The 57,394-nt window shown below is 32.1% G+C and carries 56 protein-coding genes, 6 tRNA genes, 4 pseudogenes and 1 riboswitch (1 of these 67 cut by a window edge); of the genes and pseudogenes, 50 read left to right on the forward strand and 16 right to left on the reverse strand.

Annotated elements, in window-relative coordinates; all coding sequences use genetic code 11:
• Positions 1-226 precede the first annotated feature (226 nt).
• On the reverse strand, positions 227-1,435 hold the full coding sequence (gene murD, locus AJN58_RS01745) for a UDP-N-acetylmuramoyl-L-alanine--D-glutamate ligase (RefSeq protein ID WP_070291926.1): 1,209 nt from the start codon (positions 1,433-1,435) through the stop codon (positions 227-229).
• Positions 1,435-2,496 carry a phospho-N-acetylmuramoyl-pentapeptide-transferase gene (gene mraY, locus AJN58_RS01750; RefSeq protein WP_070233365.1) on the reverse strand — a complete coding sequence of 354 codons (1,062 nt, stop codon included), beginning with the start codon at positions 2,494-2,496 and terminating at the stop codon, positions 1,435-1,437. Before mraY ends, murD begins: the two co-directional genes overlap by 1 nt.
• Before the next feature lie 79 nt (positions 2,497-2,575).
• Between mraY and gpmI the strand changes: the two genes are divergently transcribed.
• The 7 genes and pseudogenes from gpmI (at position 2,576) to sdhE (ending at position 9,284) form a co-directional block, all read left to right on the forward strand.
• Positions 2,576-4,054, forward strand: coding sequence for a 2,3-bisphosphoglycerate-independent phosphoglycerate mutase (gpmI, locus tag AJN58_RS01755; RefSeq protein ID WP_070233366.1), 1,479 nt, complete (start codon positions 2,576-2,578; stop codon positions 4,052-4,054).
• A pseudogene (locus tag AJN58_RS10475) lies at positions 4,038-4,137 on the forward strand (3-ketoacyl-ACP reductase). Before gpmI ends, AJN58_RS10475 begins: the two are co-directional and overlap by 17 nt.
• Positions 4,127-4,870 (forward strand): 3-oxoacyl-ACP reductase FabG, encoded by a 744-nt coding sequence (gene fabG, locus AJN58_RS01760; protein ID WP_002934631.1) that lies wholly within the window; start codon positions 4,127-4,129, stop codon positions 4,868-4,870. The pseudogene AJN58_RS10475 and the gene fabG overlap by 11 nt, the downstream one beginning before the upstream one ends.
• A 6-nt stretch (positions 4,871-4,876) precedes the next feature.
• Entirely contained in the window at positions 4,877-5,287 is a 411-nt protein-coding gene (locus tag AJN58_RS01765; protein ID WP_074470178.1) for a pyridoxamine 5'-phosphate oxidase family protein, read from the forward strand.
• Between the two features lie 338 nt (positions 5,288-5,625).
• Positions 5,626-7,461 (forward strand): 8-methylmenaquinol:fumarate reductase flavoprotein subunit, encoded by a 1,836-nt coding sequence (gene sdhA, locus AJN58_RS01770; RefSeq protein WP_002857383.1) that lies wholly within the window; start codon positions 5,626-5,628, stop codon positions 7,459-7,461.
• On the forward strand, positions 7,458-8,423 hold the full coding sequence (sdhB, locus tag AJN58_RS01775) for an 8-methylmenaquinol:fumarate reductase iron-sulfur subunit (RefSeq protein ID WP_002854950.1): 966 nt from the start codon (positions 7,458-7,460) through the stop codon (positions 8,421-8,423). Before sdhA ends, sdhB begins: the two co-directional genes overlap by 4 nt.
• A 3-nt stretch (positions 8,424-8,426) precedes the next feature.
• A complete protein-coding gene (gene sdhE, locus AJN58_RS01780; protein ID WP_053872494.1) occupies positions 8,427-9,284 on the forward strand; it encodes an 8-methylmenaquinol:fumarate reductase membrane anchor subunit in 858 nt (285 codons plus the stop codon).
• A gap of 23 nt (positions 9,285-9,307) precedes the next feature.
• On the opposite strand, the gene tenA is transcribed toward sdhE, so the two are convergent.
• The gene (tenA, locus tag AJN58_RS01785) at positions 9,308-9,976 is read right to left on the reverse strand and encodes a thiaminase II (protein WP_079860124.1); all 669 of its coding nucleotides are present in this window, start codon (positions 9,974-9,976) and stop codon (positions 9,308-9,310) included.
• 109 nt (positions 9,977-10,085) lie between these two features.
• On the opposite strand from tenA, the gene acpP reads away from it, so the two are divergent.
• The 5 genes from acpP to AJN58_RS01810 all read left to right on the forward strand — a co-directional run bounded on the left by acpP (position 10,086) and on the right by AJN58_RS01810 (position 15,382).
• Positions 10,086-10,319 carry an acyl carrier protein gene (gene acpP / locus AJN58_RS01790; protein ID WP_002854831.1) on the forward strand — a complete coding sequence of 78 codons (234 nt, stop codon included), beginning with the start codon at positions 10,086-10,088 and terminating at the stop codon, positions 10,317-10,319.
• A 25-nt stretch (positions 10,320-10,344) separates the two neighbouring features.
• Positions 10,345-11,559, forward strand: coding sequence for a beta-ketoacyl-ACP synthase II (locus tag AJN58_RS01795; protein WP_002882383.1), 1,215 nt, complete (start codon positions 10,345-10,347; stop codon positions 11,557-11,559).
• A gap of 1 nt (position 11,560) precedes the next feature.
• A complete protein-coding gene (locus tag AJN58_RS01800) occupies positions 11,561-12,499 on the forward strand; it encodes an acetyl-CoA carboxylase carboxyltransferase subunit alpha (RefSeq protein ID WP_002854780.1) in 939 nt (312 codons plus the stop codon).
• Positions 12,500-12,651: 152 nt separating this feature from the next.
• The gene (locus AJN58_RS01805) at positions 12,652-14,703 is read left to right on the forward strand and encodes a TonB-dependent receptor domain-containing protein (RefSeq protein ID WP_070291928.1); all 2,052 of its coding nucleotides are present in this window, start codon (positions 12,652-12,654) and stop codon (positions 14,701-14,703) included.
• Between the two features lie 82 nt (positions 14,704-14,785).
• Complete coding sequence (locus AJN58_RS01810) at positions 14,786-15,382, forward strand: NUDIX domain-containing protein (RefSeq protein WP_070233369.1); 597 nt, start codon at positions 14,786-14,788, stop codon at positions 15,380-15,382.
• A gap of 31 nt (positions 15,383-15,413) precedes the next feature.
• On the opposite strand, the gene AJN58_RS10550 is transcribed toward AJN58_RS01810, so the two are convergent.
• The 4 genes and pseudogenes from AJN58_RS10550 to rpmB all read right to left on the reverse strand — a co-directional run bounded on the left by AJN58_RS10550 (position 15,414) and on the right by rpmB (position 17,115).
• The gene (locus AJN58_RS10550) at positions 15,414-15,848 is read right to left on the reverse strand and encodes a CZB domain-containing protein (RefSeq protein ID WP_373604568.1); all 435 of its coding nucleotides are present in this window, start codon (positions 15,846-15,848) and stop codon (positions 15,414-15,416) included.
• Positions 15,846-16,100 (reverse strand): annotated as a pseudogene (locus AJN58_RS10555) (methyl-accepting chemotaxis protein); the annotation flags it as partial. The pseudogene AJN58_RS10555 and the gene AJN58_RS10550, both read right to left, overlap by 3 nt.
• 420 nt (positions 16,101-16,520) lie before the next feature.
• Positions 16,521-16,736 (reverse strand): YdcH family protein, encoded by a 216-nt coding sequence (locus AJN58_RS01820; protein WP_002855201.1) that lies wholly within the window; start codon positions 16,734-16,736, stop codon positions 16,521-16,523.
• A gap of 184 nt (positions 16,737-16,920) precedes the next feature.
• Entirely contained in the window at positions 16,921-17,115 is a 195-nt protein-coding gene (gene rpmB, locus AJN58_RS01825) for a 50S ribosomal protein L28 (RefSeq protein WP_002854974.1), read from the reverse strand.
• Between the two features lie 139 nt (positions 17,116-17,254).
• Here rpmB and rpe point away from each other — a divergent pair, with 139 nt between their 5' ends.
• The 3 genes from rpe to thiC all read left to right on the forward strand — a co-directional run bounded on the left by rpe (position 17,255) and on the right by thiC (position 20,135).
• On the forward strand, positions 17,255-17,902 hold the full coding sequence (gene rpe / locus AJN58_RS01830; protein ID WP_070233370.1) for a ribulose-phosphate 3-epimerase: 648 nt from the start codon (positions 17,255-17,257) through the stop codon (positions 17,900-17,902).
• A complete protein-coding gene (locus tag AJN58_RS01835; protein WP_070233371.1) occupies positions 17,899-18,660 on the forward strand; it encodes a 3'-5' exonuclease in 762 nt (253 codons plus the stop codon). The genes rpe and AJN58_RS01835 overlap by 4 nt, the downstream gene beginning before the upstream one ends.
• Before the next feature lie 21 nt (positions 18,661-18,681).
• Positions 18,682-18,786: riboswitch (TPP riboswitch) on the forward strand.
• A gap of 56 nt (positions 18,787-18,842) precedes the next feature.
• On the forward strand, positions 18,843-20,135 hold the full coding sequence (gene thiC / locus AJN58_RS01840) for a phosphomethylpyrimidine synthase ThiC (RefSeq protein ID WP_070233372.1): 1,293 nt from the start codon (positions 18,843-18,845) through the stop codon (positions 20,133-20,135).
• On the opposite strand, the gene AJN58_RS01845 is transcribed toward thiC, so the two are convergent.
• The 6 genes from AJN58_RS01845 to AJN58_RS01870 are packed head-to-tail and all read right to left on the reverse strand — an operon-like array spanning position 20,127 to position 24,273.
• The gene (locus AJN58_RS01845) at positions 20,127-20,645 is read right to left on the reverse strand and encodes a hypothetical protein (RefSeq protein WP_044779804.1); all 519 of its coding nucleotides are present in this window, start codon (positions 20,643-20,645) and stop codon (positions 20,127-20,129) included. The two genes, thiC and AJN58_RS01845, sit on opposite strands and share 9 nt — an antisense overlap.
• Positions 20,635-21,162 carry a hypothetical protein gene (locus AJN58_RS01850; protein WP_070233373.1) on the reverse strand — a complete coding sequence of 176 codons (528 nt, stop codon included), beginning with the start codon at positions 21,160-21,162 and terminating at the stop codon, positions 20,635-20,637. The genes AJN58_RS01845 and AJN58_RS01850 overlap by 11 nt, the downstream gene beginning before the upstream one ends.
• Positions 21,159-22,118: a hypothetical protein gene (locus tag AJN58_RS01855; protein ID WP_044778822.1), complete on the reverse strand. Its 960-nt coding sequence runs from the start codon at positions 22,116-22,118 to the stop codon at positions 21,159-21,161. The genes AJN58_RS01850 and AJN58_RS01855 overlap by 4 nt, the downstream gene beginning before the upstream one ends.
• A 1-nt stretch (position 22,119) precedes the next feature.
• Positions 22,120-22,749 (reverse strand): lysophospholipid acyltransferase family protein, encoded by a 630-nt coding sequence (locus tag AJN58_RS01860; RefSeq protein ID WP_044778821.1) that lies wholly within the window; start codon positions 22,747-22,749, stop codon positions 22,120-22,122.
• Positions 22,733-24,034, reverse strand: coding sequence for a tRNA (N6-isopentenyl adenosine(37)-C2)-methylthiotransferase MiaB (gene miaB / locus AJN58_RS01865; RefSeq protein WP_044778820.1), 1,302 nt, complete (start codon positions 24,032-24,034; stop codon positions 22,733-22,735). The genes AJN58_RS01860 and miaB overlap by 17 nt, the downstream gene beginning before the upstream one ends.
• The gene (locus tag AJN58_RS01870; RefSeq protein ID WP_002851103.1) at positions 24,031-24,273 is read right to left on the reverse strand and encodes an HP0268 family nuclease; all 243 of its coding nucleotides are present in this window, start codon (positions 24,271-24,273) and stop codon (positions 24,031-24,033) included. Before AJN58_RS01870 ends, miaB begins: the two co-directional genes overlap by 4 nt.
• A 127-nt stretch (positions 24,274-24,400) precedes the next feature.
• Between AJN58_RS01870 and nusA the strand changes: the two genes are divergently transcribed.
• Positions 24,401-25,489 carry a transcription termination factor NusA gene (gene nusA, locus AJN58_RS01875; protein ID WP_002859895.1) on the forward strand — a complete coding sequence of 363 codons (1,089 nt, stop codon included), beginning with the start codon at positions 24,401-24,403 and terminating at the stop codon, positions 25,487-25,489.
• A gap of 15 nt (positions 25,490-25,504) precedes the next feature.
• On the opposite strand, the gene AJN58_RS01880 is transcribed toward nusA, so the two are convergent.
• Positions 25,505-26,692 (reverse strand): MFS transporter, encoded by a 1,188-nt coding sequence (locus AJN58_RS01880; RefSeq protein WP_070233374.1) that lies wholly within the window; start codon positions 26,690-26,692, stop codon positions 25,505-25,507.
• A 73-nt stretch (positions 26,693-26,765) separates the two neighbouring features.
• Here AJN58_RS01880 and AJN58_RS01885 point away from each other — a divergent pair, with 73 nt between their 5' ends.
• From AJN58_RS01885 to recG, 3 genes are read left to right on the forward strand one after another with little or no spacing between them, the layout of a single operon-like run.
• Entirely contained in the window at positions 26,766-27,812 is a 1,047-nt protein-coding gene (locus tag AJN58_RS01885) for a dehypoxanthine futalosine cyclase (protein ID WP_070233375.1), read from the forward strand.
• Positions 27,812-29,032 carry a M16 family metallopeptidase gene (locus tag AJN58_RS01890; RefSeq protein ID WP_070233376.1) on the forward strand — a complete coding sequence of 407 codons (1,221 nt, stop codon included), beginning with the start codon at positions 27,812-27,814 and terminating at the stop codon, positions 29,030-29,032. The genes AJN58_RS01885 and AJN58_RS01890 overlap by 1 nt, the downstream gene beginning before the upstream one ends.
• Complete coding sequence (gene recG, locus AJN58_RS01895) at positions 29,022-30,845, forward strand: ATP-dependent DNA helicase RecG (protein WP_070233377.1); 1,824 nt, start codon at positions 29,022-29,024, stop codon at positions 30,843-30,845. Before AJN58_RS01890 ends, recG begins: the two co-directional genes overlap by 11 nt.
• On the opposite strand, the gene ctb is transcribed toward recG, so the two are convergent.
• Positions 30,842-31,225: a truncated hemoglobin Ctb gene (ctb, locus tag AJN58_RS01900; protein ID WP_002866981.1), complete on the reverse strand. Its 384-nt coding sequence runs from the start codon at positions 31,223-31,225 to the stop codon at positions 30,842-30,844. The two genes, recG and ctb, sit on opposite strands and share 4 nt — an antisense overlap.
• A gap of 94 nt (positions 31,226-31,319) precedes the next feature.
• Between ctb and nssR the strand changes: the two genes are divergently transcribed.
• The 31 genes and pseudogenes from nssR to AJN58_RS02055 all read left to right on the forward strand — a co-directional run bounded on the left by nssR (position 31,320) and on the right by AJN58_RS02055 (position 56,854).
• Complete coding sequence (gene nssR, locus AJN58_RS01905) at positions 31,320-31,916, forward strand: nitrosative stress-sensitive transcriptional regulator NssR (RefSeq protein ID WP_002871191.1); 597 nt, start codon at positions 31,320-31,322, stop codon at positions 31,914-31,916.
• 15 nt (positions 31,917-31,931) lie between these two features.
• Positions 31,932-32,633, forward strand: a complete 702-nt coding sequence (locus AJN58_RS01910; protein ID WP_070233378.1) for an amino acid ABC transporter permease — start codon at positions 31,932-31,934, stop codon at positions 32,631-32,633.
• On the forward strand, positions 32,626-33,282 hold the full coding sequence (locus AJN58_RS01915) for an amino acid ABC transporter permease (protein ID WP_070233379.1): 657 nt from the start codon (positions 32,626-32,628) through the stop codon (positions 33,280-33,282). The genes AJN58_RS01910 and AJN58_RS01915 overlap by 8 nt, the downstream gene beginning before the upstream one ends.
• Before the next feature lies 1 nt (position 33,283).
• A pseudogene (locus AJN58_RS01920) lies at positions 33,284-34,044 on the forward strand (amino acid ABC transporter ATP-binding protein).
• 91 nt (positions 34,045-34,135) lie between these two features.
• Positions 34,136-34,211: transfer RNA gene (locus AJN58_RS01925), tRNA-Thr, on the forward strand.
• Between the two features lie 49 nt (positions 34,212-34,260).
• Positions 34,261-34,346 (forward strand) — tRNA-Tyr (locus AJN58_RS01930).
• A gap of 6 nt (positions 34,347-34,352) precedes the next feature.
• Positions 34,353-34,429, forward strand: a tRNA-Gly gene (locus tag AJN58_RS01935).
• Positions 34,430-34,532: 103 nt separating this feature from the next.
• A tRNA-Thr gene (locus AJN58_RS01940) sits at positions 34,533-34,607 on the forward strand.
• A gap of 68 nt (positions 34,608-34,675) precedes the next feature.
• Complete coding sequence (gene tuf / locus AJN58_RS01945; RefSeq protein WP_002855271.1) at positions 34,676-35,875, forward strand: elongation factor Tu; 1,200 nt, start codon at positions 34,676-34,678, stop codon at positions 35,873-35,875.
• 52 nt (positions 35,876-35,927) lie between these two features.
• On the forward strand, positions 35,928-36,086 hold the full coding sequence (rpmG, locus tag AJN58_RS01950) for a 50S ribosomal protein L33 (protein WP_002793551.1): 159 nt from the start codon (positions 35,928-35,930) through the stop codon (positions 36,084-36,086).
• 12 nt (positions 36,087-36,098) lie between these two features.
• Positions 36,099-36,174 (forward strand) — tRNA-Trp (locus tag AJN58_RS01955).
• An 18-nt stretch (positions 36,175-36,192) separates the two neighbouring features.
• Complete coding sequence (gene secE, locus AJN58_RS01960) at positions 36,193-36,372, forward strand: preprotein translocase subunit SecE (RefSeq protein WP_002854985.1); 180 nt, start codon at positions 36,193-36,195, stop codon at positions 36,370-36,372.
• A 9-nt stretch (positions 36,373-36,381) separates the two neighbouring features.
• Complete coding sequence (gene nusG / locus AJN58_RS01965; RefSeq protein ID WP_002851098.1) at positions 36,382-36,915, forward strand: transcription termination/antitermination protein NusG; 534 nt, start codon at positions 36,382-36,384, stop codon at positions 36,913-36,915.
• Between the two features lie 25 nt (positions 36,916-36,940).
• A complete protein-coding gene (gene rplK / locus AJN58_RS01970; protein ID WP_002779452.1) occupies positions 36,941-37,366 on the forward strand; it encodes a 50S ribosomal protein L11 in 426 nt (141 codons plus the stop codon).
• A 54-nt stretch (positions 37,367-37,420) separates the two neighbouring features.
• Positions 37,421-38,122, forward strand: coding sequence for a 50S ribosomal protein L1 (rplA, locus tag AJN58_RS01975; protein WP_070233380.1), 702 nt, complete (start codon positions 37,421-37,423; stop codon positions 38,120-38,122).
• Positions 38,123-38,273: 151 nt separating this feature from the next.
• Positions 38,274-38,753 (forward strand): 50S ribosomal protein L10, encoded by a 480-nt coding sequence (gene rplJ, locus AJN58_RS01980; RefSeq protein WP_002858610.1) that lies wholly within the window; start codon positions 38,274-38,276, stop codon positions 38,751-38,753.
• Between the two features lie 20 nt (positions 38,754-38,773).
• Positions 38,774-39,151: a 50S ribosomal protein L7/L12 gene (gene rplL, locus AJN58_RS01985; RefSeq protein WP_002854820.1), complete on the forward strand. Its 378-nt coding sequence runs from the start codon at positions 38,774-38,776 to the stop codon at positions 39,149-39,151.
• Between the two features lie 108 nt (positions 39,152-39,259).
• Complete coding sequence (gene rpoB, locus AJN58_RS01990; protein ID WP_072225851.1) at positions 39,260-43,396, forward strand: DNA-directed RNA polymerase subunit beta; 4,137 nt, start codon at positions 39,260-39,262, stop codon at positions 43,394-43,396.
• Positions 43,389-47,942, forward strand: a complete 4,554-nt coding sequence (gene rpoC, locus AJN58_RS01995) for a DNA-directed RNA polymerase subunit beta' (RefSeq protein ID WP_070233381.1) — start codon at positions 43,389-43,391, stop codon at positions 47,940-47,942. Before rpoB ends, rpoC begins: the two co-directional genes overlap by 8 nt.
• Positions 47,943-48,061: 119 nt before the next feature.
• On the forward strand, positions 48,062-48,448 hold the full coding sequence (gene rpsL, locus AJN58_RS02000; protein WP_002782934.1) for a 30S ribosomal protein S12: 387 nt from the start codon (positions 48,062-48,064) through the stop codon (positions 48,446-48,448).
• A gap of 69 nt (positions 48,449-48,517) precedes the next feature.
• Entirely contained in the window at positions 48,518-48,988 is a 471-nt protein-coding gene (rpsG, locus tag AJN58_RS02005) for a 30S ribosomal protein S7 (RefSeq protein ID WP_002779471.1), read from the forward strand.
• A 12-nt stretch (positions 48,989-49,000) separates the two neighbouring features.
• Positions 49,001-51,076: an elongation factor G gene (gene fusA, locus AJN58_RS02010; RefSeq protein ID WP_002779472.1), complete on the forward strand. Its 2,076-nt coding sequence runs from the start codon at positions 49,001-49,003 to the stop codon at positions 51,074-51,076.
• A 28-nt stretch (positions 51,077-51,104) separates the two neighbouring features.
• Positions 51,105-51,181 (forward strand) — tRNA-Arg (locus AJN58_RS02015).
• A gap of 17 nt (positions 51,182-51,198) precedes the next feature.
• Positions 51,199-51,348 carry a hypothetical protein gene (locus tag AJN58_RS02020; protein WP_002857548.1) on the forward strand — a complete coding sequence of 50 codons (150 nt, stop codon included), beginning with the start codon at positions 51,199-51,201 and terminating at the stop codon, positions 51,346-51,348.
• A 5-nt stretch (positions 51,349-51,353) separates the two neighbouring features.
• On the forward strand, positions 51,354-52,055 hold the full coding sequence (locus AJN58_RS02025) for a tRNA1(Val) (adenine(37)-N6)-methyltransferase (RefSeq protein WP_070233407.1): 702 nt from the start codon (positions 51,354-51,356) through the stop codon (positions 52,053-52,055).
• Complete coding sequence (locus tag AJN58_RS02030; RefSeq protein ID WP_002933038.1) at positions 52,045-52,419, forward strand: YkgJ family cysteine cluster protein; 375 nt, start codon at positions 52,045-52,047, stop codon at positions 52,417-52,419. Before AJN58_RS02025 ends, AJN58_RS02030 begins: the two co-directional genes overlap by 11 nt.
• Positions 52,392-53,669 (forward strand): tetratricopeptide repeat protein, encoded by a 1,278-nt coding sequence (locus tag AJN58_RS02035; protein WP_002861227.1) that lies wholly within the window; start codon positions 52,392-52,394, stop codon positions 53,667-53,669. Before AJN58_RS02030 ends, AJN58_RS02035 begins: the two co-directional genes overlap by 28 nt.
• Positions 53,666-54,442 (forward strand): indole-3-glycerol phosphate synthase TrpC, encoded by a 777-nt coding sequence (gene trpC, locus AJN58_RS02040; protein ID WP_044778775.1) that lies wholly within the window; start codon positions 53,666-53,668, stop codon positions 54,440-54,442. Before AJN58_RS02035 ends, trpC begins: the two co-directional genes overlap by 4 nt.
• Before the next feature lie 9 nt (positions 54,443-54,451).
• A complete protein-coding gene (locus AJN58_RS02045; protein WP_044778774.1) occupies positions 54,452-54,937 on the forward strand; it encodes an HIT family protein in 486 nt (161 codons plus the stop codon).
• Positions 54,927-55,925, forward strand: a complete 999-nt coding sequence (gene mnmH / locus AJN58_RS02050) for a tRNA 2-selenouridine(34) synthase MnmH (RefSeq protein WP_002861230.1) — start codon at positions 54,927-54,929, stop codon at positions 55,923-55,925. Before AJN58_RS02045 ends, mnmH begins: the two co-directional genes overlap by 11 nt.
• 337 nt (positions 55,926-56,262) lie before the next feature.
• Positions 56,263-56,854: pseudogene (locus AJN58_RS02055) on the forward strand (hypothetical protein).
• Positions 56,855-56,920: 66 nt separating this feature from the next.
• On the opposite strand, the gene hemH reads toward AJN58_RS02055, so the two are convergent.
• Positions 56,921-57,394, reverse strand: the 3' portion of a protein-coding gene (hemH, locus tag AJN58_RS02060) for a ferrochelatase (protein ID WP_002881223.1). It continues 444 nt past the right edge of the window; only the last 474 of its 918 coding nucleotides appear in the window; the start codon falls outside the window, past its right edge; the stop codon is at positions 56,921-56,923.

Consider the following 57,394-nt stretch of genomic DNA (forward strand, 5'->3'; position numbering starts at 1 on the left):
TGATACTACGCCTTACTGGCAGGGGGAAAGTAGCTCATTGCGGACTTGTTAAATGTCTTCATTGCTTACTTTATATATAAATCCTATGTTTATTTTTATTGTTGTTTTAGATGGTGCTTAGAATCGTGTTTAAAAAAGAGTTTGTTGCTGGTTAAGGTTTTTAAGAGAATAGGGTGTTTTTAGGAGTTTGGAAGGTTTAGTATATTTGTATGGATTGTAAAATAAATTAAATTTTATTCACACATTCTTTAAAGACTTTTCCACGCTCTGCGTAAGAGTTGAACTGATCTAAACTTGCACAAGCGGGACTTAAAAGAGCCACTTCATTGTCTTTTAAGTGATTTGAAATTTCATTTACAGCTTTAGATAAAACTTCACATTTATAGGCTTTCAAATTCGCTTTTTTTGCATAATCAAGCATTTTTTCGGTACTAATACCTATAGCATAGAGTTCTATATCAAATCCTTTCATAAAATCAAATAAATTGCTAAGATCTACACCCTTATCATCTCCCCCTATGATGAGATGAATTTTTTTATCTTTATAGCGACTAAGTGCAGCCATTACCGCACTTTCATTTGTAGCTTTAGTGTCATTTACCCAAAGCCTATTTTGACTGTCTTTAAGCTCTTCGAGTTTATTTTTTTCCATTACAAAGCTATTTAAAAGCTCATAGCTTAAAGTATCAAGTAGAATTTTTTCTATAGCTAAAGCCATGATAGCATCGAGTAAAAAAGGACTTTTAAAGGAAATTTTTTCCGTATCAATGCCAAATTTAACAGCTAGATCTTTTTCATCTTCATAGCTTATTTTATGAGCTTTTGTTGGAGTATTTGCATAAATTTTAGGCAGTATTGCTACATCACATTCATTCATTCTTTTTAAAACGCTTAGCTTATCTTGAACATAATTATCAAAACTTCCATGCCAAGAAAGATGATCAGGACTTATAGGTAAAAGTGTATAAATTTCAGGTTTAGCTTTATGAGTGTAGTGTAGGGTGAAAGATGAAGTTTCAAGTATCCAAAGTTTTGCATAAGGATCAAGCTCTGCTAAAGGAGTTCCAACATTTCCACCCATAACAGCACCAATGTGTGATAATAAATGTGTAGCCATTTGAGTGGTAGTAGTTTTGCCATTGGTTCCGCTTATCCAAACGGATTTTGGCATGATATCATAAAAAAAGTCATATTCGCTTTGTAAATTTTTTGCTTTTTGAATGAGTTTGTGCTTTGGTGGAAAACCTGGACTAGGAATTTCAATATCGCTTAAATTATCATCAAAATCATTAGGATTTAAAAGTAAATTTCCTAGTGTATCTTTTTTTGTTTCTGTAAAATGATCATCATAGATATCAAAAGGCCCAAATTTATCTACCAAATTTTCAGCAATAGCACGTGTGGTTTTTCCGTATCCAAAAAGTGAAATTTTCATTATCTTAGCTTTATTGATGCAAGTGCAAGTAAATTTGAAAGTAGGGCTATCATCCAAAAACGCACTATAATTTTATTTTCTACCCAGCCAACTTTTTCAAAATGATGATGAATAGGTGCCATTTTAAAGACTCTTTTATTAAAAATTTTAAAACTTCCAACTTGTAAAATTACAGAAACAGTTTCAAGAACAAAAACAAAACCTATGAGTAAAAGTAAAATTTCATTTTTGCTAATGATAGCTAAAAATCCTATGAATCCACCTAAAGCTAAACTTCCGCTATCCCCCATAAAAACCTGCGCAGGATAACAGTTGTACCATAAAAATCCCATTAAAGCACCGATTAATGCAGCGCAAATAATCACCACTTCACCAAGTCCTTGAATTTTTGGCAAAAGTAAATATTCACTATAATTTAAATTTCCGCTCAAATATAAGAATATCCCTAAAGTAGATAAAGAAAAAATACTTGGAACTGTAGCTAAGCCATCAAGTCCATCGGTTAAATTTACAGCATTAGAGCTAGAAATTAAAACCAAAATCCAAAAAGCAATGGCAAAAATTTCCATATCAAAAAGAGGGTGTTTATAAAAAGGTATAAAAAGTTCCGTGCTAAGCTCTGAACTAAAATATAAAGGTAAGATGCAAATAAGTCCAGCGATGATTTGTGCTAAAAGCTTCATTCTTGGACTAAGTCCTGAATGATTATCTTTTTTTAGAACTTTGCCTAAATCATCTATGAGACCTATCAAACAAAAAAGTATCAAACAAAGTAAAGCACTTATAGCAAAAATATTATCAAATTTGATACAAAATAAACTTGCAATTACTGCAGAACTGATGAAAATAAGCCCACCCATGGTTGGAGTATGGCATTTGGTTTTATGAGTTTTTGGGGCGTATTCGTAAATAGGTTGACTAGCATTTTTAGCTTTTGCCCAAGTAATAAATTTAGGCATTAAAAATAAAGACAAACATAAAGCGATAAAAAATGCAAATCCTGCACGCACACTAATATAAGTAAAAAAAGCATAATGACTTAAATCTGAAAGATAATACAAAACCTAGCCTTCTTTTTGGTTTTTAAAAGTTTAATTTTAGTAAAATCTAACCAAAAAAATTCTTATAAAAGAGAGAAAAATGAAGCAAAAATGCGTTTTAATTATTACAGATGGAATAGGGTATAATAAGAATAGTAAGTTTAATGCTTTTGAAGCAGCTAAAAAACCAAGTTATGAAAAGCTTTTTAAGGAAGTCCCAAATTCTTTACTAAAAACGAGTGGTTTAGCTGTAGGTTTGCCAGAAGGGCAGATGGGAAATAGTGAAGTAGGGCATATGTGTATAGGAAGTGGGCGTGTTATTTATCAAAATTTAGTGCGTATTAATAAAACCATTGAAAACAAAGAACTTGAAAAAAATGAGAATTTACAAAAACTTTTAGCAAAATGTAAAAGAGTGCATATTATAGGGCTTTATAGCGATGGCGGGGTGCATTCTATGGATACGCATTTTAAAGCCATGCTTGAAATTTGTGCGAAAAATGGCAATGAAGTTTTTGCTCACGCAATCACTGATGGGCGTGATGTAAGTCCAAAAAGTGGCTTAAATTTCATAAAAGATTTAAAAGAATTTTGTGAAAATTTAGGCGTGCATTTTGCTACGCTTTGTGGGCGTTTTTATGCTATGGATAGAGATAAGCGTTGGGATAGGGTGAAAGAATATTATGAGTGCTTGTTAGGTAAGGCTTATAAAGTGCCAAATTTATTAGAATACCTACAAAAATCTTACGATGAAAATATTACTGATGAGTTTATTAAAGCAGCTCAAAATGAGAATTACAAGGGCATGAGAGAAGAAGATGGTATTATCTTTATCAACTTTAGAAATGATAGAATGAAACAACTTGTTGAAGTGTTAAATTCCAAGCATTTTAAAGAGTTTGAACGCGAAAAAATCTTTGAAAATTTACTTACTATGAGTGTTTATGATGATAAATTTAAACTCCCTATGCTTTTTGAAAAAGAAAAAATTGAAAATACTTTAGCTCAAGTGATTTCTAAAGCAGGGCTTAGTCAGCTTCATACCGCAGAAACCGAAAAATATGCTCATGTAACTTTCTTTTTTAATGGCGGGAAAGAAGAGCTTTTGGAAAATGAAACAAGGGTTTTAATCCCAAGTCCTAAGGTAAAAACTTATGATGAAAAACCCCAAATGAGTGCTTTTGAAGTGTGTGATGTAGTGAAAAAAGGCATAGAAAAGGGTGAGGATTTTATAGTGGTAAATTTTGCAAATGGAGATATGGTTGGACATACAGGTAATTTTAATGCTGCTATAAAGGCTGTTGAAGCGGTGGATATTTGTTTGGGCGAGATTGTAGAATGTGCAAAAAAGCATGATTATGCTTTTATCATTACAAGTGATCATGGAAATTGCGAGGCTATGCAAGATGAAAAAGGAAATTTGCTCACCAATCATACCACTTTTGATGTTTTTGTTTTTGTGCAAGCAAAGGGAGTTTCAAAGATTAAAGATAATATGGGGCTTAGTAATATCGCTGCAAGCGTGCTTAAAATTTTAGACTTAGAAATTCCAAAAGAAATGAATGAGGCTTTATTTTAGTTTGTTTGCCTTTTTTTATAAGAAATTTGTTAAGATTGCAATTTTTAAAATTAAACTTATTAAGGATAGATAATGAAATTTAGTGGAAAAAATGTTTTAATTACTGGAGCAAGTAAGGGAATAGGTGCTTCTATCGCAAAAACTTTGGCGGGTTTTGGACTTAAAGTTTGGATTAATTATCGTTCAAAACCTGAACTTGCAGATGCTTTAAAAGATGAAATTATTGCAAGTGGTGGCGTTGCTGCTGTGATTAAATTTGATGCAAGCAAAGAAGATGAGTTTGAAAATGGTGTAAAAACCATAGTGGAGAGCGATGGAGAGTTAAGTTATCTTGTAAATAACGCAGGCGTTACAAATGATAAACTTGCTTTAAGAATGAAATTAGAGGACTTTAGTGGCGTTGTGGATACGAATTTAAGCTCAGCTTTTTTAGGTTGTAGAGAAGCTTTAAAAACCATGAGTAAAAAACGCTTTGGTGCTGTTGTGAATATCGCTTCTATTGTCGGAGAAATGGGTAATGCTGGACAAGTAAATTATTCTGCTAGTAAAGGTGGAATGATAGCTATGACTAAATCTTTTGCTAAAGAAGGAGCAAGTAGAAATTTGCGTTTTAACTGCGTAACTCCAGGTTTTATAAAAAGCGATATGACTGAAGTTTTAAGCGATGAAATCAAACAAGCTTATCAAGATAATATCCCTTTAAAACGCTTTGCAGAACCTGAAGAAGTGGCTAATTGTGTAGCGTTTTTACTTAGTGATTATGCCTCTTATGTGACAGGTGATGTGCTTAAGATTAATGGTGGTTTATATATGTAAGGAAAAATGATGGATTTAAAAGAAATAGCACAATTTTTAGATGATAATGCACCGGCATTTTTAGCCACTTTAGGAACTTGTGGAAATCCTAGAGTGCGTCCTATACAAAGTCCATTGCTTATGGGAGATAAAATTTATTTTTGCACAGCAAATACAAAAGGACTTTTTAAACATATAAAAAATTATAATGGTATTGAATTTTGTTCTTGTGCAAAAGATGGGACTTTCTTAAGACTTAGAGCTAATGCGGTTTTTGAACCAAATTTAGAAGTTAAAAAAATGATGTTTAAAAAATATCCTTATCTTGTAAATCTTTATGAAACTCCGCAAAATCCAAAATTTGAAGTTTTTTATCTTGATAATCTAAGTGCTAGAATGCAATTTATGAATGGAGAATTTAAGCTTTTTAAGGCTTAATGATTTGATAATTTTATTAACTATATATTAATTAAGATAAATATTATCTTAATTAATATTAACTTTTTGTTATTTTTTTAAGGTATAATCATTCCGTTTAATTTGCAAGGAATAGATTATGATATATTGCAAAAATTTTTTAATATTTATTTTATTATATTCATCTATCTTCTTTGATTACTTATCTTATGCTTTTTTATATTTACTAAATTATAAATTTGTTTTTAATCCATTTTATATTGAAAGGAGAGTTTGTTTTTGGATTTTTGGCATGCGGTTATGTAAGATTGACTTACATTAAAAAATTATTATTAATTTTTTTAAATAAGGAGAATGATATGGGTGAATTTTCTAGAAGAGATTTTATAAAAACAGCCTGTATTAGTGTAGGAGCTTTAGCTGCAAGTTCAAGTGGAGTTTATGCTTTAGATGATTCATCTAAGATGGATAAAGATACAAATTTACCTTCTTGCGATGTTTTGGTAATTGGATCAGGTGGAGCAGGTTTGCGTGCTGCAGCCGCAGTGAGAAAAGAAAATCCAAAATTAAGCGTTGTAGTAGCTACAAAGATGATGCCATCGCGTAACGCAACTTGTATGGCAGAGGGTGGAATTAATGGAGTTACTGATTTTTCTAATGGAGATTCTTATAAATTACATGCTTATGATACTATCAAAGGTGGAGCTTACTTGGTAGATCAAGATGCAGCTTTAAAATTTTGTGAATTAGCTGGAAAGGCTATTTTTAATATGGATTTTATAGGAACCTTGTTTTCAAGAAATGAGCAAGGTGGAGTAGCTCAGCGTTTAATGGGAGGAGCTTCTAAAAAACGCTGTAACTATTCTGCAGATAAAACAGGTCATATTTTAATGCATTCTTGTTTAGATGATGCTATTAGTAGCGGTGTGAAATTTTTAATGGATCATGAGCTTTTGGATATAGGTGTTGTGGATGGAAAATGTGAAGGTGTCGTTTTAAGAGATATACAAAGCGGTGGAATTTATCCTGTGTTATGTAAAGCTTTGGTAATTGCTACAGGGGGATACACAAGGATATTTTATAATAGAACTTCAACTCCTTTTATTGCCACAGGAGATGGTGTGGCAGCTGCTCTTAGAGCAGGACTTGGTTTTGAAGATCCTGAGATGATACAATTTCACCCAACAGGAGTTGCAAATGGTGGAACTCTTATTACAGAAGCGGCGCGCGGTGAAGGGGGATATCTTTTAAATAATCGTGGTGAGCGTTTTATGAAAAATTACCATGAAAAAATGGAGCTTGCACCGCGAGATGTGGTTGCGCGTGCTATAGAAACAGAAATTCGTGAAGGTAGAGGTTATGGTGAGGGACTTGGAGCTTATGTTTTGTGCGATGTACGCCACTTAGGAAAAGAAAAAATTTTAAAAGATTTACCAAAAATTCGTCACACTGCAATGCTTTTTGAAAATATTGATTTAGTAGATACTCCTGTACCTATCCGTCCAACGGCGCATTATTCTATGGGTGGAATTGAAGTGGCTAAATTTGAAGATATGAGTACTAAAATTGCTGGAATTTATGTAGGTGGAGAAGCTTCTTGTATTTCTATACATGGAGCTAATAGACTAGGGGGAAATTCTTTAGCCGATGCAGTTGTAACGGGGCATTTAGCAGGTATTGGTGCGACAAATTATGCCAAAGATGCAAGTTTTGGAAAAGGGGCAAAAACTCATGAACTTGCTCAAAAATGGCAGGCTAGATTTAAAGAAATTACAAATAATGGCGGAAATGGTCAAGAAATGTATGAATTGCGAGAAGAGCTAGGAAGTCAAAATTGGGATAATATGGGGATTTTTAGAACTCAAGAAAAACTCGATCTTCTAGCAAAAAATTTAGAAGATATACAAGCAAGATATGAAAAAATTCGTATTCCAAATCCTAATGAAGTGATGAATACTGCTTTTACAGATTATGTAGAGCTTGGTAATTTGATTTTACTTTCTCGCTGTGCTTGTTTAGCAGCTAGAAATAGACTTGAAAGTCGTGGGGCTCATACTAGAGAAGATTATCCAAAGCGAGATGATAAAAATTTCTTAAAACATAGCATTGTAAATTTAGAAAATGATGAATTAAAGCTTAGTTATAAAGATGTCGTGGTAACTGAGTTTTCACTTGATGGAAGGAGAGTACAATGAAAATCATCATAGATCGTTTTAATGGCAAGGAAAAATATGAACAAAGTTATGATATTGATGATAAGGATATACAGGGAAAAACTCTACTCTCTCTTTTGCTTTTTATTAAAAAAACAAAAGATATTACTCTAAATTTTACCGCATCTTGTCAATCTGCGATTTGTGGGGCTTGTGCAGTTCGTGTGAATGGGCATTCTTATCTTGCTTGTGATACTAAAATGCAAGATTTGTTAAAAGAATATGATAATCCTTCAAGTATACGCATTTCTCCGCTTGGAAATTTTAGAGTAATTTCTGATTTAATTGTGGATTGGGAGCCTTCTATAGAAAATTTAAGAAAAATTCGTCCTGCCATGGTGGCAAAAAATGAATTTTCAGCGGAAAAGGGCTGTAAACAAAGTCAAGAAGAATTTGATCGTATTAGCAAGCAATGGGATTGTATTTTATGTGGTAGCTGTGCTTCAGAGTGTAATAAATTAGAAGCAGATAGTAGCGATTATATGCAACCTTTTGTTTTTACTCATGCTTGGCGTGCAGCGGCAGACTCTCGAGGTAAGGATCCTATGTTGCATGTAAAACCTAGTGTAATGAATGGACTTTGGCTTTGTGTTCATTGTCAAGAGTGCGCTGATCGTTGTCCAAAGGGTATAAGTTCAGTAAGTGATATAGCAAATTTAAGAGTGATGGCGATTAAAAAAGGTTTAAATGAAGGCTTAGGGCCTGATCATGCTGAAGCTTTTTATAAAGATTTAGTTGAAGGTTCAGGACGTTTGAATGAAATTTATCTTGCTTTGCGTTCTGAGGGTGTTATAGGTTCTATGGGCAAAACAGATATAGCTTTTAAACTTATGCGCGCAGGAAAAATGAATCCTATGCATGTTTTTGGCGAGGATGAAATAGAAGGGCATAAAGATTTGGTTAAAATGATAAAGGCGGCACAAGAAGCTGCTGTTAAGGAGTAAAATATGCAAAAAGAATACGCTTTTTTTCCAGGTTGTGTTTTATCTCAAGCTGCAAAAGAATCTAAAATTTCACTTGAAGCTATTGCACCTATTTTGGGTTGGAAATTAAATGAAATTAAGGGATGGAGTTGTTGTGGGGCTTCTCAAGCGCAGTGTGTTGATCCTATTGCGACTTTGGTAGCTAATGCAAGAAATATTGCTTTAGCAGAAGAGATGAAAATGCCAATGCTTACAACTTGTAGTACTTGTATGCTAACTTTAACTAAAGCAAAAAATACTCTTGATAAGGGTGCAAAAGAACGCATAAATACTTTTTTAGCACAAGGTGGAATGAAATATCAAGGTTCAACACCTATTACAAGTCTTTTGTGGGAGCTTTATGAGGATTTGGATAATTTAAAAAGCAAGGTGAAAAAGCCGCTTTCAAATTTAAAAGTAGCTTTATTTTATGGTTGTCATAGTTTGAGACCTGAAGATGCTTTCGGTAAAAAAGAAAGTTCAACCAATCCAAAAAGTTTTGAAAGTGTAGTAGAAGTTTTAGGGGCTAAAATAGTTCCTTTTGAAAAACGCCTTGATTGTTGTGGTTTTCATGCTTCTTATCCTGCAGAAAAATCTGTGAAAAAAATGTCTAGTCAAATTGTCAATAATGCAAGTGAAAATCAAGCTGATTGTGTTGTAACACCTTGCCCACTTTGTCAAATGCAGCTTGATATCTATCAAGAAAGATTTCAAGATTATACTAATTCTAAAGCAAGATTGCCTATTATTCATTTATCACAATTAGTAGGACTTGCATTAGGACTTTCTAAAGAAATGGTTGGTTTAGATTATAATATTATTGATGCAAGTAAAATTGCATAAAAACATGGGCAAAAAGCCCATGTTTAAAGATTTAATTCCATTCTTAAAGAATGCTCCCAAAAAGCCACTTCTAAGCGTGTTACAGTATGAAAAATTTCGCTGAGTTTTTGGAATTTTTGTGCACTAACACTTGAAGTATAAGAATTAACAAAATCTTCAAATTCTTTAGCTTCATTTTGAAAATTTTCACTTCCATAGGTCAAAATCCATTCCTTGTAAGGATGATCTTTTAAATTTTCATTTTTTAAACGATTTATAATTTCAGCACCTATTTTTGCATAGCCTATAGCGCAAGCACTAAGAGCAACTAATATATCTAAAAAATCTCCATTTTCACCTACGCTTAACATATAACGCGAATAGGCTATATTGACTAAACTTTCATCTTTTATATCGAGTTCATCTGCATTAATGCCAAGAGATAAAATTGCACGATGAAGCTCCATTTCTCCTTCAACTATATAATTTTGAAATTTTATAGCAAAACGAAGTTCTTTTGCGGTATTTGAGTTAAGTGCTAATCTTGCATAACATTTTGCGTAATTAAGCAAATAAATATAATCTTGCTTGAGATAAAAAAGAAAATTTTCTTGCTTTAGGCTTTTATCTTCCAATTTTTTAACAAAATCATGATGTAGATAAGCATTCCAAATTTTTTGATTTTCTTTGATTAAATTAGAGAAAAGCATCATTTTTCCTTTATGTTTTAATATTTTATTTTCAAGTATAATGAAAAACTATAAATATTTTAAGCTTTTTATAGTAAAATACGCTTTATTTTAATTTTTTGAAGGAGAACAAATGGCAACATTTGATGATGTAAAAGCGGTAGTAGTAGAGCAATTAAGTATTGATGCAGATGCAGTTAAAATGGAATCAAAAATTATTGAAGATTTAGGTGCTGATTCTTTAGATGTTGTAGAGCTTATTATGGCTTTAGAAGAAAAATTTGAAGTAGAAATTCCAGATAGTGATGCTGAAAAATTAATTAAAATTGAAGATGTTGTAAATTATATTGACAATCTAAAAAAATAATTTTTTTCTTGCAAGGAGCTTATTCTTGAAAAGAGTTGTAGTTACAGGTATTGGTATGATCAATGCCCTTGGTTTAGATAAAGAAAGTTCATTTAAAGCAATTTGCAATGGAGAAAGCGGAGTAAATAAAATTACTCTTTTTGATGCCACAGACTTTCCTGTTCAAATTGCAGCTGAAGTTAAAAATTTTGATCCATTAGAGGTTGTTGATGGCAAAGAAGTAAAAAAAATTGACCGTTTCATACAACTTGGAATTAAAGCAGCAAGAGAAGCAATGCAGGATGCTGGATTTAGTGAAGAATTAGACAAAGAAGAATTTGGCATTGTTTCGGCTGCTGGTATCGGAGGTTTGCCTAATATAGAAAAAAATTCCATTATTTGTTCCGAGCGAGGTCCGCGTAAAATTTCCCCTTTTTTCATACCTTCAGCACTTGTAAATATGTTAGGAGGTTTGATTTCTATAGAGCATGGACTTAAAGGGCCAAATATTTCTTGTGTTACAGCTTGTGCAGCAGGAACTCATGCTATAGGAGAAGCTTATAAAAGTATAGCTTTGGGAAATGCTAAAAAGATGTTAGTCATAGGTGCAGAAGCTGCGATTTGTCCTGTGGGTATAGGTGGTTTTGCTTCAATGAAAGCTTTATCAACTAGAAATGAAGATCCACAGCATGCTTCAAGACCATTTGACAAAGAAAGAGATGGTTTTGTCATGGGAGAAGGTGCTGGAGCTTTAGTTTTTGAGGAATATGAAGAGGCTAAAAAACGCGGTGCTACAATTTATGCTGAATTAATTGGATTTGGAGAAAGTGCAGATGCGCATCATATTACTTCACCAACTTTAGATGGGCCTTTAAGAGCTATGAAAAAAGCTTTAAATATGGCAGGGAATCCAAAGGTAGATTATATCAATGCACATGGAACTTCAACCCCTGTAAATGACAAAAATGAAACAGCAGCAATTAAAGAGCTTTTTGGCAATAATATCCCGCTTATAAGTTCCACCAAAGGACAAACAGGTCATTGCTTGGGTGCTGCAGGTGCAATTGAAGCAGTTGTTAGTGTTATGGCTTTAAGAGATGGGGTAGTTCCACCTACAATCAATCAGCTTGTAAAAGATGATGAATGTGATCTTGATTATGTTCCAAATATATCAAGAAAAGTAGATTTAAAAGTGGTGATGAGTAATTCTTTTGGTTTTGGTGGCACAAATGGCTGTGTTGTATTTAAAAAAGTAGATTAATATGGCTTCTTATTTAGATTTTGAAAAAAATATTCAGCAAATTGATGAGGACATTATCAATGCTCAGATTAAAGGAGATACTGAAGCTGTATCGATTTTAAAGAAAAATCTTGAAAAAGAAATTTCTAAAACTTATAAGAATTTAAGCGATTTTCAACGTTTGCAATTAGCGCGTCATCCAGATCGCCCTTATGCTCTTGACTATATTGAACTTATTTTAAATGACGCTCACGAAATACATGGTGATCGTGCCTTTAGAGATGATCCTGCTATTGTTTGTTTTATGGGTTATTTAGGAGAGAAAAAAATAATTGTAATTGGTGAGCAAAAAGGACGTGGAACAAAAGATAAAATCGCTAGAAATTTTGGGATGCCACATCCTGAAGGATATCGTAAAGCCTTAAGAGTAGCAAGACTTGCAGAGAAATTTCAAATTCCTATTTTATTTTTAATAGATACTCCAGGTGCTTATCCTGGAATAGGTGCTGAAGAAAGAGGGCAAAGTGAAGCTATCGCTAGAAATTTATATGAATTAAGTGATTTGAAAATACCGACCATTGCTATAGTTATCGGAGAAGGTGGTAGTGGCGGGGCGTTAGCTATAGGGGTTGCAGATAGACTTGCAATGATGAAAAATTCTGTTTTTTCAGTAATTTCTCCTGAAGGTTGTGCTGCAATACTTTGGAATGATCCTGCAAAAAGTGAAGCTGCAACCAAGGCTATGAAGGTAACGGCTGATGATTTAAAATCTCAAGGTTTAATTGATGATGTTATAGATGAGCCTACAAATGGTGCACATCGTAATAAAGAAGCTGCAGCAGTAGCTATTGCTGATTATGTAAAAAAATCTCTAAATGAACTTGAAAATATTGACGTACGAGAACTTTCTGCAAATCGTATGCAGAAAATTTTAAAGCTTGGAGCCTATCAAGAGGCTTAGGCTTTTACTTCGCTTTTTTAAATAATTTTATTATTTATAATTGTTATCAAAATTAAGTTAATTAAAAGTATTCTTTTTTTATACTTCAAAAATGATTTTAAATATCAAAATAATTATTTTTTAAAGGAATTAATTTGACTCAAATTAAAAATATGAAATTTAAAAAAAGTTTACTGTGTTTTTTAATTTTATCTGGAGCTTTGTTAAAAGCAGAAGAAAAATATCAACTTAATGATGTTGTGGTTAGTGCTAGTGGTTTTGAACAAGATTTGGTTGATGCGCCTGCTAGTATTTCTATCATTACAAAAGAAGAGCTTGAAAAAAAGCCAATTAAGGATATAGGGGAGGCTATAGGAGATATTCCAGGTGTAGATGTGACTATGAATAAAACAGGCACTTATGATTTTAGCATACGAGGTTTTGGTAGTTCTTATACTCTAGTTTTAATTGATGGAAAACGTCAAAGTGTTGCAAATGGGTTTTATGATAATGGTTTTAGTGGCAGTGAGTCAGGATATCTACCACCTTTGTCTATGATAGAGCGTATTGAGGTTATACGTGGTCCAGCTTCTACACTTTATGGCAGTGATGCTGTAGGTGGTGTGATAAATATTATCACTAAGAAAAATCCTGATGAGACTGAGGCAAATATAGAATTTAACACTCTTTTACAACAGCACTCTAATCACTATGGCAATGCTGGGGGATTTAATGCTTATGTGGCAACTCCTTTGATTGAAGATACATTATCAATTTCTGCAAGGTTGAAGTATTATGATAAGGCAACTTCTGATTTAAAATGGCCTACACCGGTTTGGAATAGTAGTCAACAAAGACCTGATAATTATCAAATTGCTAGTCATAGTCCAGGTGCTTTTACTAGTTTAGGTTTTGGTTCTAGGCTTAATTGGACAGTAAATGATAAAAATAATATATATTTTGATATAGAACGATATATTAATGAAATTTCAGTGAATTCTACAAGTAGTAGGGCTATTAAAAGCGAAAGACAACTTTTTAAGGATAATATTGTTTTAAATCATGATGGTAACTATGATTTTGGTTCAACTAACTCATATTTACAATATGGTAGTACTAAGGATAAAGAATTACATAGTCAAATTTGGGTAGGAGAAGGTAAGGTTGTTTTACCTTGGAATTTAGGTCAGTACGGTAATTTAGTAAATACCTTTGGTGTAAGGATTGATTATGAGATGTTAAAAAATGATCAAGCAAGCGCAGGTAGTCAAATAAGAGGTAAAAATCTTGATCAAACCACGGTTGCGCTTTATGGGGAAAATGAGTATTTTATAACAGATGATTTGATTTTTACTACAGGTTTACGTTATATTTATAGCGATTTGTTTGATTCTGAATTTACGCCTAGGGTTTATTTGGTTTATCGCTTAAATGATAATATAGCCTTTAAAGGAGGTGTTTCAAAAGGCTATAAAACTCCTGCTGCTAAGGAGTTGACAAATGGATATTATAATTATAGCAATGACAATGCTTATTTTGGAAACCCTGACTTAAAACCAGAAGAAAGTATAAATTATGAATTGGGTGTTGATTTTAGGATATTTGATTTTGCACATTATTCTATCACAGGATTTATTACTGATTTTACAAATCAAATCAGTAGTGAAGATTTAACAGGTCTATTAAATGGTATTAATTGCGATGATAATACTTGTACGCGTCCTATTAATCTTGGAAAAACACAGACTAAAGGTGTAGAATTTGCATTTAATACCAAAACTTACAATGGCTTTAGCCTAAATTCAAGTTATACTTTTATGGATAATCACTACAAAGATGGTCAAAAAAATTGGTTTGGTGGTGATAGAATAGAAAATTTACCAAGGCATATAGCAATGTTAAAATTAAACTATGAGCGAGGTAAATTTAGTTCCTATATAAAAACACGAGCAAGACTTGATACTATAGCTAAAGCAAAAGGTGGCGGTAATGGTAGTCTGCCATGGCAAAAATATAAGCCTTTTTATATAGTAGATTTAGTGATAAATTATAAAATTAATAAGCAATCTAGCTTAAGTTTTGCAGTACAAAATCTTTTTGATAAAAATTTCTTTGATCCGCAAGTTACTAAATGGGATGGGGCTAATCCTGCTGGATATGCAAATCGTTATCAAGACTATACAGAAGGAAGGAGTTTTTGGTTGAGTTATAAATATGATTTTTAATTTTTTAAGGCTTTAATCATCTTTATATTTTCAAAAAAGCAAAAATAAAGTACAATGTGAAAAATAAATAAAAGGTTTTATTATGGCGTTTAAAAATTTAAAAGAACTTTCTTTTGAAAAATCAAATTATATTAAGCCTAAGAGATTTGCTTATGAAAGTAATGGTAAGTTTTGTACTTGGGATTTTATAGAATCTAAAGATAGTGTTTCAGTGCTTTTGTATCATAAAGAATTAGAAAGTTTTATTTTTGTACGCCAATTTCGCATACCACTTTGGTATCATCAAATGCATGATAAAGATTATGTAAAAGATGATAATATGGGCTATACTATAGAGCTTTGTTCAGGACTTGTAGATAAAAAATTATCTTTAGAGGAAATAGCAAAAGAAGAATGTATAGAAGAACTAGGGTATGCTCCTAGAAATTTAGAAAAAATAGGAGATTTTTATATAGGGTTTGGTTCAGGTGTAAGCAAGCAAAGCTTTTATTTCGCAGAAGTTGATGAAAAAGATAAAATTTCTTCTGGAGGTGGAGTTGGTGATGAAGAGATTGAAGCTGTTTATGTTAAGGTGCAGGATTTTGAAAAAAAATGTAAAAATATGATAAGAACGCCTTTGCTTGATTTTGCTTATATGTGGTTTTTAAAGGAAAAGTGGGGAAAATTAAAGATTATTTAGGTTAAACCTTAAAAAGGTTCAACCTAGGATTTTAATGATCTGACTCATCAAGCATTTCTTTAAATACATTGAAAAGATCAAGCGATGCATTTTCAGCAACTTCACATTTATTAATTATGCTGTGTTGAGTAATATCTTTGCTAATATCTTCTGTATTTGCTATTGTTATAGCATTATTCATATTTTCATGAACTTTTTCATGTGGCTCGTTAATTTTTAAGAAGCTTTTATTTTGTCCAAATCTTTCTTTTCCTGTGCTAGCAAGCCATTTTCCTAAGCGACAAGATGTATGATCGGCTAATTGCTTTCCTGATTTGGAAAAAATTTCTTTATAAGCATTTAGTTTAAAAGCTATATGATCTAATTTTGCTAAAGATACGAAAGCTTCTGAAGCGATACCAACTGCATTTGAATTGGTAGAATGCGCTTCATTTACTAAGTGAGTAAATTTTTCGGAAAAACTCATAATATGAGCATTAGAATCTATAGAAATTTTTTCAACTTGCTCACTTTGAGTATACATTTCATTTGCATTTTGCTTTAGAAGGTTGATATTCATTTCAACTTCTGTGGTTGCTTTTTGTGTTTTTTCAGCTAGTTTTCTTACTTCATCGGCAACAACAGCAAAACCACGCCCATGTTCACCTGCGCGTGCAGCTTCTATAGCAGCGTTAAGAGCTAAAAGATTGGTTTGATCGGAAACATCTTTAATTAGATTAATTACATTAGTAATTTCATCCACACTTCTATGTAATGTTCCTGCAACATCTCTTGTTTTATTGGCTGATTCTGTAATATCCCCTAAGGAAGCATTGATAGAATTAGCAATATGGTTAAGTTCATCCATTTCAGCAAGAGAAGTTTTAGAATAGCTAGAGATAACTTCTGCCTTATTTACATTTTCTAACATATCGCCTTGAACAATAGTAATATTTTTTAAAACCCCAGTTAATAAAACATTTAAAAGATCTGTTTTAAGTTTAGACTCTAAAGCCGCTTGTTCTAATGATGTAATTTTATTTTTTAATTCTAAATTTTCCGATTGAAATTTTTCAATTTTATGTGCAAGATTTTTATTTTCTTCTTCAAGTTTTTGAAGATCAGAATGGTTTATTTTACTTCCAAACATTGTTTTGCCTTATTTTTTATAATTTGCTAGATATTGGCTAAGTTCATCTTTTACATGAAGCTTTTCTTTTTTTAAGGTTGAAATTTCCATGCTGCTAAGAGAAGTTCTACCTTCTTCTGCATCTTTAATCATGTCATCAAGTTCATTATGACGATCAAATAGTTTATCAAAATGAGCATCTTTACCTTTTAGCTCTGACATTAATTCTCTATATTCATGTAGCATAAACTCTCCTTGTATTAGTGAAATTTAAAATTCATTTAATAAGGTATTTTACACTATTAAAAGATATTTTTGGCTTAAAAAATAATAAACTTAATAATAATTTTTAAATGTGTGTTATATAAGTGATTTATTAAATTTTATTTTTAAATTTGAAATATTAAAATTGAGGAATAAATCCTCAAAATTATTTAGAATTTTGTTTTTTTAGAGTTCTCAGAGTAGAAGCTGCAATTCTCATTTTTCTCGTGGTGCCATCTTCTAAAGTTACACGAACTGTTCTGAGATTAGGTAAAAAGCGTCTTTTTGTTTTATTGTTAGCATGGCTGACATTATTACCCACCATTGGACCCTTGCCTGTGATTTGACATACTCTTGCCATTTTCTTGTCCTTATGAAAATTTTTAAATGGAGATTTTATCAAAATTAAGCTTAAAATATTCCATAATTTATAGTTTTTTTAATATATAAGTCGATAAAATATTATTTATCACATTTATATATAGTTTAAGGTTTTGATCATGTATGTAGCTCCAAGTTTATTGTCTGCAAATTTTTTGAAATTAGAAGAAGAAGTTAAAGCTATTGAAGCTGCAGGTGCGGATCTTTTGCATATTGATGTAATGGATGGACACTTTGTTCCAAATTTGACTTTCGGACCTTGCGTGATTGAAAAAATTTCAACTATTAGTAAGTTGCCATTAGATGTGCATTTGATGGTTAAAGATGTAAGTAAATTTATAGATCTTTTTATCCCTTTGAAACCAAAATTTATTTCTTTTCATATGGAAAGCGAAGTTCATCCTATAAGACTTTGTGAATATATAAGAAGTCAAGGAATCCATCCTGCTATTGTTTTAAATCCACACACTTCTATTGATTCTATTAAACACATGCTAGAATTTGTAGATATGGTACTTTTAATGAGTGTTAATCCTGGGTTTGGTGGGCAAAAATTTTTACCTTTAGTACATGAAAAAATCAAAGAATTGCGCCAAATGATTGATAAAAAAAATGCTAAAGTTTTTATAGAGGTTGATGGTGGTGTTAATGGTTTAAATGCTAGCGATTTAGAAGAGTCCGGAGCTGATATTTTGGTGGCTGGAAGTTATATTTTTTCTTCTAATGATTATAAAACTGCAATTTCATCTTTAAAGCTTGAATTTTGAGTTTACAGCAAATTGATCAGATTATTTCTATATTAAATAAGCAAAGCAAGCCTTATGATTGGGTGATGCAAGAGTTTGCCAAAGTTGAAGAATTAAAAAATTTTAATTTAGATTTAGAAACTTTTGAGCTTTTGGGTTTGGGCTTAACTTTGAATAAAGATAATATTTTTACCCTTAAAACACGCACAACAAAAATTAAAGATGAAATTTTTTGTATAGTAGATATAGAAAGTACTGGTGGGGTAAGTAAGGGAGAAATTTTAGAAATTGGAGCGGTTAAAATTCAAAACTCTAAAGAAATTGGACGCTTTCAAAGTTTTATTAAAGTAAAAGAAATTCCAGAAAATATAACCGAACTTACGGGTATTATTTATGAGATGGTGGAAAATGCTCCAAGTTTAGCAAAGGTTTTAAGTGATTTTAGGCTTTTTTTAAAAGACAGTATTTTTGTAGCGCATAATGTGCGTTTTGATTATAGTTTTATTTCTAAGGCTTTAAATGAGTGTGGTTTTGGCATTTTGCTTAATCGTCGTATTTGCACTATAGAATTTGCACAATGTTGTATAGAAAGTCCAAAATATAAACTAGAGGTTTTGAAAGAATTTCTTGGCGTGGAAAATACGCATCATAGGGCCTTAGATGATGCTTTGGCAGCTACTGAAATTTTTAAATATTGCCTTGGAAAACTTCCTTATCATATAAAAACTACAGAAGAACTTATAAATTTTACAAAAACTGCACGCATAAAGCAAAAATAAATATTTAAAGTGTATAATTAAAACATAAATGACGGGAGCTTGTGTAACAGGCTGAGAGTAAGCTAAAAGCTTAGACCGAACCGGATCTGGATAATGCCAGCGTCGGGAAGATTTATAAATTTCAATACTTTAAAAATTTATACTCACCCTTCATTTATCCAAATTTTTTAAAGGATAAATTTATGAAAACTCAAATGAATTATGCCAAAGAAGGTGTTTTTACTAAAGAAATGCAGATTGTTGCACAAAAAGAAAATTTAAGTAAAGATTTTTTGCTTGAAAATATTGCTTGCGGTAAAATTATTATCCCTGCAAATATTAATCATAATAGCCTTGATCCAAATGGTATAGGTTTTGGATTGCGTACTAAGGTTAATGTAAATTTAGGAGTTTCAAATGATTGTGTTGATTATAGCGAGGAAATGAAAAAAGTAGAGCTTGCTCATAAATTTGACATAGAAGCGATTATGGACTTAAGCAATTATGGCAAAACAAGTCGTTTTAGAGATGAGCTTGTTAATGTTTCAAAAGCTATGATAGGAACAGTTCCTGTATATGATGCAGTAGGATTTTTAGAAAAAGATTTAAAACAAATTAATGCCAAAGACTTTTTAGATGTTGTATATCATCATGCTAAAAGTGGGGTTGATTTTATGACAATTCATGCAGGTATTAATTCTCGCGCAGCGCATATTTTTAAACAAAGTAAAAGACTTACAAATATAGTTTCAAGAGGAGGCTCTGTGCTTTATGCTTGGATGATGATGAAAGATGCTGAAAATCCTTTTTTTGAGTATTATGATGATTTGCTTGACATTTGTTTAAAATACGATGTAACTTTATCTTTGGGCGATGCTTTGCGTCCTGGCTCTACTCACGATGCAAGTGATGGGGCGCAAATTTCAGAACTTATAGAATTATCATTCCTTACTCAAAGGGCTTGGGATGTTGGGGTTCAAGTAATGATAGAAGGTCCAGGGCATATGGCTATTAATGAAATAGAGGCAAATATGCAATTAGAAAAGCGTTTATGCAAAGGAGCGCCTTTTTATGTCTTAGGACCTTTGGTAACAGATATTGGCGCAGGGTATGATCATATTAGTGGTGCTATTGGAGGAGCTGTGGCTGCAGCTAGCGGTGCTGATATGCTGTGTTATGTAACACCTGCTGAACACTTAAGACTTCCAAATTTAGAAGATGTTAGAGAGGGTATAGTTGCGACTAAAATTGCAGCTCATGCGGGAGATATAGCTAAACTTCCAAAAGAAAGAGCAAGAGATGATGAGATGAGTAAGGCTAGGCAAGAGATAGATTGGGAGAAAATGTTTAAACTTGCTATTGATGGAGAAAAGGCCAAAAAAATGTTTAATGAGCGTCGTCCTGATGATTTAAACTCATGTTCCATGTGTGGAAAAATGTGTGCAATGAATACTATGAATCAAATTTTAAAAGGCGAAGATGTGAGTTTAGCTTGAATAAACTTTGAGAGTAAGATCTATAGAGATACCTTGCTCTCCTGCTTTAAGATTAAGTGGATAATCAAGCTTGATTAAGTTATTATAGTTTTTTAGAGCATCAATAAAATCATAAAGCCTTCTAGGATTGTTCATTGTCGCTTTAATGGCTAAGCGGTTTTTTAGATATTTTTCTTGTTTTTCGGGCTTAGTTTCTTGAATTTTTACATTTTGAAAATATTTTTGTAAAAAAGTATCAAAATTTCCTATATTAAAATTTTGCTCAAATTGCTCTAAACTTTTGTTGTTTTCGCTTCTTAGAGTTGATATTTTATCTTCACTAAAGTCAAATTTTGATTTAGCGGCTTTTAAGATAGCAAGTTGTGAGTTTTCTCTAAGATTTGCTTGTTTGTAATTTTTTAATGTCGGTAAAAGTAAAAATAAGATCAAGGCTGTGCAAACGCTTATAAAACTTAACGCGCAAATGATAAGCTTTAATAAATCAATTTCTTCTAGGCTTTTATCTTTCATCTGCAACTCCTGGAATTTGTTTACTAATACTAACAAAACGATACCACCCATTATCTAAGCGATAATAGGTTGTATAGCTTTGATCAAAGATGCTTTTTAAAGGGGTTTCTAAAAGTAGAGTAAACATTTCTCTTGTAGGAGTGACTCCGATAAGTTTTAAGGAATATTCGTCTTGTTCAACACTTTCAAGAGTAATATTATCAGTTTTTACAATAATATCAAATAGATTTCTTAAGCTTTCTTTAATAATTTGATTTTGAGTGTTAAAATTTTTCGCTATTTGGCTTTGATCAAATAAAATTTCATAAAGCATTTCATTTTGCTTAGTTTGATTTTGAAGCACTATAACTTGTTGTTTTTCATCATCGATAGAGCTATTGATTAATGCAATTTTTATTGTATATGTAAAATATACTAGCAAGATAAATAATATACTAAAACCAAAAAGTCCTAGCCAAATTTTATCAAAGAGTGTGAAAATAGGTTTTTTTCTTGGCTGTATGAAGCTATAACTCATTTAAGCTCCTTTCGCATCAATTCTATCATAAGATCTAAGGTGTTGATTTGTTTTGTTTTTATCTCTAAAAAAGTTTCACTTTCTAAAAAATCAATAGCACTTATGTTAATATCTGATTCGCTATATAATAAAATACCATTGATAAATACCCCAGCATATTTATCATCATTATAAAATTTTTCAATGCTCGTAATAATATAACGGCAAAGTTCCATATCATTGCTAAATTGATTTAATTCATCAAGATTAAAATTATCATTATTATCTAAAGTTTCAAGATTATTTTCTTGATCAAGTAGGTCAAATTTATTATTTAAGGCTTCATTGAAGTTATCTAAGGTAACTTCAGTATCATCGTTGTTGTTTTCAATTTCTTGATTATCTTCTGATGGAAGTTCAAGCTCTAAACCTAATTCTTGCTCAAATATTTTAAAATCACCGTATAAGATAGTATTGCCTTTAGCAACAATAATTGCCAAAAGATGTCCTTGCTTAAATCCATAAAGTAAGATTTGATCATCAGGCTGTTTTTCTTTTTGTATATTGTAGTAAAGAAGAGCAAAAGGGGAATATAAAAAATCTAAACCTCTATATTCTTCAAAAAGCTCGCTATAATATTCCACATGTTCGGTAGCTGTATAAACAAGGGCATTATTAAACAAAATATGCTGTAAGCTGATTTTTCCTATATTAAAGTGCTCACAATCTTGAATATTTGTACTAGGTATTAATCCTTGTTCTTTGGCGTCTAAAAATAAAGCAGTGTGGTAAAATAAGAAATGTTTGCTTAAATTTTTTATGTATTCTAATAAATTTTCACTTTTATCAAAAGTTTTTTCATTGCTACTGATTAGTTTACTTCCTCTATAAATAGAAGCTTTCACAATATTTTTTTTATCTTCTAAAATAATACTAATAAAAAGTTGTGGAAATATTTTTTTAAGTAAAAACAACATTTCATTCCTTAAATTGATCAGCTAAGCTAATTTTATCAAATTGTTCCATTAGAAATTCTTTAGCTTTTTCTTTATCTAAAGATAAAATATCCAAAGGTTCACTTAGACTATAAGTAATCTTACTAAAAGGTTTTGGCAAGATCATCTTATCCCAACTTTTAAATTCCCAAAAACGATTTGCTTCATAGTTTAAAATTCTTATCTTTAGTCCTTTTTTTTGAGCTAAAATGATGGAACCATCTGAAATACTATGATAAGGCCCTCGTGGACCATCGGGCGTGATAACTATATCGTCATTTTGTTCTAAAACTTTAAATGCAGCTCTAAGTGCACCGCTAGCACCCCTTGAAGTGCTTCCTCTTACGGTATCAAGACCGAAAAGCTTGATGATTTTTGCAATTTGTTCTCCATCTTTATGGTGAGAGATCATGACATAGGCTTTTTTATTTTTTTGTCTATAATGTCTAAACGCAAAAGGCATGAGTGCTAATTTTCCATGCCAAAAAAGTATCACACCAGCTTTACGGTCAACTTTTTCACCTTTATAGTGCTTTTTACAGCTTAAAAAAATAAGCCATTGCAAGATGAAAATTATATATGTTAAGCAATGGATTTTAAACGATTTCCCCATATAAAACCATACGCTTTGCATTAGTGATTTTTACTTCTTTAAATTGCCCTAAAAGTTCTTCGCTACCTTCAACTTGAACTAAAAAATTATTATCTGTTCTTCCAGCAATGCTATTGCCTGCTCTTAATTCTTCAAATAAAACTTTAAAAGTTTTATTTTCTTGTTTTTTTACAATTTCATCTAAAATTTCACTATGACGATTTTGTAAGGTGCTAAGTCTTCTTGAAGCTGTTTCTTCATCGATTTGATTAGGCATGGTTGCGGCTTTTGTTAAAGGGCGTTTGGAGTATTTAAAAGAAAAAATTTGTTCAAAACGCACTTTTTCCAAAACATCCATAGTTTCTTCAAAATCTTTTTCACTTTCCCCTGGAAAAGCTACAATAATGTCTGTAGAAATGCTAACATTTGGACAAAGTTCTCTAAGTTTTAAAGCTCTATTTAAATACCATTCTTTAGTATAGCCACGCTTCATAGCTTTTAAAATTTCACTTGAGCCGCTTTGTAAAGGCATGTGCATGGATTTGCAAACTTTTGGATTATTGGCAAAAACTTCTAAAAATTTATCATCCATATGCAAAGGATGTGGACTTGTAAAGCGAATGCGTTCCAAACCTTCTATAGTGCTAAGTTCTTCTAAAAGATCTGAAAAGTCCATTTTTTTATGTTCGTTTCTAAATCTTTTGCCGTAGTTATTGACATTTTGTCCTAGCAAGAAAATCTCTTTAGTGCCTTTTTCAACGGCTTTTTGAGCTTCTTTGTAGATGATGTTAAAAGGTATGGAAATTTCATCTCCTCTAGTATGTGGCACTATACAATAAGTGCAGTGTTTATCACAACCTATGGAGATATTAATATAGGATTTATAAATACTATTTCTAAAATCTGCAAAAGCAAATTCACTTTCATCATAGTCTATGTCCACCCCCATAAATTTTGGAGTTTTTATAGCTTGAGTGATTTTGGAAATATTTCTTGCCCCTAGAACAAAATCCACATAAGGAGCACGTTTGAAAATTTCATTTCCCAAATGTGATGCAGTGCATCCACAAACTCCTATTTTAGCACCTTCTTTTTTAACTTTTTCAAAGCCACCCACTTCTGAGAAAAGTTTATGCACAGGTTTTTCACGCACTGAACAAGTATTAATAAGAATAAGATCTGCTTCTTTGATATCTTCTGTTAGTGCGTAATTTTCTTTTTGTGTTAATTCTGCGATCATATGCTCAGAATCTCTGACATTCATCGCACAACCTAAAGTTTGGATAAAAAGTTTTTTAGCACTCAAAGAATATGTACCTCATACATAAAATCATTATCATCAAGTCCGTATTTTACGGTTCTATGATAAATGCTTACTCCTTTTTTTTCAAAATGATTTACAAGGGCAATGAGTTGTTTGTGTGTATTATCTTTATCAAAATAAAAAAACTTTTGTCCTTCTTTTTCTATAGCCTCTTCGATTTTTTCTAGGCTAATATTTTTAGGTTTTTCATTAATCAAAGTTCTTGCCAATTTTAATTCCATAGCTAAATCCTTAAGAATTTTCATTTTAATCTGTAATTTTAGCAAATTTTACTTTTAATTAAACTTATTAAGGATATAATTTTTACCTACATTATTTAAATTTCCCACAAAAAAGGTTTTATAAAATATGGAAAAGATAGCAGATATTATCGAATCTATTGCTAATGAAAAAAATTTAAACTTAGAGAATGTAAGAGAAAAGGTAGCTACCGCTTTAATCAATACTGCAAAAAGAATTTATGGACAAGAATATGAGTTTTTTGTGGATCCTAAAAATTTAAATCTTTATCAAAAAATTACCATAGTAGCAGATAATGACGAGAGATTACAAAATAAAAGTGAGAGTTTTATCGCGTTAAGTAAGGCAAAATCAGAAGCTCCAGATGTTGAAATAGGAGATGAATTAACCTATGAATGTTCTTTGGAAAATTTAGGAAGAACTGCGGTAAATACCTTGCATAAAGAACTTGAATATCATATACAAAAATTATTAGAACAAACTATTTTTGAAAAATATAAAAACAAAGTAGGGCAAATGGTTTTTGGTACAGTTGTTAGAGTGGATAATGAAGAAAATACTTTTATTGAAATAGATGAATTAAGAGCTTTTTTACCAAGAAAAAATCGCATTAAAGGGGAAAAGTTTAAAATAGGTGATGTGGTAAAAGCTGTGATACGCCGTGTTTATACAGATAAGGGTATTAAAATCGAGCTTAGTCGTACAAGTCCTAAATTTTTAGAATGTTTACTTGAAGCTGAGGTTCCAGAAATCAAAGATGGTTATGTCAATATTATAGGATGTGCTAGAATTCCAGGTGAAAGAGCAAAAATCATTCTTCAGGCCAATGGAGCAAATATCGATCCTGTAGGTGCTACAGTAGGTGTTAAAGGTGTAAGAATTAATGCAGTAAGCAAAGAGCTTCATAATGAAAATATTGATTGTATAGAATTTACAAATGAGAGTGAAATTTTAATTTCTCGTGCCTTGGCTCCTGCTATTGTAAATTCTGTGAAAATTGAAGATAAAAAAGCTATTGTAAGTTTAAATAGCGAACAAAAAAGTAAAGCTATAGGAAAAAATGGTATTAATATTCGCCTTGCTTCTATGTTAAGTGGTTATGAAATAGAGCTCAATGAATTAAGCTCATCGCAGCTAAATAATGCCATCAGCAATGAAGAAGCAATGAAAAATCTTCAAGATTTATTTAAAATTTAAAATATTTGTGAATTTTCACAAATATTTTTTATAAAACCACTTCCAATAAAATGCCGCAAAGATAAAAATCATACCCAATAAGCCTGTAATTAGTTCTAAACTCAAGCCTATTTCAAATAAAAAGCCCATAAGCATTGAAATAATAGCGCTAAAACTAAGATAAATCATATCTGTATAAGCGATCACTCTACCATGATATTCTTTGTCAGCATTTTTTTGTATCATAGTGTAGGTGTAAGCCCAAAGTGCTGAGGTAAAAAAACCTGCGCCAATTAAACCTAAAAAAGAAATATAAAAATTAAATTGAGTTAAAGCCCAAAGTATAATACCTAAGCCTTGACCAAGATACATGTAAAATAAATTTTTATCATTAATAAATTTGCTTAAAACCATAGGTCCTATAGCTAAAGAACAAGCACGTACTGCATTTAAAAACCCTATTACTAAAGCAGCAGATAAAACTTCTTTATATTGATGTTGCGCTAAAAGCGTAACCAAGGTTTCATAAGCAGTTAAACCTATAAAAGCGTGAAGCAAGATAAGATGAAAAATTATTTTATTATTTAAAACATAGAAAAATCCTTCTTTTATCATGGTAAAAAAGCGACTTTGTGTTTTTTGATGAAAATCAGGAATGCTTAATCTTACTAAAAAAGAAATGCCTATGAGTATAAGTACACAGTCAAATAAAAAAGCGGTTTTAACTCCTAGAAAATAAATAAAAATTCCCGCACTTGCCATACCTGCTGTATAAGAAATCGCCCAAATGACACTGTGCATTTCATTAGCGAGTTTAAGTTCTTGAGGGGTTAAAATTTTCGCCAATAAACTCATTTCAGCTTGAAAATAAATCGAAGCAACGCAAAGTCTTATGAAGATTAAAATAAACAAAAGCCAAAGTATGCTAAGACTTGTGACAAAAATAAGACAAAAAATAGAAATTAATTCTATGCTAATCATACTGAGTAAAAGTTTTTTAGGTTTATTTTTCTCTACTATGACGCCATTAATAGGAGCAAGTAAAACTCCAGGTAAAAAAGCAAGCATAGCACTTGTAGCTGTTGCCCAAGTAGGAGCATTAAGCTCAACCAAAAGGGTAAAAACCCCCGTTTGAGAAAACCATGCTCCAAAATATACTATAAACTGAACCGAAGCTAATATTCTGATATTTTTATTATTTTTTAATAGTTCAATGTAATTCATAAGCGAAACTATAGCATAATTTATATTTTAAATGCTATAATTATTTTAATTATGTAAAAAACAAGGAAAAATTTTGAAAAGACTGGATAAAAAAGAAGCTTTAGATTTATTACATCATGCGAGTTTAACTGAACTTGGAGAAATGGCTTATAAAAGAAAATTAGAACTTCATCCTGAAAAAATTACCACTTTTGTTGTGGATAGAAATATTAATTATACCAATGTTTGTTGTATTGATTGTTCTTTTTGTGCTTTTTATCGCCATCATAAAGAAGATGATGCTTATATTTTAAGCTTTGAAGAGATAGGCAAGAAGATAGAGGAGCTTGAAGCTATTGGGGGTACACAAATTCTTTTTCAAGGTGGGGTGCACCCAAAATTAAAAATAGAATGGTATGAAGAATTAGTTTCTTGGATAAAAGAACATTATCCAAATATCACTGTGCATGGTTTTTCAGCGGTTGAAATCGCTTATATTGCAAAAGCATCTAAAATTTCCATCACCGAAGTTTTAAAAAGATTACAAACTAAGGGTTTATTTTCTATACCGGGAGCAGGTGCTGAGGTGCTAAGCGATAGGGTGCGTGATATTATCGCACCCAATAAATGTGATACAGTTACTTGGTTAGAAGTACATCGCCAAGCTCATAAAATCGGCATGAAAAGTACAGCTACTATGATGTTTGGAACGGTTGAAAATGATGAAGAAATCATCGATCATTTTGAACATTTAAGAAAATTACAAGATGAAACAGGGGGATTTAGGGCTTTTATTTTATGGAGCTTTCAAAGTGATAATACTGCTTTAATCCAAAAACATCCAGAGATTATGAAACAAAGTTCTAACAAGTATTTAAGACTTTTAGCTTTAGCAAGACTTTATTTAGATAATTTTAAAAATTTACAAAGTTCTTGGGTAACTCAAGGCTCACTTATAGGCCAGCTTGCTTTAAAATTTGGGGCTAATGATTTAGGCTCAACCATGATGGAAGAAAATGTAGTAAGTGCTGCAGGAGCAAGTTATAGAATGAATCAAGATGAGATGATAAGGCTGATTAGAAGTTTAGGCGAAAATCCAGCTAAACGCAATACCGCTTATGAAATTTTAGAAAGGTTTTAATGCAGTATTTAGAGAGTAGGGGTGTTAAAATCCCTTTTATTTTTGAAAAAAATTCTGATTTTCCCATTGTTGTTTTAAAGCTTGTTTTTAGAAATTGCGCTAGAAGTTATGATGAAATAGCAGGCTTGGCTAAGATGTTTTCACGTATTTTAAATGAAGGCGTGGATGATAAATTTTTTAAGGATTTAGAATTTAGAGCGATAAATTTAGAGGCAAGTAGTGGTTTTGAAAGCTTGGAAATCAATCTTTCTTGCTTGAAAGAAAATTTTGATTTTGCTTTAAAGAGTTTAGAAAAATTGCTTTTAAAACCAAGAATGGAAGAAAAAATTTTGCAAAAATTAAAAATCAATGCTTTAGGTGAACTTGCGAGTAAAAATAGTGATTTTGATTATTTAGCAAAAAATTTACTCAATGCTCAAATTTTTAAATGTAAAGAATTTCAAAATCCAAATGATGGAGATGAAAAAAGTATAGAAACTTTGTCTTTAAAAGATTTACAAAATTTTTATAAAAATTTTATCCATCTTAGTGATTTGGTTGTGATTTTAGGAGGAGATTTAGAAGAAAAACAAGCCAAGGAAGATCTTTTAAAACTCTTATCAAAACTTCAAATAGGTAAGAAAAATACTCCAAAAAAATATGAGTTAAGCAAAAACATCAAAGATGAAATTTTGCTACGCCCAGAAAGTGAACAAGCTTATATTTATTTTGCTACGCCTTTTTTTGCCGATTTTAAAGATAAGGATTTATATCTTGCAAAAATTGCTTTATTTGTGCTAGGACAAGGGGGATTTGGTTCAAGGATTATGGAAGAAATTCGTGTTAAAAGAGGTCTTGCATACTCAGCTTATGCTATGCTTGATATGAATATGTCTTTTTCTAGAGTTTTTGGATATTTACAAACTAAAAATGAAAGCGCTAAAGAAGCTAAAAAAATTGTAAAAGAGCTTTTTGAAGATTTTATAAAAAATGGCATGACTCAAAACGAACTTGATCAAGCTAAAAATTTTCTCATAGGATCAACTCCTTTGCGTTATGAAAGCTTAAGCAAGCGTTTATCTATGGCCTTTAATGAATTTTATCAAGGTTTAAATTTGGGATATTATAAAGAAGAGTTAAAACTTATGGAAAAGGTTAAACTTGAAACCATCAATGCTTATATTAAAAAACATCAAGAGCTTTTAAATATAAGTTTTGCAAGCATACAAAATGAAAATTAAAGAAAGTGATTTTGAATTTTTTAAAAAATTAAAAATTAGAAGTGCTATTGATTTAGCGCTTCTTTTACCTAAAAAAATTGAAAATTTAAATCCAAGTAAAAATCCTAAAGAAAATGAAATTTGCACCCAAAAAATCACTATAAAAAGCGTTAGTTCAAGAAAAAATCAACTTTTTGGTTTGGGTTTTTGTGAAGAATGGCAAGAAAATATCTCTTTTGTATTTTTTCATCCTAGGGCTTGGCATTTTGGGATTTTTAAGGTAGGAAAAGAGCTTATTTTTAATGCTAAACTCTCGCGTTTTAATCACACTTGGCAATTTAACAATCCTAAAATTTTAACTTCTTTTGAGGGTTTTAGTCCAAAGTATCAAATTTTAGGTTTAAAAGATACAAAAATTGCTGCTTTTATACATAAATATCTTAACTATGAAAATTTAAAAGAAAGTGGCATAGAGGATAAATATATACATTTTCTTTTAAATCTGCATGCTTATGATGAAAAAAGTTTTTTTATGTTTGAAAATTTGCAAAATTTTAGCAAAGATTTAAAATACATAGAAATATATAATTTTTTAAAGCGTTTAAAAGCTAAAAAAACGCATTTTAAAGCTCATCAAATCAATGTTTTTAATATAGCCAATTGGCTTAAAGATTTGCCTTTTTCTCTTACTAAAGATCAGCTTAACGCCTTAAAAGATATAGAAAAAGATTTGCATTCAAAAGAAGCTAAAAGGCGTGTGATTATGGGTGATGTAGGGTGTGGTAAAACCTTGGTTTTGCTTGGTGCGGCTTTGATGGTTTATCCTAAGCAGGCTATTTTAATGGCACCTACTAGTATTTTAGCGTATCAGCTTTATGAAGAGGCTAGGAAATTTTTACCTGATTTTATGAATATTTTGTTTATTAAAGGGGGTAAAAAAGAAAAAGATTTAGAACAAAATATCCAAAAAGCAAATCTTATCATAGGCACTCACGCTTTAATTCATTTAGAAAGTCATAATGCCGTACTTGTAATGATAGATGAACAACATCGTTTTGGGTCAGCTCAGCGTGAAAAAATTCATTCTTTAAATAAGCAAGAATTTACCCCTCATTTTATACAGTTTTCGGCTACGCCTATTCCAAGAACTTTAAGCATGATACAATCTGAACTTTTAAATTTTAGTTTTATTAAGCAAATGCCTTTTAAGAAGGATATTGCAACTTATTGTATACAAAATGAAGGTTTTTCTAAGCTTAGCGAGAAGATCAAGGAAGAAATTGCTAAAAATCATCAAATTATCATTATTTATCCCTTAGTGAGTGCTAGTGATAATATTCCTTATCTTTCTTTGGAGCAGGCTAGGGGGTATTGGCAGAGTCATTATGAAAAAGTTTTTGTAACTCATGGAAAAGATAAACAAAAAGATGAAATTTTAGAGCGTTTTAGAGATGAGGGAAATATTTTATTAAGCACTACAGTGGTGGAAGTGGGCATTTCTTTGCCAAGATTGAGTATGATAGTGATTGTGGGAGCGGAACGTTTAGGACTTGCTACCTTGCATCAACTTCGTGGTCGTGTAGGTCGTATAGGGCTTAAAAGTACTTGCTATCTTTATACTAAGCTTAAAGAAATTCCGAGTCGTTTAAAAGAATTTGCTAGCACTTTAGATGGGTTTAAAATAGCAGAACTTGATCTTAAAAATCGTTTGAGTGGAGATTTGCTCGATGGTTTTATGCAACATGGAAATGAGTTTAAATTTTTTGATTTTTCTAAGGATGAGGAGATTTTACAAAAGGTAAAAAAAGATTTGGCAAAAAAATTGCCAAATTAATGTCCACCATATTTATAAAGCATATTTTGAAAATGTGAAGCTATCATTTGTGCACGCTGTAAAATAACTGCTTTCATTTCTTCATTATAAACCATATTTAAACTTTCTTCAAAAAGTCCTAGCCAAACTTCAAAAAATTCTTGAGGAAAAGGAGGTAAATCTAGATGCTTTTTTAAGGGTTGCCCATTATAATCACCTTCTCCTAAAAGCATGCCTGCCCAAAAATTTCCTATTTTTGCTTTATGTTCTTTCCATTCTTCATCACTTGTTCCAATAGCATTGTTAAAAATAGGGCCCAAATCCTTATCTTTTCTAACTTTTTCATAAAATATTTCCATGAGTTTTGCTATGCTTTCTTGATTAATTGTTTCAAATTTCATATAAGCCTTTCTTAAATGTTAATTTTATGGCGTTAATATAGCAAAAATAAGATAAATTAAATTTAACATAAGTTAAGAATGGAAAATGTATATAATGAAAGATTATTTAGAACTTTTATCTAGTGTAGGAAAATTAAAAAAATTTCAAAAAAATAGTATTTTATTTTATGAAGGCGAAGAGGCTAAAAAATTTTTTATTTTACTCAAGGGAAAAATACGCATTTATAAAAGTACAGCAAGTGATAAAGAAATTACTTTGCATTATTTTAATCCTCTAAATTTTATAGCAGAAATGCCTGCTTTTAAAAAATTAAATTATCCTGCTAATGCTATTTTTGAAGAAGATGGAGAAATTTTGGAAATTGATTTTATTAATTTTCAAAATTTATGCAGTGAAAATAAAGAATTCAATTTTTTACTCATCAGTTCACTTTTTGATAAAATTAAAATTTTAGAAAAGAAATTATCTCAAAATGCATTAGATTTAAGGACGAGATTATTAAAGTATCTTTTGGAAAATGAAAAAAATTTAGATACAATTTCGCAAAAACAAATTGCAATTGATTTAAATGTTAGAGCACAATCTTTATCTCGAGTGTTAAAAGAACTTAAAATTTCAGAACTTATTGATACAAAAAAAGGTAGAATTGAAATTTTAAATAAAGATATGATCATGAAAGAACTTTGGTAAAATTTAAGGTAGAGAATGGATTTTGATTTTATATTAGCTCAAGCTCCTGCTTTTTTAACAGCTGCTTGGCTTACGATAAAACTAAGCTTTTTTGGAATTATTTTTTCTTTGATAATAGGCTTGTTTTGTATTTTAATGAGTTATTTTAAAATAAAAATTTTAGAAAATATTTGCAAGCTTTATATAGAGTTTTCAAGAAATACGCCTTTATTAATTCAACTTTTTTTCTTATATTATGCTTTACCTAAATTTAATATACATTTAGAACAAATTCCACCGCTTAGTGTGATTTGTTTAAGCGTAGAAGAAACTTTAAGACCTTCTTTTGCTTGTGCTATAGTAGGACTTAGTTTTTTAGGGGGTTCTTATATGGCTGAGAGTTTAAGGGCGGGATTTGAAGCCATAAGAAAACAGCAGTTTGAAGCCGGACTTTCTTTGGGTTTTTCAAAATTTGGAAATTTGCGTTATGTGATTTTGCCGCAAGCTTTGGCTATTTCTATGCCAAGTATTAGTGCTAATATTATATTTTTAATCAAAGAAACTTCAGTGGTTAGTATTATTGCCTTGCCAGATTTGGTGAATTTAATGAAGAGTTTAAATTCTTTAACCTATAAGACAGATGAGCTATTGTTTTTGTTGTTTATGGGATATTTGTGTATTATTTTGCCTTTGTCTTTTATTTTGCTAAAGTTTGAAAAAAGGTTGTTTCATGCTTGAACTTTTAAATACCGATACGCTTTTAAGACTCTGGCAAGGGCTTTTTGTCACTCTTGAAATTTCATTTATCAGCATTATTATTACTTCGATAGGTGGGTTGTTTTTGGGAATTTTAATGAGTTTTAAAAATACCTATATCTATGCTTTTTGTCGTTTGGGTTTAGAATTTGTACGTGTTATGCCACTTTTAGTATGGCTTTTTGTGGTGTATTTTGGTTTTCCTAGATGGTTTGGGTGGGATTTGAGTTCTGTAAGTGCAGCTATTATTGTTTTTAGCATTTGGGGTTGTTTTGAGATGATGGATTTGGTGCGTGTTTCCTTGCAGAGTATTCCAAAGCATCAGTATGAAAGTGCATCATCTTTAGGTTTAAATACGGTGCAAAGTTTTGTTTATATTATTATTCCACAAGCTATGCGTCGTTTAACTCCTATGAGCATGAATTTACTTACTCGTATGATTAAAAGTACAACCTTTGCTTATTTAATCGGAGCGGTAGAGCTTGTCAAGATAGGGCAACAAATTATAGAATTTCATAATAAAAATGATTTTGCACCTTTTATTATTTATGGTTTGATTTTTTTTATCTTTTTTATACTTTGTTATCCTATCACTTTATATTCAAGAAAATTAGAGAAAAAATGGAGCTAAAATGAGCATACTAAAAATAGAAAATTTACAAAAGTATTATGGTTCGCATCACGCCTTAAAAGATATTAATTTAGAAGTTAAAGCCAAAGAAGTTGTGGTGATTTTAGGTCCTAGCGGATGTGGAAAATCTACGCTTTTGCGTTGTATTAATGGGCTTGAAGAGATTGCAAGTGGTAATATTTATGTTGATAATGAGAAAATAGATAAAGATTTTAAAGAATGGCCAAGAATGCGTCAAAAAGTTGGCATGGTTTTTCAATCTTATGAACTTTTTGAGCATTTAAGTGTTGAAGAAAATATACTTTTAGGACCCATGAAAGTACAAAAAAGAAAGAAAGATGAGGTTTTAAAAGAGGCTAAAATTTGGCTTGAAAAGGTGGGACTTTTGCATAAAATTCATGCTTATCCAAGAGAGCTTAGTGGAGGACAAAAGCAAAGAATTGCCATAGTAAGAAGTTTATGTATGAATCCTGAGTTAATGCTTTTTGATGAGGTTACAGCAGCACTGGATCCTGAGATTGTTAGAGAAGTTTTAGAAGTGATGTTAAATCTTGCAAAAGAGGGTATGACTATGCTTATTGTTACTCATGAAATGGGTTTTGCTAAAGCTGTAGCAGATAAAATTATTTTTATGGATGAAGGAAAAATCATCGAAGAAAATGATCCTAAAAGTTTTTTTGAAAATCCAAAAAGCGAAAGAGCAAAGAAATTTTTAAATTTGTTTGATTATCATAAATAGATAAAAATAATATTGGTTTATGATAATAAACTTTACAAGACTAAAATTTTATAGAAAAACTAAAAAAGTCTTGACAAAAATTTTTTTTTGAGTTATAATCTCACTTTTATTTTTGCTGGTTTAGCTCAGTTGGTAGAGCAGCTGCCTTGTAAGCAGCAGGTCGGGGGTTCAAGTCCCTTAACCAGCTCCATTTATTTTAGCAGTGTTTGACCAGAATATTGAAAAAGCAATATTTTTATGGTGAGTTACTCAAGTGGCCAACGAGGGCAGACTGTAAATCTGCTGGCTTTCGCCTTCCGTGGTTCGAATCCACGACTCACCACCATGCTTTGCGGGAGTAGCTCAGTTGGCTAGAGCATCAGCCTTCCAAGCTGAGGGTCGCGGGTTCGAGTCCCGTTTCCCGCTCCAATAATTTAAAAGAACTGGGAGCTGTATTTTAAAACCTTTAACTTACAGTATATATCCCATTAAGAGTTTTTGTTGTCTGTTATTGTGTATAATTTTTCTGAGCGCTCGTATGGCTCAGAGGTAGAGCACTCCCTTGGTAAGGGAGAGGTCGCGGGTTCAATTCCCGCTATGAGCTCCATGAATTGAAAAAATTATATAGATATAAGACTTGCTTTGCTCAATTTATTTTTTATACGGAGGAAAAAAATGGCTAAAGAAAAATTTTCACGTAATAAGCCACACGTAAATATTGGTACTATTGGTCACGTTGACCATGGTAAAACTACTTTAACAGCTGCTATTTCTGCTGTTCTTTCTAGAAGAGGTTTAGCAGAGCTTAAAGATTATGATAATATCGATAATGCTCCAGAAGAAAAAGAGCGTGGTATTACTATTGCTACTTCTCATATTGAATATGAAACAGACAATCGTCACTATGCACACGTTGACTGCCCAGGTCACGCAGATTATGTTAAAAACATGATTACAGGTGCTGCACAAATGGATGGAGCGATCTTGGTTGTTTCTGCTGCAGATGGCCCTATGCCACAAACTAGAGAGCACATTCTTCTTTCTCGTCAAGTAGGCGTTCCATATATTGTTGTTTTTATGAATAAAGCAGATATGGTTGATGATGCTGAACTTCTAGAGTTAGTTGAAATGGAAATTAGAGAATTATTAAGCTCTTATGATTTCCCAGGCGATGATACACCTATTATTTCTGGTTCTGCTTTAAAAGCTCTTGAAGAAGCTAAAGCTGGACAAGATGGTGAATGGTCAGCAAAAATTATGGATCTTATGGCTGCAGTTGATAGCTATATTCCAACTCCAACTCGTGATACTGAAAAAGACTTCTTGATGCCAATTGAAGACGTTTTCTCAATTTCAGGTCGTGGTACTGTTGTTACAGGTAGAATTGAAAAAGGTGTTGTAAAAGTAGGTGATACTATCGAAATCGTTGGTATTAAAGATACTCAAACAACAACTGTAACAGGTGTTGAAATGTTCAGAAAAGAAATGGATCAAGGTGAAGCAGGAGATAACGTAGGTGTTCTTCTTCGTGGTACTAAAAAAGAAGAAGTTATCCGTGGTATGGTTCTTGCTAAACCAAAATCAATTACTCCACACACTGATTTCGAAGCTGAAGTTTATATCTTAAATAAAGATGAAGGTGGTAGACATACTCCATTCTTTAACAACTATAGACCACAGTTTTATGTAAGAACAACTGATGTTACAGGTTCGATTAAATTAGCTGATGGTGTTGAAATGGTTATGCCAGGTGAAAATGTGAGAATTACTGTAAGCTTGATCGCTCCAGTAGCACTTGAAGAAGGAACTCGTTTTGCTATTCGTGAAGGTGGTAAAACTGTTGGTTCAGGTGTTGTTTCTAAAATTATTAAATAATTTAATAAAGCCAAGTTAAAAGCTTGGCTTTAATTTTTTAAGGAAAATTGAAATGAGAATTAAAGTTGGTTTAAAGTGTGAAGAATGTGGTGATATTAATTATAGCACCTATAAAAATAGTAAAAATACTACTGAAAAATTAGAATTAAAAAAATATTGCCCAAGATTAAAAAAACATACACTTCACAAAGAAGTTAAGCTAAAAAGTTAAGCTTGCGCCCTTAGGGCAATAGCTCCAACGGTAGAGCACCGGATTCCAAATCCGATGGTTGGGGGTTCGAATCCCTCTTGCCCTGCCATAATTAAGGTTTAAATAAATGGAAAAATTAATAACTTATTTTAAATTATCAAAAGCCGAATTAAGGAAAGTAATTTTTCCTTTAAAAGAACAGGTAAGAAATGCCTATATTACAGTTTTTGTGGTTGTTGCGGTAATTTCTTTGTTTTTGGCGTTAGTGGATTGGCTTATGTCCTCTATTGTTTCTGCGATCGTATAAGGAGAGTAAATGAGTACTCATAAATGGTATGCAATTCAAACTTATGCTGGCAGTGAAATGGCAGTTAAAAGAGCCATTGAAAATTTAGTAAAAGATAACGGAATTGAAGAACAACTTAAAGAAATTGTTGTTCCAACTGAAGATGTTATTGAATTTAAGAATGGAAAGGAGAAGATTAGCGAAAGAAGTTTGTATTCAGGATACGTTTTTGCACTTCTTGATTTAAATACAGAGCTTTGGCATCGCATTCAATCTCTTCCAAAGGTTGGTCGTTTTATTGGAGAATCCAAAAAGCCAACCCCTTTAACAGAAAAAGATATTAATTTGATTTTGGAAAAAGTTCACAATCGTGCAGCGCCTAAACCAAAGATTTCTTTTGAAGAAGGGGAAAATGTGAGAATCACAGAAGGGCCATTTGCAAACTTTACTGCAATTGTAGAAGAGTATGATATGGTTCGTGGTTTATTAAAATTAAATGTTTCTATTTTTGGACGCTCAACTCCAGTGGAGATCTTATATTCTCAAGTTGAGAAAATAATTTAATTTATATCAAGTAAGGAGATTTGTTATGGCTAAAAAAGTCGTAGGCGAAATTAAATTGCAAATTGCTGCCACAAAAGCAAACCCATCACCACCTGTTGGTCCTGCTTTGGGTCAGCAAGGTGTTAATATTATGGAGTTTTGTAAGGCTTTTAATGAAAGAACAAAAGATATGGCAGGTTTTAATATCCCTGTTGTCATCACTGTTTATGCAGATAAAAGTTTTACTTTTATTACAAAACAACCACCAGCTACGGATTTGATCAAAAAAGCAGCTGGAATTTCTAAAGGTACGGATAATCCACTTAAAAATAAGGTAGGCAAGTTAACCCGTGCTCAAGTTTTAGAAATAGTAGATAAGAAAATTGCAGATTTAAATACTAAAGATAGAGATCAAGCTGCTAAAATTATTGCAGGTTCAGCTCGTTCTATGGGTGTTGAAATCGTAGATTAATCCTTTCACCGCCAAGGTAAAAGGCGGTAGCACTTTAAAATGCGGAGAAAATAAATGGCTAAGATAGCAAAAAGATTAAAAGAATTATCACAAAAAATTGATTCAAATAAAGAGTATGCTTTAAGCAATGCAATTGATACAATAAAGACTTTAAAGTCTGCTAAATTTGATGAGACTGTAGAAATTGCTTTAAAACTCAATGTTGATCCAAGACATGCAGATCAAATGGTAAGAGGATCTGTTGTTTTACCTGCTGGAACGGGTAAAAAAGTTCGCGTTGCTGTAATTGCAAAAGACGCAAAAGCTGATGAGGCGAAAAATGCTGGTGCAGATATTGTGGGTAGCGATGATTTAGTAGAAGAAATTCAAAAAGGTAATATGAATTTTGATGTTTTGATTGCTACTCCAAATTTAATGGGACTTGTTGGTAAAGTTGGTAGAATTTTAGGGCCAAAAGGTTTAATGCCAAATCCTAAAACCGGAACAGTGACTATGGATGTTGCTCAAGCAGTTAATAATGCAAAAAGTGGTCAGGTAAATTTCCGTGTTGATAAGCAAGGAAATATCCATGCAGGTCTTGGTAAAGTAAGTTTTTCCAAAGAACAATTATGGGACAATGTTAGCACTTTTGTAAAGGCAATTAACAAACACAAACCTGCCGCAGCTAAAGGTAGATATATTAAAAATGCGGCTTTATCTTTGACAATGAGCCCTTCTGTAAAGCTTGAAACACAAGAATTGCTTGATATGAAATAAGAGTTGCTTTTTTGCAACTCTTTTGTTTTAAAATAAACATTTGAAAAAATTTTTGATTTTTTGAGATGTTTATTTTAGATTGAAGATAGTCGAGGCGTAAGCTTAATTGGATTTCCACTCTACTTGAAATCTCAATCGGAAAGGAGAAAATGTGACTAGAAGCGAAAAAGTTGAGATTATTGCTAAACTTGAAGAAGGTTTTAAAGCTAGTGAAGCTATTGTAGTTTGTAATTACAGAGGTCTTAGCACAAAAAAACTAGAAGAGCTTAGAAATAATGCAAGAGAAAACAATGTAAAAGTTCAAATTGTTAAAAATACTTTGGCTAACATTGCTCTTAACAATTCCGGTAAAACAGGTCTAGTTCTTAAAGATACAAATATTTATCTTTGGGGCGAAGATCAGCTAAGTGTTTCAAAAGTAGCTGCTAAATTTGAAGAAAATAACGATAAATTTGAAATCAAAACAGCTCATATTGAAGGCGAAGTTGCAGATGTTGCTAAGGTTAAAGCTCTTGCTAAAATGCCTTCACGCAATGAGTTGCTTGCTATGCTTTTGCAAGTTTGGAATGCGCCAATTACCAATTTCACAATAGGTTTAAATGCGCTTAAAAATAAAAAAGAATCTGAATAAATTAAATAAAAGGATAAAAAATGGCAATTTCTAAAGAAGATGTATTAGAATATATTTCAAATTTAAGTGTTCTTGAGTTATCAGAACTTGTAAAAGAATTTGAAGAAAAATTTGGTGTGTCTGCTGCTCCTGTAATGGTGGCTGGTGGTGCTGCAGCTGGTGGTGCTGCAGCTGCTGCTGAAGAAAAAACTGAATTTGATATCGTTTTAACTGATGGCGGTGCTAAAAAGATTGAAGTTATTAAAATCGTTCGTGCTCTTACAGGCCTTGGTCTTAAAGAAGCAAAAGATGCAGTTGAGCAAACTCCTTCAACTCTAAAAGAGGGTGTGGCTAAAGCTGAAGCTGAAGAAGCTAAAAAACAACTTGAAGAAGCTGGTGCTAAAGTAGAACTTAAGTAATTTTAAGCTTTAAAGTTAGAAGAAGATTTGCCAAGGCAAGTCTTCTTTTTTTATTTTTACCTAATTTTTAGGTCTTCTTTTTTAAATTTACAAAATTTACCATGAGGTATGTGCGATATGTTAGATAATAAATTAGGAAATCGTTTAAGAGTAGACTTCTCAAACATTTCAAAACAAATAGAAATCCCAAATCTTCTACAATTACAAAAAAAGAGTTTTGATTATTTTTTAAATCTTGATAATGGTGAAAGTGGTATAGAAAAAGTTTTTAAATCAATTTTTCCTATTCATGATCCGCAAAATAGATTGAGTCTTGAATATGTTAGTAGTGAAATAGGCAAGCCAAAATATACCATTCGCGAATGCATGGAAAGAGGTTTGACTTATTCTGTAAATTTAAAAATGAAAATCCGTCTTACTCTGCATGAAAAAGATGAAAAAACAGGGGAAAAAGTTGGCGTAAAAGATATTAAAGAACAAGAAATTTATATCCGCGAAATTCCTTTAATGACAGATCGTGTATCTTTTATCATTAACGGGGTTGAGAGAGTGGTTGTAAATCAATTACATAGAAGCCCTGGTGTTATTTTTAAAGAAGAAGAAAGTTCAACGGTTGCAAATAAGCTTGTTTATACAGCACAAATTATTCCTGATCGTGGTTCGTGGCTTTATTTTGAATACGATGCCAAAGATGTTTTGTATGTAAGAATCAATAAGCGTAGAAAAGTTCCTGTAACTATGCTTTTTAGAGCTTTAGGGTATAAAAAACAAGATATTATTAAGTTGTTTTATCCTATTCAGACTATACATGTGAAAAAAGATAAATTTTTAACAGAATTTAATCCAAATGATTTTATGGATAGAATAGAATATGATATTAAAGATGAAAAAGGAAAAATCGTTCATCAAGCTGGAAAAAGACTTACAAAGAAAAAAGCAGAACAGCTTATTAAAGACGGTTTAAAATGGATAGAATATCCTGTAGAAATTTTACTTAATCGTTATTTAGCAAATCCTATTATTGATAAAGAAAGTGGAGAGGTTTTATTTGATTCTTTAACTTTGTTAGATGAGAGTAAGCTTGCTAAGATTAAAGAGCAAAAAAGTTTTGATATAGCAAATGATTTGGCTAATGGCGTTGATGCGGCGATTATTAACTCCTTTGCTCAAGATGGAGAAACTCTAAAACTTCTTAAACAAAGTGAAAATATCGATGATGAAAATGATTTAGCTGCGATTAGAATTTACAAAGTTATGCGCCCAGGTGAACCTGTGGTAAAAGATGCAGCGAAGGCTTTTGTAAATGATTTATTCTTCAATCCTGAAAGATACGATCTTACCAAGGTAGGTCGTATGAAAATGAACCATAAGTTAGGTCTTGAAGTGCCTGAGTATGTTACTGTTTTGACTAATGAAGATATTATTAAAACTGCAAAATATTTAATTAAAGTAAAAAATGGTAAAGGACATATTGATGATAGAGATCATTTAGGAAATCGTCGTATCCGTTCTATAGGTGAACTTTTAGCCAATGAACTTCATTTAGGTCTTGCAAAAATGCAAAAGGCGATCAGAGATAAATTTACTTCTTTAAATGCGGATCTTGATAAAGTAATGCCTTATGATTTAATCAATCCTAAAATGATTACTACAACTATCATTGAATTTTTTACAGGAGGTCAGCTTTCGCAATTTATGGATCAAACCAACCCTTTAAGCGAGGTTACTCATAAGCGTCGTTTATCAGCGCTTGGTGAAGGTGGACTTGTAAAAGAAAGAGCAGGTTTTGAAGTGCGTGATGTTCACGCGACGCATTATGGTAGAATTTGTCCAGTTGAAACACCTGAAGGTCAAAATATTGGTTTGATTAACACTCTTTCTACTTATGCAAAAGTAAATGAACTTGGCTTTGTTGAAGCACCATATAGAAAAGTTGTAAATGGTAAAGTGACTAATGAAGTTGTTTATCTTACAGCGACACAAGAAGAAGGCTTGTTTATCGCACCAGCTTCAACTAAGGTTGATGCTAAAGGCAATATAGTAGAAGAATTTGTTGAGGCTAGACAAGATGGTGAAACTATACTTGCAAGACGCGAAGAAGTGCAATTAATCGATCTTTGCTCAGGTATGGTTGTTGGGGTTGCAGCTTCTTTGATTCCGTTTTTAGAGCACGATGATGCAAACAGAGCACTAATGGGTTCAAATATGCAACGTCAAGCTGTGCCACTTCTTACTGCTTCAGCTCCGATAGTAGGAACAGGTATGGAACAAATTATTGCGCGTGATGCTTGGGAAGCTGTTAAAGCAAAGCGTGGCGGTGTGGTTGAGAAAGTGGATAATAAAAGCATTTTCATTTTAGGTGAAGATGATAAAGGTCCATTTATTGACCATTACACTATGGAGAAAAATTTAAGAACCAATCAAAATACAAATTATATTCAACATCCTATTGTTAAAAAAGGTGATATAGTAAAAGCAGGACAAATTATCGCAGATGGTCCTTCTATGGATCAAGGCGAACTTGCTATAGGTAAAAATGCTTTAATCGCTTTTATGCCTTGGAATGGTTATAACTATGAGGATGCTATAGTTGTAAGTGAGAGAATTATTCGTGAAGATACCTTTACAAGCGTGCATATTTATGAAAAAGAAATTGAAGCAAGAGAACTAAAAGATGGTATAGAAGAAATTACCAAAGATATCCCAAATGTAAAAGAAGAAGATGTTGCACATCTTGATGAGAGCGGTATTGCAAAAATTGGTACCCATATCAAACCAGGTATGATTTTGGTGGGTAAGGTTTCTCCAAAAGGTGAGGTTAAACCAACTCCTGAAGAAAGACTTTTAAGAGCGATTTTTGGAGAAAAAGCAGGACATGTTGTGAATAAATCACTTTATGCAACCGCTTCTTTAGAGGGCGTTGTTGTGGATGTTAAAATTTTCACTAAAAAAGGCTATGAAAAAGATGATCGTGCAATAAAATCTTATGATAAGGAAAAAATGGCTTTAGAAAAAGAACATCATGATAGACTTTTGATGATGGATAGAGAAGAAATGCTTCGTGTTTGTGCTCTTCTTTCCAAAGCCCCTTTAAATAGCGATCAAAAAATTGGAGATAAAAATTATAAAAAAGGACAAACCGCAGATATTAGCGAACTTGAAAAAATCAATCGTTTTACTTTAACAACTTTGATTAAAGCTTATTCTAAAGAGATTCAAAAAGAATACGATGATTTAAAAAATCATTTCCAAAATGAGAAGAAAAAATTAAAAGCAGAACACGATGAAAAGCTTGAAATTTTAGAAAAAGATGATATTTTACCAAGTGGGGTAATTAAGCTTGTTAAAGTTTATATTGCTACAAAGAGAAAGCTTAAAGTCGGTGATAAAATGGCAGGACGTCACGGAAACAAAGGTATAGTTTCAACTATAGTTCCTGAAGTGGATATGCCTTATTTACCAAATGGTAAAAGTGTGGATATTGCACTTAATCCACTTGGCGTTCCAAGTCGTATGAATATAGGCCAAATTTTAGAAAGCCATTTGGGTTTAATTGGACTTAGACTTGGAGATCAGATTCAAGAAATTTTTGACAGAAAGCAAAAAGATTTTCTTAAAGAATTAAGAGCAAAAATGCTTGAAATTTGTTCTATTCCAAGACTTGCAAGCGAAAAAGAATTTATTAAAAGCTTAAGCGATGAAGAGCTTTTAAACTATGCTAGAGACTGGAGTAAAGGAGTTAAATTTGCTACTCCTGTTTTTGAAGGTGTAAATATAGAAGAATTTAGCAAGCTTTTTGAAATGGCCAAGATAGATATGGACGGCAAAACAGAACTTTATGATGGACGCACGGGTGAGAAAATCGCAGAGCGTGTTCATGTAGGATGTATGTATATGCTAAAACTCCACCACTTGGTTGATGAGAAAGTTCACGCAAGAAGTACAGGACCTTACAGCTTAGTTACCCAGCAGCCTGTGGGTGGTAAAGCACTCTTTGGGGGACAAAGATTTGGGGAGATGGAAGTTTGGGCACTTGAAGCTTATGGAGCGGCTCATACTTTAAGAGAAATGTTAACTATCAAATCAGACGATGTAGAAGGTAGATTTAGCGCTTATAAAGCATTGACAAAAGGTGAAAATGTTCCAGCAACGGGAATCCCTGAAACATTTTTTGTATTAACCAATGAGCTTAAATCTCTTGCTTTAGATGTTGAGATTTTTGATAAGGATGAAGATAATGAGTAAATTTAAAGTAATAGAAATCAAAGAAGATGCAAGACCTAGGGATTTTGAAGCGTTTCAACTAAGACTTGCAAGTCCTGAAAAAATCAAATCATGGTCTTATGGAGAAGTAAAAAAACCAGAAACTATCAATTATAGAACCTTAAAGCCTGAAAGAGATGGGCTTTTTTGTGCAAAGATTTTTGGACCTATAAGAGATTATGAATGTCTTTGTGGTAAGTATAAAAAAATGCGTTTTAAAGGTGTTAAGTGCGAAAAATGTGGTGTTGAAGTAGCAAATTCAAAAGTGCGTCGTTCTAGAATGGGACATATTGAGCTTGTAACTCCTGTGGCTCATATTTGGTATGTTAATTCTCTTCCGAGTCGTATAGGAACGCTTTTGGGTGTTAAGATGAAAGATCTTGAGCGTGTGCTTTATTATGAAGCTTATATCGTTGAAAATCCAGGTGATGCTTCCTATGATAACGAAAGTACTAAAAAAGTAGAATATTGTGATGTTTTAAACGAAGAGCAATATCAAAATTTAATGCAACGCTATGAAAATAGTGGCTTTAAAGCAAGAATGGGTGGAGAAGTTGTTCGTGATTTACTTGCAAATTTAGATCTTGTAGCGCTTTTAAATCAGCTTAAAGAAGAAATGGCGGCTACAAATTCAGAGGCTAAGAAAAAAACCATCATTAAGCGCTTAAAAGTTGTAGAAAATTTCTTAAATTCAAATTTAAACGCCAATACCGATAGCGATGAAGCTGTACCAAATCGTCCTGAATGGATGATGATTACAAATCTCCCAGTTTTACCGCCAGATTTGCGTCCTTTAGTGGCTTTAGATGGTGGGAAATTTGCAGTTTCTGATGTGAATGACTTATATCGTCGTGTTATCAATAGAAATACACGTCTTAAAAAACTTATGGAGCTTGATGCACCTGAAATCATTATCAGAAATGAAAAAAGAATGCTTCAAGAGGCTGTTGATGCACTTTTTGACAACGGTCGTCGTGCCAATGCTGTAAAAGGAGCAAATAAACGCCCATTAAAATCTTTAAGTGAAATTATCAAAGGAAAGCAAGGGCGTTTTAGACAAAACCTACTAGGTAAGAGAGTGGATTTCTCAGGTCGTAGTGTTATTGTTGTGGGTCCAAAACTTAGAATGGATCAATGTGGTTTACCTAAAAAAATGGCTTTAGAGCTTTTTAAACCACATCTTTTAGCTAAGCTTGAAGAAAAAGGTTATGCAACTACAGTAAAACAAGCTAAAAAAATGATAGAAAACAAAACCAATGAAGTTTGGGAATGTTTAGAAGAGGTAGTAAAAGGACATCCTGTTATGTTAAACCGTGCGCCTACTTTGCATAAACTTTCTATCCAAGCTTTTCATCCTGTTTTAGTGGAAGGTAAGGCTATACAACTTCATCCTTTGGTTTGTGCAGCATTTAACGCGGACTTTGATGGGGATCAAATGGCAGTGCATGTACCGCTTTCTCAAGAGGCTATTGCAGAATGTAAAGTGCTTATGCTTTCATCAATGAATATTCTTTTGCCAGCAAGCGGTAAGTCTGTAACCGTTCCATCGCAAGATATGGTTTTAGGAATTTATTATCTTTCATTGGAAAAAGCAGGTGCTAAAGGTTCGCATAAAATTTGTACAGGCATTGATGAAGTGATGATGGCGCTTGAAAGCAAGTGTTTGGATATTCATGCGAGCATACAAACTATGATAGATGGTAGAAAGATTACTACTACAGCAGGAAGATTGATTATTAAATCCATTTTACCTGATTTTGTGCCTGAAAATAGTTGGAATAAAGTCTTAAAGAAAAAAGACATTGCCGCGCTTGTGGATTATGTTTATAAACAAGGTGGTTTAGAGATTACAGCAAGTTTCTTGGATAGACTTAAAAATTTAGGTTTTGAGTATGCAACGAAAGCAGGTATTTCAATTTCGATTGCAGATATTATTGTTCCTAATGACAAGCAAAAAGCTATCAATGAAGCAAAAAAACAAGTAAGAGAAATTCAAAATTCTTATAATCTCGGTTTGATTACTTCAGGGGAAAGATACAATAAAATCATTGATATTTGGAAAAGTACAAACAATGTTCTTTCAAAAGAGATGATGAAGCTTGTAGAAAAAGATAAAGAAGGTTTTAACTCTATTTATATGATGGCAGATTCTGGTGCTAGGGGTAGTGCGGCTCAAATTTCTCAGCTTGCTGCGATGAGAGGACTTATGACTAAACCTGATGGTTCTATTATCGAAACGCCTATTATTTCGAATTTCCGTGAAGGGCTAAATGTTCTTGAATACTTTATTTCAACCCACGGTGCTAGAAAAGGTCTTGCAGATACCGCTCTTAAAACAGCAAACGCGGGTTATTTGACAAGAAAACTCATCGATGTTGCACAAAATGTAAAAATTACCATTGAAGATTGTGGAACGCATGAAGGTGTTGAAATCAATGAAATCACCGCAGATAGTTCTATTATAGAAACTTTAGAAGAAAGAATTTTAGGTAGGGTTTTAGCTGAAGATGTGATCGATCCTATTACAAATTCTGTGCTTTTTGCAGAAGGTACTTTAATGGATGAGGAAAAAGCAAAAATTCTTGGAGAAAGCGGTATAAAAAGTGTCAATATTCGCACTCCTATTACCTGCAAAGCTAAAAAAGGAATTTGTGCAAAATGTTATGGTATCAATCTTGGCGAAGGTAAATTAGTAAAACCAGGTGAAGCAGTAGGAATTATTTCCGCTCAATCTATCGGCGAGCCAGGGACGCAGCTAACTCTAAGAACTTTCCACAGCGGGGGGACTGCAAGTACGGATTTACAAGATAGACAAGTAAGCGCACAAAAAGAAGGTTTTATAAGATTTTATAATCTTAAAACTTATAAAAACAAAGAAGGTAAAAATATCGTAGCAAATCGTAGAAATGCGGCGATTTTGCTTGTGGAGCCAAAAATCAAAACTCCATTTAAAGGTGTGATTAATATAGAAAATATTCATGAAGATGTGATTGTTTCTATTAAAGATAAAAAACAAGAAGTAAAATACATATTAAGAAAATACGATCTTGCTAAACCAAATGAATTAGCAGGTGTAAGTGGCAGTATAGATGGAAAACTTTATTTGCCATATCAAAGCGGTATGCAAGTAGAAGAAAATGAAAGTATCGTAGAAGTGATTAAAGAGGGTTGGAATGTACCAAATCGTATCCCTTTTGCGAGTGAAATTTTAGTAGAAGATGGCGAGCCCGTGGTACAAAATATCAAAGCAGGCGAAAAAGGAACGCTTAAATTTTATATCCTTAAAGGCGATGGTTTAGATAGAGTAAAAAATGTTAAAAAAGGTGATATTGTTAAAGAAAAAGGATTCTTTGTAGTGATTGCTGATGAAAATGATAGAGAAGCAAAAAGACACTATATTCCAAGAGAATCTAAGATAGAATTTAACGATAGTGAAAAAATCGATGATGCAAATACTATCATTGCAAGTGCTCCTAAAAAAGAAAGAAAAGTGATTGCAGAATGGGATGCTTATAATAATACTATCATTGCAGAAATTGATGGTGTTGTAAGCTTTGAAGATATTGAAGCAGGTTATAGTGCCGATGAGCAAATTGATGAAGCTACAGGTAAGCGTTCTTTAGTGATTAATGAGTATTTGCCAAGCGGAGTTAGACCAACTTTGGTAATCGCAGGAAAAGGTGATAAGGCTGCGCGTTATCAGCTTGAACCAAAAACCGTTATTTTTGTTCATGATGGTGATAAAATCGCTCAAGCAGATATTTTAGCAAAAACTCCAAAAGCTGCAGCTAAATCAAAAGATATTACAGGAGGTCTTCCAAGAGTTTCTGAACTTTTTGAAGCAAGAAAACCAAAAAATGCGGCTGTGATTGCAGAAATTGATGGTGTTGTTCGTTTTGATAAACCTTTGCGTTCCAAAGAAAGAATCATTATCCAAGCAGAAGATGGAACAAGTGCTGAGTATTTAATCGATAAATCAAAACATATTCAAGTAAGAGATGGCGAGTTTATCCATGCAGGTGAAAAACTTACAGATGGAGTTGTTTCAAGTCATGATGTGCTTAAAATTTTGGGTGAAAAAGCCTTGCATTATTATTTGATTTCTGAAATTCAACAAGTTTATCGCGGACAAGGTGTTGTGATTTCTGATAAACATATAGAAGTTATCGTTTCTCAAATGCTAAGACAAGTAAAAGTTGTAGATAGTGGACATACGAAATTTATCGAGGGTGATTTGGTTTCAAGACGTAAATTCCGTGAAGAAAACGAAAGAATCATTAGAATGGGTGGAGAACCTGCTATTGCTGAGCCTGTGCTTTTAGGTGTAACAAGAGCAGCGATTGGAAGCGATAGTGTGATTTCTGCAGCTTCATTCCAAGAAACTACTAAAGTTCTAACCGAAGCAAGTATAGCGGGTAAATTTGACTACTTAGAAGATTTAAAAGAAAATGTTATTCTAGGTAGAATGATACCTGTTGGAACAGGGCTTTATGGTGAACAAAATTTAAAACTTAAAGAACAAGAATAAAACTCTATTTTATAGCCCTTCTGGGCTATATTTCTTCATTTTCAATCTTTTTAACTAAAATATAAGCAAAATTTAGATATCATCCAAAGTTTATTACATTTTTAAAGAAAGGAATTATTGTGCCTACCATAAATCAATTGGTTAGAAAAGAGCGCAAAAAAGTTTTAGAAAAATCTAAATCTCCAGCGCTTAAAAATTGTCCACAAAGAAGGGGAGTTTGTACTAGGGTTTATACTACAACACCTAAAAAACCAAACTCAGCGTTAAGAAAAGTTGCCAAAGTAAGACTTACTAGTGGCTTTGAAGTGATCAGCTATATCGGCGGTGAAGGTCATAACTTGCAAGAACACAGCATTGTTTTAGTGCGTGGTGGTAGGGTAAAAGACTTACCAGGGGTTAAATATCACATCGTTCGTGGTGCTCTTGATACAGCAGGTGTTGCAAAAAGAACAGTTTCTCGTTCTAAATATGGTGCTAAACGCCCTAAAGCAGGCGCTGCAAAATAATCATTCATACAGACAAATCCGTTAGATTTGATTTTGTTTGAGTAAAATTTAAAATTTGAAGGAAAAATAATGAGAAGAAGAAAAGCTCCGGTAAGAGAAGTCTTGCCTGATCCGATTTATGGTAATAAAGTAATCACAAAATTTATTAATTCTTTAATGTATGATGGCAAAAAAAGCACAGCTACAACAATTATGTATGGTGCTTTGGAAGCTATTGATAAAAAAGGTGGCGAGAAAAAAGGTATTGATATTTTTAATGATGCGATTGAAAATATCAAGCCTTTATTAGAGGTGAAATCTCGTCGTGTAGGTGGCGCAACCTATCAAGTTCCAGTAGAAGTTCGCCCTGCTAGACAACAAGCTTTGGCGATTCGTTGGATTATTTCTTTTGCAAGAAAAAGAAGTGAAAGAACTATGATTGATAAACTTGCAGCTGAGCTTTTAGATGCTGCTAATAGCAAAGGTGCTTCATTTAAGAAGAAAGAAGATACTTATAAAATGGCTGAAGCAAATAAAGCATTTGCTCACTATCGTTGGTAAGAAGGAGTGTGTATGTCAAGAAGTACTCCTTTAAAAAAAGTTAGAAATATCGGTATTGCTGCTCACATCGATGCGGGTAAAACGACTACATCTGAAAGAATTCTTTTCTTTACAGGCATGAGTCATAAAATCGGTGAAGTTCATGATGGTGCTGCAACTATGGACTGGATGGAGCAAGAGAAAGAGCGTGGGATTACTATCACTTCTGCGGCTACAACTTGTTTTTGGAAAGACCATCAAATCAACCTTATTGACACTCCAGGCCACGTTGATTTTACAATTGAAGTTGAAAGATCTATGCGTGTTCTTGATGGTGCTGTTGCGGTATTTTGTTCAGTGGGTGGGGTGCAGCCTCAAAGTGAAACAGTTTGGAGACAAGCAAATAAATATGGTGTTCCAAGAATAGTATTTGTAAATAAAATGGATAGAATCGGTGCAAATTTCTACAATGTAGAAGATCAAATTCGCAACCGTTTAAAAGCTAATCCAGTTCCACTTCAAATTCCAATTGGTGCTGAGGATAATTTTAAAGGCGTAATCGATCTTGTAACTATGAAAGCTTTAGTTTGGGAAGATGATACTAAGCCAACGGATTATGTAGAAAAAGAAATTCCAGCTGAACTTAAAGAAAAGGCAGAAGAATATCGCACAAAAATGATAGAAGCAGTTTCTGAAACTTCAGATGAGTTGATGGAAAAATATTTAGGCGGAGAAGAATTAAGCCTTGAAGAGATTAAAACAGGGATTAAAGCAGGATGTTTAAGTCTTTCTATCGTTCCTATGCTTTGCGGTACAGCGTTTAAAAATAAAGGGGTTCAACCTTTGCTTGATGCTGTTGTGGCTTATTTACCAGCTCCTGATGAAGTGGCAAATATCAAGGGTGAATATGAAGATGGCACAGAAGTTTCTGTAAAATCAACTGATGATGGCGAGTTTGCAGGACTTGCATTTAAAATCATGACAGATCCATTTGTAGGACAACTTACTTTCGTGCGTGTTTATCGCGGTTGTTTGGAAAGTGGTTCTTATGCGTATAACTCAACTAAAGATAAAAAAGAAAGAATTGGTCGTTTGTTAAAAATGCACTCTAACAAAAGAGAAGAGATTAAAGTGCTTTACGCAGGCGAAATTGGTGCTGTTGTAGGACTTAAAGATACTTTAACAGGGGATACTCTTGCAAGTGAAAAAGATAAGGTAATCCTTGAAAGAATGGATTTTCCAGATCCAGTTATTTCTGTTGCAGTTGAGCCAAAAACTAAAGCTGATCAAGAAAAAATGTCTATTGCTTTAAATAAATTAGCACAAGAAGATCCAAGTTTTAGAGTTTCTACAGATGAAGAAAGTGGTCAAACTATCATTTCAGGTATGGGTGAGTTACACCTTGAAATTATCGTTGATAGAATGCTTCGTGAATTTAAAGTTGAAGCTGAAGTAGGTCAACCACAAGTTGCTTATCGCGAAACTATTAGAAAAACTGTTGAACAAGAATACAAATACGCTAAACAATCAGGTGGACGTGGTCAGTATGGACATGTATTCTTACGCCTTGAACCACTTGAGCCAGGTAGTGGATATGAATTTGTTAATGATATCAAAGGTGGGGTAATTCCAAAAGAATACATTCCTGCAGTTGATAAAGGTGTTCAAGAAGCATTACAAAATGGTGTTTTAGCAGGTTATCCTGTGGAAGATGTTAAAGTAACTGTTTATGATGGAAGTTATCACGAGGTGGATTCATCTGAGATGGCGTTTAAGCTTGCTGCTTCTATGGGCTTTAAAGAAGGCGCTAGAAAAGCAGGTGCTGTAATCTTAGAGCCTATGATGAAAGTTGAAGTAGAAACTCCTGAAGATTATATGGGTGATGTTATTGGCGATCTTAACAAACGCCGCGGTCAAGTAAATAGCATGGATGAGCGTGGCGGAAATAAAATCATTACAGCATTTTGTCCTTTGGCTGAAATGTTTGGTTATTCTACTGATCTTAGAAGTCAAACTCAAGGTCGTGCGACTTATTCTATGGAATTTGATCACTATGATGAAGTTCCTAAAAATGTTGCGGATGAAATCATCAAAAAAAGAAACGGTTAAATTGTTAGCGGGATTTTTCCCGCTTTCTGTCCTCGTAGCTCAGCAGGATAGAGCGCAAAATTCCTAATTTTGAGGCCGTGAGTTCGAATCTCGCCGTGGACACCATTTTATGAGGTGTTATTATGATAAAAATTGCTTTTTTTATAACTTTTGTAATTTCTTTTTTGACAGCACAAAGCCCAGTAAATTTTAAAGAAGATAATAATATAACAAAAGAACAAAATATATTTAAAGAACAACCTCCAAAACGCATTAAAATTCCAACGCATTAAAATATATGTCAGATTTGATTACGCTAGCACAATTATCACAAGGGTATCGTTATAATAGTGATTCTTTAATTTTAGCTGATTTTATTTTAAAACAAGGAATTAAAGGCGCTGTTTTTGATGTAGGTGCAGGCTGTGGTATCATAGGTATTTTACTTAAAAAAAATATTGCAAATTTAAGTTTATCTTTGATTGATATTCAAAAAGAAAATATAAAATTGATTGAAAAAAATTTAAAATCCAACCAAATACAAGGCGATATTTTTCATGATGATTTCAATCAATTTCAAAGCATAAAAAAATTTGACTTCATAGTTTGCAATCCTCCATTTTATAGACAAGGAGCTTACAAGAGTGAAGATCAGCATAAAGTTATAAGTAAATTTCAGGAATTTTTACCCTTGCATAGCTTTTTAACTAAAGCAAATTCTATGCTTAAGCCAAATGGTACTTTGTATTTTTGCTATGAAGCTTTAGCTTTAGATGAAATTTGTTTTATTTTAAAAGATATGAAAATAAAAATAACAAAGCTTTGCTTTGTACATACACATCAAAACAAAAAAGCAAGACTTGTTTTGATACAGGTAAAAAAAGGTTCAAAATCGCCTTGTGAGATTTTACCTCCTTTTTTTGTATATGAAAATGAAATTTTAAGCAAACAAATGCAAGAAATTCACTCAAGATTTAGGTTAAAAAGTTATGATATTTGATAAAAATTTTTCTTATGCTTTTGATGAAAATGCTTGTGAGAAATGCGGTGGAAAGTGTTGCACTGGAGAAAGTGGCAATATTTTTGCGAGCAAGGAAGAATTAGAAGCATTAAGAAAGCATTTAAATTTAGAAAGCAAAGAATTTGCTGAAAAATACTTGAGAAAAGTGGGCTTTAAAATGAGTTTTAAGGAAGTCGAATTTGAAGATGGCTTTGCTTGCATTTTTTTTGATACTCAAAAAAGAAATTGCAGTATCTACGATTTTCGTCCAAAACAATGCAGAACTTTTCCATTTTGGGAATATTTTAAAACACATCAAAAGGAATTAGAAAAAGAATGTATAGGTATTTGTTATTTGTCTTAGTAGCCTTTTTTTTGGCAGCTTGTGGAAGTTCAAAAATCAATGTTGTTTATCCTGATTATACAAAATATAAAAGCAATGATTTTGATTTAAGGGTTATGAAGGCTTATAATTATGAGTATTATAAACAATACAAAGAAGCCAGAGATGAATTTTTAAGTCTTTATCAAGATTATAATAATGCTAATTTTTTAGAAAATGCATTTTTACTTACTTTGGCAAACAATCTTGACAAGCAAGCAGAGTTAAATAATCTAGCAAAGCCTTATTTAAATCAAAATGACAATCTTAAGCGACTTAGTGCTCTTTATGCTTTAAATTCAAATGATATCAATAATGCTCAAAAACTTATGAAAGAGCTTTTAACAAAAAAGGATAGTGATCCTAGAAATTTAGAGCTTTACGGAGATATTTTGGTTAAAAAAAATGATTTAAAAAATGCCACAAAGTACTATAGATCTGCTTATAATCAAGTGCAAAACGAAGAAATTTTATTTAAACTCATAGGAATTTATGCGATTTTAAATGATACTTTAAATATTAAAAATGTTTTAGAATTTTCAAGAAAAACCAATGGTTGCACTCTCAAAACTTGCGTCTTGCTTGCTAAAATTTATTTTGATGAAAAAAATATCGAAGCTTTAAAAAGTATATATAAAGAGCTTTATCAACTTACCAAAAATAAAAGTTTTGCATTGGCTTTGGTTGAGCTTTTAAATTCTCAAGGCAAAACAGAAGAAGCTTTAAAAATTTCTTTGAAGTATGATTTAGATGATGATATTAAACTTGCTTTGTATCAGAATTTAAAACGCTTTGATGATGCTAAAAAAATGAGTTTAGCTCTTTATCATAAAACAAAAAATAAAGAATATCTTCTACGAGCGGCAGTTTTTGAATTTGAAGCTGCAAATGAAGCTAAAAAAATCACTCCAAAAGTAATTGATTCTGTAAAAGAAAAATTCGAACAGGCTATCGATAAAGATAGCAATGCTTTGTATTTAAACTACTATGGATATTTGCTTATAGATTATGATTTAGATGTTAAAAAAGGTATAGAGCTTGTGAAACTTGCCTTAGAAAAAGATCCACAGAATTTGTATTATTTAGATTCTTTAGCTTGGGGGTATTATAAACTAGGCAATTGTAAGCAAGCATGGGAAATTTTAAAACAAACATTAGATGATAAAGAATTTGCAAATTCTGATGAGAGTAAAGCTCATATAAAAGCGATAAAGGCGTGTGTAAAACCATGATATTGGATAAAATTTTTGAAAAAACAAAAGAAGATTTAAAAGAACGCAAACTAAAACTTCCTTATGATATGTTAGGGCGTTCTTTAGCTTCAAATCCTTTCTTTCCAAAAGATGTGATTAAAGCTTTAAAAAGAGTAGAAAAAGAAGTTAAAATCATAGCAGAAGTAAAAAAAGCAAGTCCTAGCAAGGGAGTCATTAGAGAAGACTTTGATCCTTTGAGTATCGCTTTAAATTATGAGAAGAACAAAGCTGCGGCGATTTCTGTTTTGACTGAGCCACATTTTTTTAAAGGTTCTTTAGAATACTTAAGTCTTATACGCCGTTATACACAAATTCCTTTACTTAGAAAAGATTTTATCTTTGATGAGTATCAAATTTTAGAAGCTTTGGTTTATGGGGCAGATTTTGTATTGTTAATCACTAAAATGCTAAGCATGAAAGAGCTTAAAAAACTGCTTGAGTTTGCAAGACATTTAGGTCTTGAGGCTTTGGTTGAAATTCATGATAAAGAGGATTTGAGTAAGGCTATTTTTGCTGGAGCGGATATTATCGGTATCAATCATCGTAATTTAGAGGATTTTACTATGGATATGAGTTTGTGCGAAAAACTTATCCCACAAATCCCAAATTCAAAAATCATCATCGCAGAAAGTGGTTTAGAAAATAAAGAATTTTTAGAGCATTTACAAAATTTAGGCGTTGATGCTTTTTTAATCGGCGAATATTTTATGCGTGAGGAAGATGAAGGAAAGGCTTTAAAAGCTTTGCTTTAAGGAGGGAAAATGCAATATTTGTATGCACCATGGCGGAGTGAGTATTTTGAAAAAGAAAAAACTGTTTGTCCATTTTGTGATTGTACTAATAAGATCAAAAGTGATAAAGAATTAGGTGTGATTTTTAGAGCAAAGCATTGTTTTGGAGTGATGAACCGCTATCCTTATTCTGCGGGGCATTTTATGGTGATTCCTTATGTACATGAAGAGCATATAGAAAATTTAAGCGATGAAATTTGGCAAGAAATGAGCCATTTTGTGCGTTTGGGAGTGAAAATTTTAAAAGAGCAAATTCATGCAAATGGGGTCAATATCGGTATGAATTTAAGCAAAGATGCAGGAGCTGGCATAGCTTTTCATTGTCATTATCATCTAGTGCCACGCTGGACAGGAGATACAAATTTTATCACAACCATAGGAGAAACTAGGGTTTGTGGCACTAATATCGAGCAAGTTTATCAAAAACTTGTTTTGGCTTTTAAAAATGCTCAGTGAAGTTGAATTTACAGAATTTCAAAAAGAAAATTTCTCTCTTTTAATCGATGCAAGAAGCCCTAGAGAATTTTTGCATTCTCATTTGATAGGAGCTTTAAATTTTTATGCACTCAATGATGAAGAATATCAAGAAATAGGAACGATTTATAAGAAAAATCAAGCTTTAGCCAAGGCTAGGGGTGCGAGTTATATTTGTCAAAATACCGCTAAACATATATTAGAAATCACTCAAAATTTTCGCATAGGAGAAAAGGTAGGGATTTATTGTTCTCGTGGGGGTTTGCGTTCAAAGTCTATCGCAGTGATTTTAAGTGAGCTTGGTTTTAGAGTGGTGCGTTTAAAAGGTGGCTTTAAAGCTTATAGAACTTTTGTAACGCGTTATTTTGAAAATGAAATAAATTTTGATTTTTTTGCTCTTTGCGGCAATACAGGCTGTGGAAAAACAGAGCTTTTAGAACAACTCCCACAAGCTATAAATTTAGAAAAAATGGCAAATCATTTAGGCTCATCTTTTGGTGATATTTTAGGAAAACAACCTACGCAAAAAGCTTTTGAAGCAGAACTTTTTCACAATATGCAAAATTTAGAAAATTTTGCTTTCATAGAAAGTGAAAGTCGCAAAATAGGGGATATCATCTTACCTTTGAAATTTTATGAAAAAATGCAAAAGGCTTTTAAAATTTATTGTTTTTGTTCTTTGGAAAATCGCGTTAAAAGAATACAAAAAATTTATCAAGAAAAAATGACTCCTTTAAAATTTCAACAATGTGTGCAAAAAATCAGCCCTTATATCAGCTTAAATTTACGCCAAGAATTGCTTCAAAGTTATGAGAAAAAAGAATGGCAAAAGCTTATTGTTATGCTTTTGGAGTATTATGATAAAACTTATAAAAAACCAGACAAGATTGATTTTGAGTTAAATACCGATGATATTTTAAAAGCTCAAGAAGAGCTTTTAGATCATTTTAAAGCGCAATTACTTTTTTAATATTAGATAATTTTATTAAATAATCAAATTTTTTCTTCATCATCTTACAATAATCCTTTTTTATCTTTGTTGTTTTTTAGCTTGGCCCAAATTTGTATTTTAATGCTAGTAAATTTGAATCATAGAGAAGTAAAATATTTTTTAAATCCCTATTTATAGTAATTTAAAATAAAAAAATAAACTTTTATAAAAAAATATATAAAATATTTCTTAAATTTATATTTTTTAAATCATTTTAAATATAATTATCTTGTAATTATATTTTGTAAGAAAGGGTAGGTAAGCGAATGCGGTAAATTCAAGTTTTATTGTATTGTGTACTCTGCTAGTTTTGCTTATGACTCCAGCTTTAGCAATGTTTTATTTGGGTATGGTAAGAAGTAAAAATACATTCAATACCATAATGAATTGCTTTATTGTTTTTGGTGTCATTGCTTTACAATGGGTAGTGCTTGAGTGGCTCATCCATAAAAACTGACTATTTTAGGTGGACTTAGTGGGCTTGTAGTTGCGGTTATGTAGATTTTATGCTTCTCTTGTTATAGGAGCTTTGTCTTTCTGTATTTTGTTGTTTTAGTTTGAGTTTTATTAAATACAAACTCAAATAGGATTGATTCTTTAGATGCTTTTTCTTTACACGGAATCGGAGGTGTTTGAGAGGAATTGCTACAGGGCTTTTTGCAAGTGCTAAAGTAAATCCTAATGTGATTGCCTAAAATGCGCTTGGCGAGATTTTTTATCAGTGGAAGTTTAGAGCTTTTAAAAGAGCAAATTCTTGCTATTATGATTTGTATGTTTTTTCAGCTCTCATAAGCTTTATTATTCTTAAGATTATTTCTTATTTTGTAGACTTAAGAGCGAAAGAAGAAGTAGAACAAAAAGGCTTAGATGTGAGTTTGCGCGGAGAAAAAGCTTATACTTTGGCTTAGTCAGCTAAATTTTTACCAAAAAGTCCTTGTTAATCTTTAAAAAAATGATAGACAAGGGTCTCAAATTCATTCTTGGTTAAGATCAGATAAATATTTTAAAATAAATTCCATAAATTCATCACTATCATTAGGACAACTTATTAAATCATAATCACATTTTGCTAAATGTTTATACTCCATACCTAGTTCAAAAATCGTTTCAGAACAATCTATACAAAAAGAAATAGGATAAATTAAAGCTTTATCGTTTAAATTTGCCAAAATATCGCTTGTATTTGGTTCAAGCCATTTTACAGGGCCTAGTTTGGACTGATAAGCTAAAATAAATTCATCAAAATGATCTTTTAATTTTTCTTTTAAAATTTCTACATGATTATTTACATGCTTTTCGTATAAATCACCCTTATCAATAATACTTTGTGGTAAAGAATGCGCTGAAAAAATCAAAATTTTGGCATCAAATTTATTTTTTTTAGCCAAAATGTGCGAAATTATCATCTCATTATAAAGTTCATTTTTGTAAAAAATATCTATAGTTTT

This window comes from Campylobacter sp. BCW_4321, assembly GCF_001763075.1.
Classification (GTDB): Bacteria; Campylobacterota; Campylobacteria; order Campylobacterales; family Campylobacteraceae; genus Campylobacter_D; species Campylobacter_D jejuni.

Excerpts from the sequence above, each read along its gene's own strand:
- murD (WP_070291926.1), bottom strand. The coding sequence starts at position 1,435 with ATGAAAATTTCACTTTTTGGATACGGAAAAACCACACGTGCTATTGCT.
- gpmI (WP_070233366.1), top strand. The coding sequence starts at position 2,576 with ATGAAGCAAAAATGCGTTTTAATTATTACAGATGGAATAGGGTATAAT.
- fabG (WP_002934631.1), top strand. The coding sequence starts at position 4,127 with ATGAAATTTAGTGGAAAAAATGTTTTAATTACTGGAGCAAGTAAGGGA.
- AJN58_RS01765 (WP_074470178.1), top strand. The coding sequence starts at position 4,877 with ATGATGGATTTAAAAGAAATAGCACAATTTTTAGATGATAATGCACCG.
- sdhA (WP_002857383.1), top strand. The coding sequence starts at position 5,626 with ATGGGTGAATTTTCTAGAAGAGATTTTATAAAAACAGCCTGTATTAGT.
- sdhB (WP_002854950.1), top strand. The coding sequence starts at position 7,458 with ATGAAAATCATCATAGATCGTTTTAATGGCAAGGAAAAATATGAACAA.
- sdhE (WP_053872494.1), top strand. The coding sequence starts at position 8,427 with ATGCAAAAAGAATACGCTTTTTTTCCAGGTTGTGTTTTATCTCAAGCT.
- tenA (WP_079860124.1), bottom strand. The coding sequence starts at position 9,976 with ATGATGCTTTTCTCTAATTTAATCAAAGAAAATCAAAAAATTTGGAAT.
- acpP (WP_002854831.1), top strand. The coding sequence starts at position 10,086 with ATGGCAACATTTGATGATGTAAAAGCGGTAGTAGTAGAGCAATTAAGT.
- AJN58_RS01800 (WP_002854780.1), top strand. The coding sequence starts at position 11,561 with ATGGCTTCTTATTTAGATTTTGAAAAAAATATTCAGCAAATTGATGAG.
- AJN58_RS01805 (WP_070291928.1), top strand. The coding sequence starts at position 12,652 with ATGAAATTTAAAAAAAGTTTACTGTGTTTTTTAATTTTATCTGGAGCT.
- AJN58_RS01810 (WP_070233369.1), top strand. The coding sequence starts at position 14,786 with ATGGCGTTTAAAAATTTAAAAGAACTTTCTTTTGAAAAATCAAATTAT.
- AJN58_RS10550 (WP_373604568.1), bottom strand. The coding sequence starts at position 15,848 with ATGAGTTTTTCCGAAAAATTTACTCACTTAGTAAATGAAGCGCATTCT.
- AJN58_RS01820 (WP_002855201.1), bottom strand. The coding sequence starts at position 16,736 with ATGCTACATGAATATAGAGAATTAATGTCAGAGCTAAAAGGTAAAGAT.
- rpmB (WP_002854974.1), bottom strand. The coding sequence starts at position 17,115 with ATGGCAAGAGTATGTCAAATCACAGGCAAGGGTCCAATGGTGGGTAAT.
- rpe (WP_070233370.1), top strand. The coding sequence starts at position 17,255 with ATGTATGTAGCTCCAAGTTTATTGTCTGCAAATTTTTTGAAATTAGAA.
- thiC (WP_070233372.1), top strand. The coding sequence starts at position 18,843 with ATGAAAACTCAAATGAATTATGCCAAAGAAGGTGTTTTTACTAAAGAA.
- AJN58_RS01845 (WP_044779804.1), bottom strand. The coding sequence starts at position 20,645 with ATGAAAGATAAAAGCCTAGAAGAAATTGATTTATTAAAGCTTATCATT.
- AJN58_RS01850 (WP_070233373.1), bottom strand. The coding sequence starts at position 21,162 with ATGAGTTATAGCTTCATACAGCCAAGAAAAAAACCTATTTTCACACTC.
- AJN58_RS01855 (WP_044778822.1), bottom strand. The coding sequence starts at position 22,118 with ATGTTGTTTTTACTTAAAAAAATATTTCCACAACTTTTTATTAGTATT.
- AJN58_RS01860 (WP_044778821.1), bottom strand. The coding sequence starts at position 22,749 with ATGGGGAAATCGTTTAAAATCCATTGCTTAACATATATAATTTTCATC.
- AJN58_RS01870 (WP_002851103.1), bottom strand. The coding sequence starts at position 24,273 with ATGGAATTAAAATTGGCAAGAACTTTGATTAATGAAAAACCTAAAAAT.
- nusA (WP_002859895.1), top strand. The coding sequence starts at position 24,401 with ATGGAAAAGATAGCAGATATTATCGAATCTATTGCTAATGAAAAAAAT.
- AJN58_RS01880 (WP_070233374.1), bottom strand. The coding sequence starts at position 26,692 with ATGAATTACATTGAACTATTAAAAAATAATAAAAATATCAGAATATTA.
- AJN58_RS01890 (WP_070233376.1), top strand. The coding sequence starts at position 27,812 with ATGCAGTATTTAGAGAGTAGGGGTGTTAAAATCCCTTTTATTTTTGAA.
- recG (WP_070233377.1), top strand. The coding sequence starts at position 29,022 with ATGAAAATTAAAGAAAGTGATTTTGAATTTTTTAAAAAATTAAAAATT.
- ctb (WP_002866981.1), bottom strand. The coding sequence starts at position 31,225 with ATGAAATTTGAAACAATTAATCAAGAAAGCATAGCAAAACTCATGGAA.
- nssR (WP_002871191.1), top strand. The coding sequence starts at position 31,320 with ATGAAAGATTATTTAGAACTTTTATCTAGTGTAGGAAAATTAAAAAAA.
- AJN58_RS01910 (WP_070233378.1), top strand. The coding sequence starts at position 31,932 with ATGGATTTTGATTTTATATTAGCTCAAGCTCCTGCTTTTTTAACAGCT.
- AJN58_RS01915 (WP_070233379.1), top strand. The coding sequence starts at position 32,626 with ATGCTTGAACTTTTAAATACCGATACGCTTTTAAGACTCTGGCAAGGG.
- tuf (WP_002855271.1), top strand. The coding sequence starts at position 34,676 with ATGGCTAAAGAAAAATTTTCACGTAATAAGCCACACGTAAATATTGGT.
- rpmG (WP_002793551.1), top strand. The coding sequence starts at position 35,928 with ATGAGAATTAAAGTTGGTTTAAAGTGTGAAGAATGTGGTGATATTAAT.
- secE (WP_002854985.1), top strand. The coding sequence starts at position 36,193 with ATGGAAAAATTAATAACTTATTTTAAATTATCAAAAGCCGAATTAAGG.
- nusG (WP_002851098.1), top strand. The coding sequence starts at position 36,382 with ATGAGTACTCATAAATGGTATGCAATTCAAACTTATGCTGGCAGTGAA.
- rplK (WP_002779452.1), top strand. The coding sequence starts at position 36,941 with ATGGCTAAAAAAGTCGTAGGCGAAATTAAATTGCAAATTGCTGCCACA.
- rplA (WP_070233380.1), top strand. The coding sequence starts at position 37,421 with ATGGCTAAGATAGCAAAAAGATTAAAAGAATTATCACAAAAAATTGAT.
- rplL (WP_002854820.1), top strand. The coding sequence starts at position 38,774 with ATGGCAATTTCTAAAGAAGATGTATTAGAATATATTTCAAATTTAAGT.
- rpoB (WP_072225851.1), top strand. The coding sequence starts at position 39,260 with ATGTGCGATATGTTAGATAATAAATTAGGAAATCGTTTAAGAGTAGAC.
- rpoC (WP_070233381.1), top strand. The coding sequence starts at position 43,389 with ATGAGTAAATTTAAAGTAATAGAAATCAAAGAAGATGCAAGACCTAGG.
- rpsG (WP_002779471.1), top strand. The coding sequence starts at position 48,518 with ATGAGAAGAAGAAAAGCTCCGGTAAGAGAAGTCTTGCCTGATCCGATT.
- fusA (WP_002779472.1), top strand. The coding sequence starts at position 49,001 with ATGTCAAGAAGTACTCCTTTAAAAAAAGTTAGAAATATCGGTATTGCT.
- AJN58_RS02020 (WP_002857548.1), top strand. The coding sequence starts at position 51,199 with ATGATAAAAATTGCTTTTTTTATAACTTTTGTAATTTCTTTTTTGACA.
- AJN58_RS02025 (WP_070233407.1), top strand. The coding sequence starts at position 51,354 with ATGTCAGATTTGATTACGCTAGCACAATTATCACAAGGGTATCGTTAT.
- AJN58_RS02030 (WP_002933038.1), top strand. The coding sequence starts at position 52,045 with ATGATATTTGATAAAAATTTTTCTTATGCTTTTGATGAAAATGCTTGT.
- AJN58_RS02035 (WP_002861227.1), top strand. The coding sequence starts at position 52,392 with ATGTATAGGTATTTGTTATTTGTCTTAGTAGCCTTTTTTTTGGCAGCT.
- trpC (WP_044778775.1), top strand. The coding sequence starts at position 53,666 with ATGATATTGGATAAAATTTTTGAAAAAACAAAAGAAGATTTAAAAGAA.
- AJN58_RS02045 (WP_044778774.1), top strand. The coding sequence starts at position 54,452 with ATGCAATATTTGTATGCACCATGGCGGAGTGAGTATTTTGAAAAAGAA.
- mnmH (WP_002861230.1), top strand. The coding sequence starts at position 54,927 with ATGCTCAGTGAAGTTGAATTTACAGAATTTCAAAAAGAAAATTTCTCT.